The following is a 57,671-nucleotide window of genomic DNA, read 5'->3' on the forward strand; positions in this document are numbered from 1 at the left end:
CGCCGCAACCAGTCCCTGATCGAGGGCCAGCTGACCCTGATCACCGACCTGGAGAACAACGAGGCCGACCCGGACCAGTTGGAGAACCTCTTCCGCCTGGACCACCTCGCGACCCGTATGCGCCGCAACGGCGAGAACCTCCTGGTCCTCGCCGGCGAGGAGCCCGGCCGCCGCTGGGACCAGCCGGTCCCGCTGGTCGACGTGCTGCGCGCCGCCTCCTCCGAGGTGGAGCAGTACGAGCGCATCGAGCTCTCGGGCGTCCCGGAGGCCGAGATCCACGGCCGCGCCGTGACCGACCTCGTGCACCTGCTCGCCGAGCTCCTGGAGAACGCGACCACGTTCTCCTCCCCGCAGACCAAGGTCCGCGTCACCGCGACCCGTCTCCCCGACGGCCGCATCATGGTCGAGATCCACGACAAGGGCATCGGCCTCACCGCCGAGGACTTCGCGGACATCAACCACAAACTGGCCAACCCGCCGACCGTGGACGCCGCGATCTCGCAGCGCATGGGCCTGTTCGTGGTCGGCCGGCTGTCCGACCGCCACGGAATCCGCGTCCAGCTGCGCCCCTCGGGCGAGCAGGCCGGTACCACCTCGCTGGTCATGCTCCCCGACGCCATCACCCACGGTGGCGGCGGTGACTACCAGCCGATGCGCGACGAGTTCACCGTGTCCCAGATCATTCCCGAGCAGCAGTCGTTCCAGGGCGAGAGCTTCGGCGTGCAGCAGCAGAAGCCTGTGCTGACCGCCGCGGACCTCGGTTTCGACGACAGCCGCTACGAGGTGCCGGACGACGCCCGCGATCTGGACCCGGTGGGCCGCTCCCTGATGCGCGAGGAGCGCCGGGCGGCCCTGGAGGCCCAGGCACAGGGTGCCGAGGCCGTCGAGGCCCCTCAGGCCTACGCCGAGGGCTTCGAGGCCCAGCCCGCGTACGACAACGGGCAGCCGTCCTTCAACGGCACCCCGGCGTTCGACGGCGGCCAGGGCGTGCACGAGGAGCAGCAGACCACGTACGAGCAGCAGACGTCGTACGAGGAGCCTCAGCAGGCTGCGTACGACGAGGCGTACTTCCCGTCCAACGGCGGCTACCCTGAGCCCTCCTACACGGAGCCGGTCCAGCCGGAGCACGCGGGTATGGGCGGCGTGGCCCCCGAGTCGTTGTCCGCCTTCGGAGAGCCGACCTACCAGGACGACTGGCCGCAGCAGGACTCGTACCAGGGCGCGTATCAGGGCGGCTACGCTCCGCAAGCGGAATCGCCGCAGGTCGCTGACGCACCCGAGCAGGACAGCGTAGGCTTCGGTCGTCCGGGTCCGGCCCCTTCGGCCGCCCACACGATGACCAACGCGGGACTGCCCCGCCGCGGAGCCGCCGCAGCCGGTAACGGCCGGCGCCCCGCGGAACCCGCGAGGGAGCAGTCGGCACCCGCCCCCTCCGGGGGTATCGGTGACGACTGGCGATCGTCCAACGACGATCGGTGGCAGCGCGCCGAGCAGCTCAAGAAGCCCAAGGCGGGCGGGGTCACCTCGTCCGGTCTGCCGCGGCGGGTGCCCAAGGCCAACCTGGTCGAGGGAACCGCGGAATCGACCCCCCAGGGCGGCCCCCAGGTCTCCCGCGCTCCTGAGGACGTCCGGGGCAGGCTGAGCAACCTGCGTCGCGGCGTGGAGCGGGGACGCAATGCAGGTAGTGAGACGAACGGTCAGGGCCTCGGTTCTGACAGCACCTACAACCAGGAGCGTTAGTGTGAGCCCGATGAGCCAGGCGGCACAGAACCTGAACTGGTTGATCACCAATTTCGTGGACAACACCCCCGGGGTGTCGCACACGGTGGTGGTCTCCGCCGACGGACTCCTTCTGGCTATGTCCGAAGGCTTTCCCCGCGACCGCGCCGACCAGTTGGCGGCCGTCGCGTCCGGTCTGACCTCGTTGACCGCGGGCGCGTCCCGTATCTTCGAGGGCGGCCACGTGAACCAGACTGTTGTGGAGATGGAGCGAGGATTCCTGTTCCTCATGTCCGTTTCGGATGGTTCTTCACTCGCAGTACTTGCACACCCTGAGGCGGACATCGGTCTCATTGGGTACGAGATGGCGCTTCTGGTGGACCGTGCGGGCACGGTTCTCACTCCGGATCTTCGTGCGGAGCTCCAGGGCAGCCTTCTCAACTAATAGACAGACGGTGCGAATTGGCGTCCCGGGGCCGTAAGGTTTCGGGACGCGGTCCCACACGTTGGGTGCCCGGCACAGTCGGAGGAGGAGAGAAAGTGGTAACACCCCCAGGCGGTTCGTCTTCGGGCAATTGGTCGTACGGCCCCGGCCAGGGGCAGGGCGGCCAGGGTGACGGTTCACAGAACCCGAACCGGTACAACTTTCCCTCCGCACCCAGCCAGCGACAGCCGTACCCGCCCCAGGGTCCGCAGGGCCCCGGGCCGTCTCCGTACGACCAGCCGCCGGCACCGCGTATCCAGCCCGTACAGCCGCAGCGACGCTCACCCGAGTCGTCGCCCGCCGGGTCGTCGAGCAACCCCCTGGTGCGTCCCTACGCCATGACGGGTGGCCGCACCAGGCCCCGCTACCAGCTCGCCATCGAGGCACTGGTGCACACCACCGCGCAGCCGCACCAGATGCAGGGCCAGTTGCCCGAGCATCAGCGCATCTGCAACCTCTGCCGGGAGATCAAGTCGGTGGCCGAGATCTCGGCCCTGCTGACCATCCCTCTCGGTGTAGCCAGGATCCTCGTCGCCGACTTGGCGGAAGCGGGCCTGGTCGCCATTCATCAGCCGGGCGGCGACGAGAGCGCCGGCGGCCAGCCAGCCGTGACATTGCTCGAAAGGGTGCTCAGTGGACTTCGCAAGCTCTAGCGGAGGGCCTTCCCGCTCCACCACGTCCGCGAAGATCGTGGTGGCGGGCGGCTTCGGCGTGGGCAAGACCACGTTCGTCGGCGCCGTCTCGGAGATCAACCCGCTGCGCACCGAGGCCGTCATGACGTCCGCCTCGGCGGGCATCGACGACCTCACGCACACCGGCGACAAGAAGACGACGACCGTCGCCATGGACTTCGGCCGTATCACGCTCGACCAGGACCTGATCCTGTACCTCTTCGGTACGCCGGGCCAGGACCGCTTCTGGTTCATGTGGGACGACCTGGTCCGCGGCGCCATCGGCGCGATCGTCCTGGTGGACACCCGCCGTCTCGCCGACTGCTTCCCGGCGGTCGACTACTTCGAGAACAGCGGCCTGCCGTTCGTCATCGCCCTCAACGGCTTCGACGGCAACCAGCCGTACCAGCCCGAGGAAGTGCGCGAGGCACTTCAGATCGGCCCGGACGCTCCGATCATCACGACGGACGCCCGCCACCGCGCGGACGCCAAGTCGGCTCTGATCACGCTGGTCGAGCACGCGCTGATGGCGCGCCTCCGCTAGCGCGGCCCTCCTTCGCGACAACGGCCCCTGTTTCTCCACACGGAGAAACAGGGGCCGTTGTCATTCCCCGGGCCGAACTCCTGCCCGGTACAGCCCGGTTGGACGGCGAGCCGGCGCGTATCCCCCGAATGCCCGCCACAAGGGCCTCTGTTGGCCCTTGGAGGGACTTGGAGGGACTTTGAGGGCTTGGGCCCCGTCCTGGATGCCCGGAGGCCGCGGTGCCCCTGGTGGACCCCCGGGGTGCCCAGGCCGGGCCGGCCCCGACCCTGACCGGCCCCGGGATCCGGGATCCGGGATCCGGGATCCGGGCTCCGGGGCACCCCGGCGGACCCCCGGACGCACCGCAGCCCCGCTCTCCACAGGGGAGAACGGGGCTGTCGGCGTCGGATCTCAGCGCCAGCTGTGCGGCGCCCGGAAACCGGGCTCCCGCTCCAGGCGGCGCCAGCCCGCCTTCCGGTGGGCGCGGTGGGCAGGGGTGGCATCAGTGGGAGCGGCTGCGGCACGGGCCAGGAGGATCGCCGTGATGGCGGCGACTTCTTCGGGCTCGGCGTGGCCCTTCTCGACGCGGATGTCAGCGTTGCTCATAGGTTTCAGTCTCCATGAGAGAGGTTTCCGCGGCGGTACCGCGGAGAATCCGCAGGGTTACTGCGGGGGGTTGCCGTGCTTGCGGGAGGGCAGGTCCGCGTGCTTGGTGTGCAGCATCGCGAGCGACTTGATCAGGACCTCGCGGGTCTCGGCGGGGTCGATGACGTCGTCGACCAGACCGCGCTCCGCCGCGTAGTACGGGTGCATCAGCTCGGCCTTGTATTCCTTGACCATGCGGACGCGCATCGCCTCGGGATCGGCGGCATCGGCGATCTGACGGCGGAAGATGACGTTGGCGGCACCTTCGGCGCCCATCACGGCGATCTCGTTCGTCGGCCAGGCGTAGGTGAGGTCGGCCCCGATGGACTGGCTGTCCATGACGATGTAGGCACCTCCGTACGCCTTGCGCAGGATGAGAGAGATCCGCGGCACCGTCGCGTTGCAGTACGCGTACAGCAGCTTCGCGCCGTGCCGGATGATCCCGCCGTGCTCCTGGTCGACACCCGGGAGGAACCCAGGCACGTCCAGCAACGTGATGATCGGGATATTGAAAGCGTCACACATCTGGACAAAGCGCGCAGCTTTTTCGGATGCCTCGATGTCGAGGACACCCGCCAGGCTCTGCGGCTGGTTGGCGACGATGCCGACGACCATGCCGTCGAGGCGGGCCAGGGCGCAGATGATGTTGCGGGCCCAGCGCTCGTGGACCTCCAGGTAGTCGCCGTCGTCGACGAGCTCCTCGATGACCTTGGTCATGTCGTACGGGCGGTTGCCGTCGGCCGGGACCAGGTCCAGCAGCACCTCGCTGCGGCGGTCGGCCGGGTCCGCGGAAGCGGCACGCGGCGGGTTCTCGCGGTTGTTCTGCGGGAGCATCGACAGGAGGTAGCGCACCTCGGCGATGCAGGTCTCCTCGTCGTCGTACGCGAAGTGGCAGACGCCGGAGGTCTCCGCGTGGACGTCGGCGCCGCCCAGGCCGTTCTGGGTGATCTCCTCGCCCGTCACCGCCTTGACCACGTCCGGACCGGTGATGAACATCTGCGAGGTCTCGCGGACCATGAAGACGAAGTCCGTGAGCGCGGGCGAGTAGGCCGCGCCGCCGGCGCACGGGCCGAGCATCACGGAGATCTGCGGGATCACGCCCGAGGCCTTGGTGTTGCGCTGGAAGATGCCGCCGTAGCCGGCGAGGGCGGAGACGCCCTCCTGGATACGGGCACCGGCGCCGTCGTTCAGGGACACCAGCGGCGCACCGGCCGCGATGGCCATGTCCATGATCTTGTGGATCTTCGTGGCGTGGGCCTCGCCCAGCGCGCCGCCGAAGATGCGGAAGTCATGGGCGTACACGAAGACCGTGCGCCCCTCGACCGTGCCCCAGCCGGTGATGACACCGTCGGTGTACGGCTTCTTGGACTCCAGGCCGAAACCGGTCGCCCGGTGCCGGCGCAGCTGCTCGACCTCCTGGAACGAGCCCGCGTCCAGCAGCAGCTCGATGCGCTCCCGGGCGGTCAGCTTGCCCTTGGCGTGCTGCGCCTCGGTCGCCTTCTCGCTGGGGCCGCGCAGCGCCTCCGCACGGATCGCGTGCAGCTCCGCCACACGTCCGCGCGCGTCGGTCGGTTCGGCGGTGGGGCTGGTGGAGCTGGCGGTGTCGGCCTCGTCCAAAACGGTCATGTAGCGACCATACGAAGTCCACCAAGGAAACAGGCCCGTCGACTCTGCACAGTCTCCGGACCGTTTTCCTGGTGCCCCTGAACAGAACCGCCATCACATGCAGGCGTTCCGACTGCCCAGAGGGGCTTGGGCTTGTGGAGATCACACAAACCACTCGACCGAGAGCCTGCTCACATCCGCGAGGGGCGCATGCCGTCACCGGGGTGACGCGGACCCCCGTTCGGCGGTCCGCGTCACCCCCGGGGACTCCGGACCGGTGCCGCGGGGCACGGGCCGGAGGTCCACGCGCGCGCGGGAGGACCGGACGCATGTGACCCGCCGTGACTCGAAGCGTACTCTCCGGATGATGTTGAAAGTTGAACGGAATAGGTCTACGGTTGCCCTTGTTGAGCTCGTTGAACGTTCAACAGACTGACGCCGTGGTTCCGACCCGAACCACGGCCCGTCCCCTCAAGGAGCACCTCATGGGCATCTTCGGCCGCAAGACCACCGACACCGCCGAGTCCGCGGGCACCGCGACGATCACCGCCGTGAACCCGGACCTGGCCGCGCTGACCGGCGACTACACGCTCGACCCCTCGCACTCGACGATCGGCTTCGTCGCCCGGCACGCGATGGTGACCAACGTGAAGGGCAAGTTCAACGACTTCGAGGGCACGCTGCACCTGGACGGCGGCGACCCGGCCCGTTCGACCGCGTCCCTCGACGTGAAGATGGACAGCATCGACACCGGCTCCGCGGACCGCGACGGGCACCTCAAGAGCGCCGACTTCTTCAAGACCGACGAGTTCCCGGCGATGACCTTCCGGTCCACCAAGGCCGAGGCCCTGGGCGGCGACGACTACCGGATCACCGGTGACCTGGAGATCCTCGGCACCACCCGGCAGATCACCATCGACCTGGAGTTCAACGGCTCCGCGAAGGACCCGTTCGGCAACGAGCGCGTGGGCTTCGAGGGCAAGGCCGAGATCCTGCGCTCCGACTGGGGCCTCACCTGGAACGCGGCCCTGGAGACCGGCGGCGTCCTCGTCTCCGACAAGATCAAGCTGAACTTCGACATCTCGGCGATCAAGAACGCCGGCTGAGCCACCGGGCCACCCCGGCCCGGGCCGGTTCCGCCGGCCCACCCCGGCCGACCCGTTCTCCCCCGCGACACCCCGAGCGCGCCCGCCCTCCTGCTCCGCATACGGAGAGGGCGGGCGCTCCGGCGTCCACGGACCCGCCGAGCCTCAAATCCGCGCACCCATGCTTCCCCCACCCCTTCAGGGTCACGGTTCACAGGCGGGGACCCGGCGCCGCGGTGTCCGGGGGCGGGGTAAATCCGGTGCGCGGCCGCGACCCGGTGGTTAGCCTCCGGACATGAACTGGCTGCCCCCTGACTTCGTCCATCCCGCGCGCGTCGAGGTGCCGGGCGGATGCCATCTGCGTCCGATCACCGGCGCGGACGCCGCCGTCGACTATCCGGCCGTCATGGGGTCGCGGGAGCGGCTGTGGTCAATCTTCGGAGAGGCGTGGGGCTGGCCCGCGGAGACGATGACGTACGAGGCGAATCTGAGGGACCTGGAGCGGCACGAGGCGGAGATCGCCTCCCACCGGTCCTTCAACTACGTGCTGTTCGACGCCACCGGCACCACCGAGTACGGCTGTGTCTACATCGACCCGCCGGAGCGGACGGGCGCCGACGCGGAGATCTCGTGGTGGGTGGTCGACGAGCGGGTCGGCACCGCCCTGGAGCGGGACCTGGATCTGCTCGTGCCCCGGTGGATCGCCGAGGACTGGCCCTTCCGGCGGCCGCGGTTCATCGGACGCGACCTGTCCTGGCAGGACTGGCTGGCGCTGCCGGAGGCGTAGGACGGACGCCCGGACCCGCGGGTCTCAGAAACCTCCGCCGAAGTCCCCGCCCCCTCCGAAGTCGCCTCCCCCGCCGTCCCCGAAGCCGCCGCCGAAGTCGCCGGGGTCGAAGTCGGCTCCGGAGACGTCGCCCCCGGCGTAACCGCCGCCGAAGTCGCCGTACCCGGTGCCGTAGGCGGCTCCGTACCCCGGGCTCGCCATCATGCTGCCGAGTACGGTCCCGAGGAGGAGGCCGGGCAGCACGCCGCCACCGAAGTATCCGCCCGCCCAGGGGCCGTACGCCGGACCCGCGTCCCAGTACGGACGGCGGCCGTGGTCCGTCTCCACCTCGCGGATCGCCGGGTCCTCGCCGCCGACGAGGCGGATCCAGTCCGCCTTGCAGACCGGGACCTCGCGGGGTGTTCCGCCGGCGGGTGTCCAGGCCGCGTCCACGACGGACGGGCCGTGCCGGGGGTCGAAGAAGCAGGGTGCGCGGCGCTCGGGGACAGGGCGGCCCTCGCGGCGCGCGGCGAGCACGGCGAGCGAGAAGCGGCCCTCCTCCAGGGACTGGGTGACCGCGCGTACGTCCTCGGGGCGCTGGGCCTTGGCCATGAAGGACTTCGCCTGTTCGTAGGCATCCAGCGCGCGTTCGTAGTCCGCCCGCATCGCGTCGTCGGCGCCCGCCTCCGCGGGGTGGAAGTCGAGCCGGTCCAGTTCCTCGCCGAAGGCGGTGATGTCCTCGTCGACGACCACGCGGAGCCTGTCGAGCGCCGCCCGCTGCTCGTCCTCCTTGCGTCGCCGGTTGCGGCGCACGACCGTGTACGCGCCCGCGCCGCCGACGACGGCCACCGCGCCGACCGCGATCAGCGCCCCGGTGGAGACGCCTCCGGCGTTCCCTCCGCCGCCCCAGCTCGCGGGGGCCGAACCGTGGATGTTGGCGAGCGCGCGGTCCGTGAAGTCGTTCAGCTGGGTGTTCGCGTCCGACACGCCCTGGACGCTGGTGACGAGGTTCTGCACGGCCGAGCGGGACATCACCGAGGAGTCTGCGCGGGCGTCGAAACGGTCGCCGAGCCTGATCTCGTAGAGGCCGGTGACACCGGTGGCGGTGCGCAGGTTCTGGAAGAGGTTCTGGGTGGGGAAGTTCGCGGGGAGCACGGCGACGAAGACCGGTCTGTCGGCCTTCTTGATCTTGGCGGCGAGGGCGTCGGCCTCCGGCGCGGAGAGCTGCGCGGAGGCGGCCGGGTCCACGTAGACGGGGCTCTCGCGAAGGGCCGCCGCCACGGTGGAGACGCTGGTGGCCGCGTGGGCCGGGGGCGCCGGGAACCACGCCATCGCCAGGGCCGCGAGTATCAGTGCGACCAACAGGCCTGGAAGTCCTCGGGTACGTGCGGCCCTCATGCCTTGAAGCTACCCGAACCAGAGCAAAACTGGACATCGGGAGGACGGTGTCCCGCCGCGGTCGGGGCCGGCCGAACCCATCGGCGCCGGGCCCGCCCGCCGTGGAGCACACCATCGGGCCGGCGCCCCGCAACGATCCGATTCCGCCTACCGGAACTGTGGCCTCCGTCACAGCAATTTCTGGCATGGACCTGCTGAAGTAGCCGGATGGTCGGACTCATCCTTCGCGTTCTCCCGTTCTGGGTTCGCGAGCCGCTGCTCATCGCCGTCGGCTTCCCCTTCAGCGGCGCTCTCTTCTACGCGGCGGCGCGGGACGGGTCGGCCTTCGGCGCGTTCCTCGGTGCCGTGATGCTCCTGGTCAGCGCGTACCGCGTGCACCTCGTGGTCAAGGCACTGCGGGCCCGCAAGGTGGCCAAGGAACTCCGGAGCGCCGCCGCGACGGCGACCGCACCGGCTGCACCGGCTGCACCGGCTGCACCCACTGTGCCGTAGGAAGCGGGGACCGGAACGCGGGCCGGCCGGGGCTGGTGCTCAGCCCCGGCCGGCCCTCCACGCCCTTCCTCACGCCGCTCGGTACGCCTCCGTCAGCTCGGCCACCGCCCGCGCGTAGTGACCGGTCAGCAGGAGATGGTCCGCGTTCGCGAAGGGCCCCGCGTTCGCCGCGTCGATCGACGAGCCGATCTTCCGCTGGACGAGGAGGCGGGCTTTCGTCACGGCCGCGCGGCCGGCCCGGTCCGCGCCCGACCGCTCCGCCGCCGCGGCCACCCGGGCGAGCGTCCGGAGGGTGGCGGTCCCGCCGCCCGGTACGCCCGTGAGCGTGGTGAGCCCCCATCCGTACGGGAACTGCGGGTCGTAGGAGGTGTCACCGACGTTGATCGGCAGCTGGGCCTCCGACTTCGGCCAGGTGACCGGGAGCTGCCCGGTGAAGGCCCGCTTCCCGTAGAGGACGTCCGCCACTCCGTCGCCCTCGGTGCCCGGCAGCCAGGAGGCGACGAGGGCGTCGACGGCGCCGAGCCGGTCGCCGATGAGCTGCGGGCGGCCCGAGACGATCAGCACGGCGCACTTCATCGCCGCGCACACCCTGTCGACGGCGGCCTTGTCGGCCGCGGTCAGCTCCAGGTCGTTCCCGTTGCCGACATCGCCGACGCCCTCCGCGTACGGGGTCTCGCCGACGACGACCACACCGACGTCGTAGCCGCCGGTCGGTGCCGAGGCGTCCTTGGAGTAGGTGACGTCACCGCCCGCGTTCCGCATGCCCTGGAGGATCGTCGTGCCCTGGGTGTTGTCGCCGGACGAGCCCTGCCAGGTGAGGGTCCAGCCGCCGGTCTGGTTGCCGAGGTCGTCGGCGTTCGAACCGGCGACGTACACCTTCTGCGACTTCTTCAGCGGGAGTACGCCGTCCGCGTTCTTCAGCAGGACCTGGGACTCGGCCGCCGCCTGTCGGGCCACGGCCCGGTGCGCGGCCGAGCCGATCTTCGAGGCGCCGCTCGTGTCCGCGTACGGCTTCTCGAACAGGCCCAGCTCGAACTTCTGGGTGAGGATGCGCGACACGGCGTCGTCGATCCGTCGCGCGCTGATACGGCCGGCGGTCGCCTCGTCCATGAGCGTCGCCCGGAAGTCCTTGTACGAGTAGGGCACCATCATCATGTCGACGCCCGCGTTGACCGAGGTGCGGACGTGCGAGGCGTAGTCGCCGGGGAGCTGGTCGATGGCGTTCCAGTCGCTGATGACGAAGCCGTCGAAGCCCATCCGGCCCTTGAGCACGCCGTTGATCATGTCGGCGCGCGCGTGCATCTTCACCGGGCCCTGGCCGTCACCGACGATGTCGAGCGAGGAGTAGGACGGCATGACCGAGCCGATACCGCGGTCGACAGCTGTCTGGAAGGGCGCCAGGTGCACGGCCTCCAACTGCTGCCGGGTGACCTTGGTGACGCCCTGGTCGAGGGTGTACGAGCCCGTCGTGGACGTGCCGTACCCGGTGCCGCCGTCGCCGACGAAGTGCTTGGCGGTGGCGAGGACCTTGTCGTCGTCCTTCAAGTCCTTGCCGCTGCGGGCGCCTTGGAGGCCCTGGATGATCGTCTCCATGGACTGGACGAGCGCCGGGTCCTCGCCGAAGGACTCGTAGGAGCGACCCCAGCGTTCGTCGCGGGACACGCACAGGCAGGGGGCGAAGTCCCAGGGAATGCCGGTGGCCCGGACCTCGGACGCGGTCACCGCGCCGGTCCGCTCCGCCAGTTGAGGATCACGGGTGGCGCCGATGCCGATGTTGTGGGGCATGACCGTCGCGCCGGCGAGGTTGTTGTGGCCGTGCACCGCGTCCACGCCGTAGATCAGCGGGATCTGGAACCGGGTGGCCTGCGCCCGGAGTTGGTAGCCGTCGACCATCTTCGCCCAGGCCTCGGGGGTGTTGGGGGTCGGCGTGGAGCCGCCGCCGGAGAGCAGCGACCCGAGGTCGTAGGAGGCGATGTCGCCGCCCGTGCCGATCGCGCCGCGTTCGGCCTGGGTCATCTGCCCGGCCTTCTCCTCCAGGGACATCCGGGAGACGAGGTCGGCGACCCGCTTCCTCACGGGCAGCTTCGGGTCCAGGTACGGGAGTCCGTGGGCGTCGATGACGACCTGCGGGGTCTCCGCGGGGGCCTTGGCGCCCGTCACGGTGAGCTTGAGGGGGATCGTCTCGGCCGCCTCGGCGGACCGGTCACGCAGCGTCGGGACCTTGACGGTGCGGCTCGTACCGGACGTCGTTCCGGCCGGGAAGGTGATCTCGCCCTTGACCTGGGTGTAGTCCTTGCCCGGCTCGGCGGTGCCGCCGGCGCTCTCGTATCCGACGGTCACGGGCTCGTCGATCGGGGCGGAGCCGGTGGTGGCGAGGGAGACCTTCACGGCGGCCGTGCCGCCCTCCCGCACCGGGTACACGGCGGCGTCGGTGGTGACGGAGGCCCGCAGTGACTGGTCGGCCTTGCCGTACAGCTCGACGTCGTCCATGGCGAACTGCCCCTGGACGCCGACCGGGAGGGTGAGGGCGTACCCCCACATCTGCGTCAGGCCGAGGACGTGGTCGATACCGCCGACGGGCTGGTAGTCCGTGCGGTAGGTGAAGTCGGCGAAGGGGATCTCGATCTGTTTCCAGCCGGTGAAGTCATCGGTGAAGGAGGTCGTCCACAGTTCGGAGGCCTCGCCGTTCGCGCCGCCGTCCTTGATCTCGAAGGCGATCTTCTTCGCGTTGTCGCGGCCGTCCCACCAGAAGCGGATGCCCTTGTGGGCGGACCAGTCGTGGGCCGGCAGGCCCGCGGCGAAGTCATGGGTGAACCCGCCGTAGCCGCTGATGTCGTAGTCGCCGGTGAGCACCTTGGCACCCTCGGGCGCGTCGGACCGTGCGGTCAGGGCGAGCTTCGGCGGGTCGTCGCTGTCGCCGCCCCAGGTGAAGATGCCCTCCGCGGGCTGGCCGGCGAAGGGCACCTCTCCCTCGAAGCGGTCGACGGGGACGGGTGCGGGATCATCGGCCGCCGCCGTTCCCGCCGAGGCGAGCGGCAGCAGTCCGGTGATCAACACGGCACCGGCCAGCAGAGCGGTTCTTCGTACGGAATTCCGATCGAGCCCGGTCAATGGGTCCCCCCTCGACTCTCACGTTCTTCGGACGACTTGCTTCCTCTGATGACGTACACCTGACGACGCACTTTCTCCGACGGCTCGCCGATCACCCGCTCGTGCGGCGAACCGCTCTTCTTACGACTTAGATCACGGCGTGAGTTAACTGACGTCCCGGCAACCCGTCAAGACTTCACGTCGGAACCGGTACACACTCAAGTCACGGCCGGATCAGGGCAGTTGTTCCTTCAGATTGTGAACGCGCACCCCCTTGACGCGACCCCGCAGCCGTCATTTACTCACGCCTCGCACGCCTCCCAACCCCCACACCAGAAGGGCGGCGCTCCATGAGGAGATCCACCAGGAGATCCACTCGGGCGGTCCGGCTGATCGTCGCCGGGCTGCTCGCCACCGCGGGATTCACGGCGGCCGCGCCCGCGCACGCCGCGGGCGAACAGGTCACCGCCTATCTGACGACCACGGACGACGACGGCGGCCGCCATGTCGTCCGGGGGCTCCAGGCACAGGCGCCGTTCGCCTTCCAGTCGGGCACCGGTGGCGGCGGCGAGAACATCACCGTCGACGAGAACACCCGCTACCAGACCTTCACCGGCGGGGGCGCCTCCTTCACCGACACCGCGGCCTGGCTGATGAACAGCAGCGGCGCGCTGTCGCAGAGCACGCGCGACGCGACGATGCGCAAGCTGTTCTCACCGACGGACGGGATCGGTCTGTCCTTCCTGCGCAATCCGATGGGCGCCTCGGACCTCGCGCGCTACGGCTACAGCTACGACGACGTGCCGGCCGGGCAGAGCGACCCGAACCTGGCCCAGTTCTCCATCGCGCACGATCTGGCCGACGTGGTGCCGCTGACCAAGCAGGCGCTCCAGCTCAATCCCTCGCTGACGGTGATGGCCTCGCCGTGGACCGCACCGGCCTGGATGAAGGACAGCGGGTCCCTGAACGGCGGCTGGCTGAAGGCGGAGGACTACGGCGCCTACGCCTCGTACTTCGTCAAGTACCTCCAGGCGTACAAGGACCAGGGCGTTCCCGTGTCGTACGTGACCGCCCAGAACGAGCCGACGTGCTGCTCGGGCTATCCGTCGATGAGCTGGAACGCCTCGGGCCTCGCCTACTTCACGAAGAGCGAGCTGCTGCCGAAGCTCAACGCGTCCGGTCTGTCGACGAAGGTGCTGGCGCACGACTGGAACTGGGACGTGTACGACTCCTACGCCGCCCCGACCGTCGACGACGCGGCGGTCCGCTCGAACCCCAACTTCGGCGGGATCGCCTGGCACGGGTACGGCGGCGACGTCACCAAGCAGACGAGCGTGCACAACCAGTACCCGGGCCTCGACGCCTTCGGCACCGAGCACTCCGGCGGCACCTGGATCGCCAACCAGCAGCGCGAGGACATGCTGAACATCGTCGACTACACCCGCAACTGGGCGAAGTCGGTGACCAAGTGGTCGCTCGCCGTGGACCAGAACAAGGGCCCGCACAACGGGGGTTGCAGCACCTGCACCGGGCTGATCACCGTGCACAACGGCGACGGGGCGAGCGGGACCGTCGACTACACGGTCGAGTACTACACGATGGGCCATCTGACGAAGTTCGTCCGGCCCGGGGCGCAGCGGATCGCCTCGACGGCGTCCTCGGCCGTCCCGAACGTCGCCTGGCGCAACCCGGACGGTTCGAAGGCGCTGATCGCCTACAACGACGGCTCGGCCGCCAAGTCGGTCACCATCAACTGGGGTGGCCAGCACGCGACGTACTCGCTGCCGGGCAAGACCTCGGCGACGTTCACCTGGAACGGGACACAGTCGGGCGGGGGTGGCGGGTCGGGGGCGTTCGTCGGTCTGGCCGGCAAGTGCCTGGACGTGGCGGGCGGTTCGAGCGCCAACGGCACGGCGGTGCAGCTCTACGACTGCAACGGATCCACCGCGCAGACCTGGTCCGTGCAGACGGACGGATCGGTGCGCGCGCTCGGGAAGTGCCTGGACGTCACGTCGGGGTCGACGGCCGACGGCGCCAAGGTCCAGCTCTACGACTGCAACGGCTCGGGAGCCCAGCAGTGGTCGTACAACTCCTCGACGGGTGACGTGGTCAACACCGGGGCGAACAAGTGCCTCGACGTGACGGACAACTCGTCGGCGAACGGGGCGCGGGCACAGATCTGGTCGTGCACGGGGGCCGCCAATCAGAAGTGGCATCTCCAGTAGGCGCCCGGCCCGCCCGGCGTGCCCTGCGCGCCGGAGGGGCTGAAGCGCGATGAACGCCGGAGGGGCGCGGTTCCCGGCCCCTCCGGCGTTTCGCGCACCCTCCGCCTCCGGAGTTCGAGGACGGTTACGACGCGGGTTCCACCCCGGCGCGCAGCAGTCCGTAGGTGTACGCGTCCTCCAGTGCCTGCCAGGACGCGGCGATGACGTTCTCCGCCACGCCGACCGTGGACCACTCCCCCGTGCCGTCGGACGTGGAGATGAGGACGCGGGTGGTGGAGGACGTGCCGTGCTTGCCCTCCAGGATGCGGACCTTGTAGTCGACCAGCTCCAGCTTGGCGAGCTGGGGGTAGAGCGTCTCCAGGGCCACCCGCAGGGCACGGTCGAGGGCGTTGACCGGGCCGTTGCCCTCGGCGGTGGCGACGATGCGCTCGCCCTTGGCGAAGAGCTTGACGGTGGCCTCGTTGGCGTGGCTGCCGTCGGGGCGGTCCTCGACGATGGCCCGCCAGGACTCGACCTCGAAGTACGAGCGCGCCTTGCCCTCGGCCTCGGCGCGCAGCAGGAGTTCGAAGCTCGCGTCGGCCGCCTCGTACGTGTAGCCCTTGAGCTCGCGCTCCTTGACCCGTTCGACGACCCGGCCGACCAGTTCGCGGTCGTCGCTGATGTCGACGCCCAGTTCCTTGCCCTTGAGCTCGATCGAGGCACGGCCCGCCATGTCGGAGACCAGCATCCGCATGGTGTTGCCGACCTGCTCGGGGTCGATGTGCTGGTACAGGTCCGGGTCGACCTTGATCGCCGAGGCGTGCAGGCCCGCCTTGTGGGCGAACGCCGACACTCCCACGTACGGCTGATGGGTGGAGGGGGTGAGGTTGACGACCTCGGCGATGGCGTGCGAGATCCGGGTCATCTCGCGCAGCGCGCCCTCGGGAAGCACCTTCTTGCCGTACTTCAGTTCCAGGGCGGCCACGACGGGGAACAGGTTGGAGTTGCCGACCCGCTCGCCGTAGCCGTTGGCGGTGCACTGGACGTGGGTGGCACCCGCGTCGACGGCCGCCAGGGTGTTGGCCACCGCGCAGCCCGTGTCGTCCTGGGCGTGGATGCCGAGCCGGGCGCCGGTGTCCGCGAGGACGGTGGCGACCACGGCCTGGATCTGCGCCGGGAGCATGCCGCCGTTGGTGTCGCACAGGACGACGACGGAGGCGCCGGCCTCGTGCGCGGTCCGCACCACGGCCTTCGCGTACTCGGGGTTGGCGCGGTAGCCGTCGAAGAAGTGCTCGCAGTCGATGAAGACCCGGCGACCCTGGGCGACCAGGTGGGAGACGGTGTCGCGGACCATCTCCAGGTTCTCGTCGAGCGTGGTGCGCAGGGCGAGTTCGACGTGCCGGTCGTGGGACTTGGCGACCAGGGTGATCACCGGGGCGCCCGAGTCCAGGAGTGCCTTGACCTGGGGGTCCTCCGAGGCCTTGGCACCGGCCCGGCGGGTCGCTCCGAAGGCCACGAGCTGGGCGTGCTTGAAGTCGATCTCCTGCTGGGCGCGGGCGAAGAACTCCGTGTCGCGGGGGTTGGCGCCGGGCCAGCCGCCCTCGATGAAGCCCACCCCGAAGTCGTCCAGGTGCCGCGTGATGGCCAGCTTGTCCGCCACGGTGAGGTTGATGCCCTCGCGCTGCGCGCCGTCGCGCAGCGTGGTGTCGAAGACGTGGAACGCGTCGTCGAGCTCGCTGGTTTCCGTCATGGTCTCAAGGCTCCTGTATTGAATCTCGGTCTACCGGAATGACCGGCTCCACCGTCCCCCAATGATCCCTCGCGCTGCGCTCCCGGCTGAAGGTGGGCCAGAAATGCGAAAAACCCCTCGCGGGTGCGAGAGGTCTGCGCGCGGGTCGAGAACGACGGTGTCCGCCCGTACCTGGTCGTACGTGGCGGTCACTGCGGACCGGCGCGCCTGCTGCCAATAATCGTGGCGAACGAGAGCACGGGGGCAGTCTGGCACATACCACCCCCGTGCTCACAGGGTGTCTCAGGATGCGAGCACTGGGCTACAAGCCGTCGCGACCGCGCGCGCCCGGCGCGCGGCTCGTCCGGGCCGGACCTGCCCGAACGCCCGGCCGGTCGTCCGCGAACGCCGTTCAGACCAGTGCCTCGTCGAGGAACTCCCGTACGTGGGAAAGGACTTGGTCGCGGCCGGTGCCGCGCAGGCCGATCGCCACATGGATCGAGAAGCCGTCGAGCAGGGCGCGCAGCCGGGCGCCGAAGCGGTCCGGGTCGACGGGGCGGAACTCGCCGCGCGAGACGCCCTCGGCGAGCAGCGCGACGAGGTCCCGGTGCCAGGCGCCCTCGATGGCGACCTGTCGTTCGCGGGCGTCGTCGTCGGCGTTCTGGGAGTGGTTCCAGACCTCGAGCCACAGGGTCCAGTGCGGGTCCCGGTGGCCGTCGGGGACGTACAGGTCGACGTAGGCGTCCAGGCGCTCGCGGGCGGTTCCACGCGCGGCGAGCAGCCGGCCGCGCTCGGCGCCGAGGCGGCCCTCGCTCCACTCCAGGGTGCGCAGCAGCAGCTCGTCCTTGGAGCGGAAGTAGTAGAGGAGGTGGCCGCTGCTCATGCCGACCTCACGGCCGAGCGCCGCCATGGTGAGCTTCTCCAGACCGCGCTCGGCGATCATCTCCATGGCGACGGCGAGGACCTCCTCGCGCGGTGGCGCGTTCTTCCGCGCACCGGCCATCCGTGACTCCCGTTTTCAGGCCTTCGGCTGCTGCTGGGTGATGCAGTGAATGCCACCGCCACCCGCGAAGATCGTACGTGCGTCCACCAGCGTCACGGTCCGCTCGGGGAAGAGCCGGCGGAAGATGCCCGCCGCGGTCTCGTCCCGCGGGTCGTCGAAGCCGCACAGGACGACGCCGCCGTTGCAGAGGTAGTGGTTGATGTAGGAGTAGTCGGCCCAATGGCCGTCGGCCTCCAGGACGGTGGGGGCCGGGACCTCGACGACCTCGATACGGCGTCCGCGCGCGTCGGTCTGCGCCCTGAGCAGCCCGATGATCTCCCGGCTCAGCTCGTGGTCGGGATGCGCGGGGTCCTGCTGGGAGTGCGCGACGATCACGCCGGGCCGGGCGAAGGCGGCGACGATGTCGACGTGGCCGAGCGTGCCGAAGCCGTACGGGGGGTAGTCGCCGGTCAGGCCGCGCGGCAGCCAGATCGCCTTCTCGGTGCCGAGCTGGGCGTGGATCTCCGCCTCGACCTGCTCGCGGGTCCAGCCGGGGTTGCGCTCGGGACCGAGCTGCACGGTCTCGGTGAGCAGCACGGTGCCCTCGCCGTCGACGTGGATCGCGCCGCCCTCGTTCACCAGCCGGGAGGCGTACGTCCTCGCCCCCGCCAGGTCCGCGACCGCGGCGCCGATCTTCGCGTCGTGCTCCCAGCGGGCCCAGGACTGGGCGCCCCAGCCGTTGAACGTCCAGTCCACGGCGGCGAGTTCGCCCTGCCCGTTGGTGAGGAAGGTGGGGCCGATGTCGCGCATCCAGGCGTCGTCGAGTTCCCGCTCGACGGTGTCGATGCCGGGGCCGAGGAGTTCGGCGGCCGCCGCGGTCTGGCCCGGACCGCACACCACGGTGACGGGTTCGAAGCGGCGGACCGCGCGGGCCACCGCCGCCCAGGCCGCGCGGGACTCCGCGAGATCGTCCGGGTTGTCGAAGGTGGGGTTGGGGCCCGGCCACGCCATCCAGGTGCGCTCGTGCGGGGTCCACTCGGCGGGCATACGGAAACCGTCGGCGGCAGCAGACATGGGGTGTTCCTTACAGGCTGTGTCCATCAGAGGAAGTACAGGCGGTTGAGGGAGACCGAGTCGGCGGCCTCGGAGCGCAGCGGGTCGCCGTCGAGGGTGACCAGGCCGGTGCGCTGGTCGACGTCGACCGCTCCGGTACGGGAGTTGAGGCGCAGGTCGGCGGGGCCGATGCCGCGGGTGCCGCGGACCGCGACGCGGCGCCGGCGGGTCGGCATGGTGTCGTTGCCCTGGTCGAGGGCCGCCTGGGCGACGAACGCCACCGAGATCTCGGCCGGAGTCGCGCCGTGCGCGCCGAACTGCGGCCCGAGGACCAGGGGTTCGCAGGTGTCGGTGGCGGCGTTCGGGTCGCCGACGACTCCGTAGGCCGGGAAGCCGGACTTCAGGACGAGCTGCGGTTTGGCGCCGAAGTACTCGGGGCGCCACAGCACGATGTCGGCGAGCTTGCCGGTCTCGATGGAGCCGACCTCGTGGGCGAGGCCGTGCGCGATGGCCGGGTTGATGGTCAGTTTGGCCATGTAGCGCAGGACGCGTTCGTTGTCGTGGTCCTCGGGCGCGCCGAACTGGGCCTTCATCTTCCCGGCCATGGCGAAGGTCCGGCGCACGGTCTCACCGGCGCGGCCCATGCCCTGCGCGTCCGAGGAGGTGATGCCGATGGCGCCCAGGTCGTGCAGCACGTCCTCGGCGCCCATGGTCCCGGCGCGGATGCGGTCGCGGGCCATGGCGGCGTCACCGGGCAGGTCGGTCTTCAGGTCGTGGACGGAGACGATCATGCCGTAGTGCTCGGCGACCGCGTCCCGGCCGAAGGGCAGGGTCGGGTTGGTGGAGGAGCCGATGACGTTCGCGACGCCCGCCATCTTCAGCACGTTCGGGACGTGGCCGCCGCCGCAGCCCTCGATGTGGAAGGCGTGGATGGTGCGCCCGTCGAGCACCCCGAGGGTGTCCTCGACGGACAGGCACTCGTTCAACCCGTCGCTGTGCAGGGCGACTTGGACGTCGTGTTCCTCGGCGACCCGCAAGGCCGTGTCCAGGGCCCGGGTGTGCGCGCCCATGTCCTCGTGGACCTTGAAGCCGCTCGCCCCGCCCTCGGCGAGCGCCTCGATCAGGGGAGCGCCGTCGGAGGACGAACCCCGGCCCAGGAAGCCGATGTTGACCGGCCAGGCGTCGAAGGCGCCGAAGGCGTGGCGCAGCGCCCAGGGGGAGTTGACGCCGACGCCCCACACCGGGCCGAACTCCTGGCCGATGATCGTGGTGACGCCGGAGGCGAGCGAGGCCTCCATGATGCGCGGCGAGAGCAGGTGGACGTGGGTGTCGACCGCTCCGGCGGTGGCGATGAGTCCCTCGCCGGAGACGATCGAGGTGCCGGTACCGACGACGACGTCGACGCCGTCGAGGGTGTCGGGGTTGCCGGCCCGCCCGATCGAGCAGATCCGGCCCTCGCGGATGCCGATGGACACCTTCCGGATGCCCTGGACGGCGTCGATCACCACCACGTTGCTGATGACGACGTCGCAGGTGTCCCGGACGGCGGCGGCCTTGAGGTGCAGCCCGTCGCGGGCGGTCTTGCCGAATCCGGCGAGGAACTCGTCGCCGGGGAGCTGGGAGTCGGACTCGACGCGGACGGTCAGCCCGGAGTCGCCGAGCCTGATCCGGTCGCCGGCGCGGGGGCCGTGCGTGGCGGCGTACTCGTAGGGGGTGAGGCGGCGGGGCTCCGCGGGGTGGCCTCCGGGACGGCTCATCGCTCGACCTCCTGGTCGCGGATTTCCGGTACGCCCAGGTATCCGCAGGCCGCGGCCCTGCGCAGGGCCTCTTCCCTCGCTCCGGGCGCGTCCAGCGGGCCGTCGACCAGACCGGCGAAGCCGATCGCGACGCGGGCTCCGCCGATGGGCAGCAACCCCACCTCGGCGCTCTCCCCCGGGCCGAAGCGGACGGACGAGCCGGCGGGGACGGCCAGTCGCATGCCGTAGGCGGCCGGCCGGTCGAAGTCGAGCCGCGGGTTGACCTCGAAGAAGTGGAAGTGGGAGGTGACGGAGACCGGCACGCTCGCGGTGTTGGTGACCGTCAGCCGCAGGACCGCGGCGGGTTCGGTGTGCGCGGGCGCCGGCAGCAGCGCGCCCGGGGCCCGGTCGCCGAGTCCGCCGCCGATGGGGTCGGAGACGACCGCGAGCCGGGAGCCGTCGTCGAAGACGGCCTCCACGTGCACCTCGGTGACGACGTCCGCCACGCCGGGCAGCACGTCGTCGGGGCCGAGGACGGACCGGGCCGCCTCGATGGCCTCGGCCAGCCGCCCCCCGTCGCGGGCGGTCTCGCAGACGGTGTCCGCGATCAGCGCGGTGGCCTCGGGCACGTTGAGCCGCAGTCCGCGCGCCCTGCGGGCGCGGGCCAGCTCGGCGGCCGAGAACAGCAGCAGTCGGTCACGTTCGGTGGGGGTCAGTCTCACGCCACGACACCTCCTCGCCTTCCTCCAGTTAGAGCATCACTCTAAACGTCGGATTCATGGAAGGGAAACATTGACGGACCAGCATCGGAGGCGCCACATTGAACGTCGCTCTAACTCTTGGTGCTGACCGCACCACGCCAGGCGGCCGTCAAAGGAGACCAGCCATGCCGATCGAACAGCGCGGAGTCGACACGATCCCCGACGAGGAACGCACCAGCGGACCCCGCGACCTGGTGTCGATCCTGCTCGGTTCCAACCTCTGCCTCGGCGTGATCATCTTCGGCTGGCTGCCGCCCTCGTTCGGGCTCGACTGGTGGTCCTCCGTGAGCTCGATCGTGGCAGGCACGGTCGTCGGGACCGCGCTCACCGCGCCGCTGGCCCTGGTCTCGCTGCGCACCGGCACCAACCTCTCCACCTCCTCCGGCGCGCAGTTCGGCGTCCGCGGACGGCTGGTCGGCTCGGTCGTCGGCCTGCTCCTCGCCCTCGGCTACACCGCGCTGACCGTGTGGATCGGCGGCGACGTGATGGTGGGCGTCCTCGGCCGCCTCTTCGGCCTGGAGGCGAACGGCCTGGCGTACGCCGTCGTGTACGCGCTGCTGGCCGCCGCCACCGTCGCGGGCGCCGTCTACGGCTACCGGGTGCTGCTCACCATGTCCCGCGCCCTCTCGATCGGCATGACGGCCCTGCTGGTGGTCGGCGTGATCGCGTACGCCCCGCACTTCAGCACCGCTGCGCTCCCGGAGGCCGGCGGCTATCTGCTCGGCTCGTTCTGGCCCACCTGGCTGCTCGCGGCGGTGGCGGCGGGCCTGTCAGGACCGATCGCGTTCATCACGCTGCTCGGCGACTACACCCGCTACATCTCCCCCGAGCGCCACTCCTCCCGCACGGTCCTGCACGGCACCTGGCTCGGCCTGATCGCCGGTCTGCTGGTTCCCCAGCTCTTCGGCACCTTCACGGCGTACGGGGCCCGCGCGGCCCTGGACTACGCGGGCCCGCTGGTGTCCGCCTCCCCCGGCTGGTATCTGGTCCCCCTGCTGCTCGCCGCCTCCGCGGGCTCGGTGGGCAACGCCGGCCTGATGCTCTACTCGATGGGCCTCGACCTCGACGCGATCCTGCCCCGCGCCTCGCGCGCCCGTGCCACCTGCGCGGTCGCCGTCGTCGCCATGCTCTGCGTGTTCGTCGGCCACTACGCCTGGAACGCCCAGTCGGCGATGACGTCCTTCGTCCTGCTGCTGACCGCGATCGGCACCCCGTGGGCGGTCATCACCCTGATCGGCTTCGTCCGCTGCCGCGGCGTCTACGACCCCGACGCCCTCCAGGTCTTCAACCGCCGCTCCCACGGCGGCGTCTACTGGTACAAGGCCGGCTGGAACCTCCGGGCCACGGCGGCCTGGGCCCTGGGCGCCTTCGTCGGTCTGCTGGCCGTGTCCCTGCCGTCGTACGAGGGCCCGCTGCTGTCCCTGACCGGCGGGGTGGACTGCAGCTTCGTCCTGTCCGGCCTGGTCGGCGGCATCGTCTACCTGGCGCTCACGGCGAAGGAGACGTCACACCGGGTCGAGCCCCGGCAGGAACCGGCTCGCGCCGAAAGCAGGCTTTAGATCGCTGAACCAGGTGGCGCGCTCGTCGTACGCGGCGAAGAAGGGCCGTCCCACCAGGTCCGGATCGCGGGCCTGGATGAGGTGCAGCACGAAGACCTTCTCCCCGGCCACCTCCGCCGTCCCGTCCACGCAGACCTTGCCCGGCATCGCCGACATGACCGGGCCGCGCACGGTCCGCGCGAGGCCGGACACCTGGGCGTAGGCGTCGCGGAAGATCTGGTGGCCGCGGGCCAGCGGCACCCCGAAGTAGCCCTGCGGGCCGGTGTCCCGCTCCACGAACTGGTAGTAGGGCACCGCCCCGAGCGAGGTCGTCTCGTTCCACAGCTCGGCCCACGCCCCGGCACTGTCGTTGATCCCCCTGACCAGCGGTCCCTGGCAGCGGATCACGGCTCCCGTGTCGCGCAGCCGGCGCATCGCCTCGCGCACGGCCGGGGGCCGCAGTTCCTGGGGATGCGTGAAGTGGGCCATCAGCGCGAGGTGGCGGCCGCTCGCCACCACCTTCTCCAGCAGCCGCAGCAGTTCGTCGGCGTCGCGGTCGGTGAGGAAGCGGTACGGCCAGAAGGCCAGCGCCTTGGTGCCGATACGGATCGAGCGGACCGTGTCGATCTCCAGGAGCGGTTCGACGTACCGGCGCAGCACCTCGGTGCTCATCACCATCGGGTCGCCGCCCGTGATGAGCGCGCTGGTGACCTCCGGGTGGGCGCGGAGATAGGCGGACGTGGTGGCGATGTCGTCGGTGGCGATGCGCAGGTCGGACTCCCCGACGAACTGGGGCCAGCGGAAGCAGTACGTGCAGTACGCGTGGCAGGTCTGGCCCTGGCGCGGGAAGATCAGCACCGTTTCCGGGTACTTGTGCTGGAGACCGGGGAGGCGCCGGCCCTCGAACACGGGGACGTTGGCGTCGAGCTGGCCCGAGGGATGCGGGTTGAGCTTCATCCGGATCTCGTGGGCCGCGCGCAGCACGTCGGCCTTCGGGGCCTCCTGCGCGAGCAGGTCGGCCATCTGCTTGAGGTCCGGCTCGGGCAGCATCTCGGCCTGCGGGAACGTCAGCCGGAAGATCGGGTCGTCGGGTACGGCCGTCCAGTCGATCAACTCGTCGACCACATAGGAGTTCGTACGGAACGGCAGGACGGCCGCGACGGCCCGCAGGGCGAGTCGCCCGTCGGGCGGCAGTGACACGCGCTGGAGCAGGCCGTCCAGGTCACGTGGCGTGAAGGCACGGAAGCGGGGGCTCGTGCCGGAGGATCGGGGGCTCGCGTTCGGAGCCGGGTGGAGCGCAGAACCCATTGGTGCCGGAGCCTCTATTCCGCTCTTCCGCTATTCCGTGAACGAAGCCGCTGGCCGCAATTCGACGAAGGCGGTCGCCCGGGCATCGTACTTCTCCGCGAAGTGCTGGGTGAGCAGCGCGTGGAGGTGGCTTTCGTCGTCCACCACGACCAGCTCGTGCGCTCCGGGCGCACTCAAGAACTCGCTGTGTGCCGACAGTTGGTCCAACCGGTGTCGCGCCATGTAGGACACGAGGTCGTGCCCCGCGACATACAGGGCGTCGTCCGCGTAGACGAACCGGCAGCTGAACTCCCGGCGCCCATCGGTCGCGTCGACCAGGGTCACCGGCAGATGGGTGAACCGGTCCATCGGCTTGCTCTGCTGCCACAGCTCGTCGAAGCGCTGTTCGACGAAGGTGCCGAGGGGTGAGCGGACGGCCACTTCGAGCTGGACGCCTTCGCCGGAGAGGCGCCCGACGGTGAGGAAGGAGACCAGGGAGCGGTCGTCCCAGCGGTAGAGGGTGACACCGGGGGACGTGGAACACAGGCGCACTTCGAGGAGTTGACGGCAGTCCTCGCCGAGCCGGAGCGCGAACCGGTCCAGGGTGCGCAGGTTGCGCATGATGTCACGGCGGATGTCGGCGCTCTGCTCGCCCAGTTCACGGCCGCGCAGGATGACCGCCAGGGAGTCGGGGTCCAGCAGCAGGATCTGCACGCGGGCGCCGTGCGCGGTAGCCGCCTTGATACCGCGGAACAGACGTTCGGAGAACTGCGGGCCGAAGACGCTGGAGAAGGTGTCCAGGACCTTGACGTTCGAGGTCGAGCCGAAGACCTGGGCGCTGAACCACTCGTAGTCCAGCCTGGTGTGCTCGCGGACCCGGCCCTCCTGGGCGCGGCTGATCAGCGGGCCGATCACGAAGACGGTGACGACGACACCGACGATGTCCGTGCCGAGGTTGAGGGTGAGGTTCTCCCCGTAGTTGGCCATCCGCGAGCTGCTCCAGAGGAGCACCGCGGCGACGGTGGCGAGCAGCCCGAGCACCGTGAGGCTCTGGGGACGGCGTGGGGTGCGCAGGGTGCGCAGCAGCCAGCGCGGTCGTGACAGCGGCGACCTCACGCGCACCTGCGCTCCCTCCCCCGGCCGTGCGGGCGCACGGGAGGACACGCTCCCCCCGTGGAATCAGTGGATACCCGTGTCGCCGGGACGCTACGCGTCGAACGAACAGCCGGTCCCCATAACCCTGTTGGGGTGACGGGGACCGGCGGGAGGTGTGGGTGTCGCCGGGGAGCCGGCGGGGGCCGCTAGCCCAGCGGGTGCATCCAGCCGTGGGTGTCCTCGGTGATGCCGCGCTGGATGTCGAGCAGGGCCTCGCGGAGGCGGAGGGTGACCTTGCCGGGCTCGCCGCCGGACTGGTGCCACTCGGTGCCGGCGCGCTTGACGTTGCCCACGGGGGTGATGACGGCGGCGGTGCCGCAGGCGAAGACCTCGGTGAGGGTGCCGTTCTCGGCGTCCGTCTGCCACTGGTCGATGGAGACGCGGCCCTCCTCGGCGGTGTAGCCGAGGTCCCGGGCGACGGTCAGCAGGGAGTCGCGGGTGACGCCCTCCAGGATGGAGCCGGTGAGGGACGGGGTGACGATCCTGTCGCCGTACACGAAGTACAGGTTCATGCCGCCGAGTTCCTCGATCCACTTGTGCTCGACCGCGTCGAGGTAGCAGACCTGGTCGCAGCCCTTGGCCGCGGCCTCCTTCTGGGCGAGGAGCGAGGCGGCGTAGTTGCCGCCCGTCTTCGCGTCGCCCATGCCGCCGGGAACGGCGCGGACGCGGTCCTCGGAGAGCCAGATCGAGACCGGCTTCACGCCGCCCGCGAAGTAGGCGCCGGCGGGCGAGGCGATGACGAGGAAGAGGTACTCGTTGGCGGGCTTCACGCCGAGGCCGACCTCGGTCGCGATCATGAAGGGGCGCAGGTACAGGGACTCTTCGCCGCCGTGCGAGGGAACCCAGTCGCGGTCCTGGCGGACCAACGCGTCACAGGCCTCGATGAACGTCTCCACCGGCAGCTCCGGCATGCCGAGCCGGCGGGCGGAGGCCTGGAAGCGCTTGGCGTTCTTGTCGGGACGGAAGGTGGCGACGGAGCCGTCGGGCCGGCGGTAGGCCTTGAGGCCCTCGAAGATCTCCTGCGCGTAGTGCAGGGTCATGTTCGCCGGGTCCAGGGAGAGCGGTCCGTACGGAACGAGCTGGCCGTCGTGCCAGCCGCGGCCCTCGGTCCACTTGATGGTCACCATGTGATCGGTGAAGTGGCGGCCGAACCCCGGGTTGACCAGGATCGCCTCGCGCTCGGCGGCGGAGAGCGGGCTGGCGGAGGGCTTGAGCTCGATCGTGGACTGCGTCATGAGTGGTTTTGTCCTTCACCGGTTGTATGTGACGGGCCGCGCTCACGCCCGCACTGCCAGTGGCCAGTGATAGGACGTCCGAGCATTCCCTCATTCCGCGGCTCCGCGTTCGATTATCGCGCGCGGAGGACCGTGGACGAAACGGTGTGCGTACGGCCCAGGGGATAGCCCAGGTGATGATGGTGGCACCCGGCGAGGGCACAGCAAAGCCGCCGGGTGCGGATGCGACCCGGCGGCTGCTACGGAACGTAGGCTCAGCGGCGGGTCAGCCGGCTACTCGCGCGGCCAGCGCGTCGCCGATTTCCTCGGTGCTGCGGGCGGGCTTGCCGACCCGCTCGGCGAGATCGGCGGAGACGGCGTCCTCGATGCGGGCGGCCTCGGCCTCGTAGCCGAGGTGGCGCAGCAGCAGGGCGACGGACAGCACGGTGGCGCTGGGGTCGGCCTTGCCCTGGCCCGCGATGTCGGGCGCCGAGCCGTGCACGGGCTCGAACATCGAGGGGAAATCGCCGCTCGGGTTGATGTTGCCGGAGGCGGCGACGCCGATGCCGCCGGAGACGGCCGCGGCGAGGTCGGTGATGATGTCGCCGAAGAGGTTGTCGGTGACGATCACGTCGAAGCGCTCGGGCTGCGTGACGAGGTAGATCGTCGCCGCGTCCACATGGACGTAGTCCGTGGTGACCTCGGGGAACTCCTCGGCCACCTTGTTGAAGACGTTGGTCCAGAGGTGGCCCGCGAAGGTCAGCACGTTGTTCTTGTGGACCAGCGTCAGCTTCTTGCGCGGGCGGGCCTGCGCACGGGCGAACGCGTCACGGACGACCCGCTCGACGCCGAACGCCGTGTTGACGGAGACCTCGGTGGCGACCTCGTGCGGGGTGCCCTTGCGGATGGTGCCGCCGTTGCCGGTGTACGGGCCCTCGGTGCCCTCACGGACCACGACGAAGTCGATCCGGGGCTGACCGGCGAGCGGGGTCGCGACGCCCGGGAGGAGCTTCGACGGACGCAGGTTGACGTGGTGGTCGAAGGCGAAGCGGAGCTTGAGCAGGAAGCCGCGCTCCAGCACGCCGGACGGGACCGAGGGGTCGCCGATCGCGCCGAGCAGGATGGCGTCGTGCCCCTTCAGGGCGTCGAGGTCGGCGTCGGTGAGGGTCTCACCGGTGGCGTGGTAGCGCCGGGCGCCGAAGTCGAACTCCTTGGTCTCCAGCTTCACGTCCGGCGGAAGTGCGGCGGAGAGGACTTTGAGCCCCTGGGCCACGACTTCCTGGCCGATGCCGTCACCGGGGATCACTGCGAGATCGATGCTGCGAGACATGACGGCACCGTACTCCGTGTCCCATGGAATGACACTCGATGTCCGCCATACGGACGACGGGTGTCGGAGCACGCCTACCCTTCGACAGGTGTTCACTCGTACGCAGGAACGCCGTTGGCGCACGATGGGAACTTTCCAGACATGACCGCTCCCTCCAGGGGGACTCCCCCCGGACTCCCCGTTCCCGATGTCGGCATTCCCCACGAGCTCGCACGCGAGCTGAGCATGGCCGAGCAGTACGAGTACCTGCGGACGAGGTTCACCCGGCGCCGCGCGCTGGTGGCGGCGAGCGCCTTCGCGGGCGGCGGGCTGCTGGCCGGCTGCGGCTCGGGCACCAGGGCTCCCGCGCGAACGGCGTCGGGCTCCTCCCCCCACCCGGCCACCGGTCGGGTGCCCGGCTCCGCGGTCACGCCGTTCGGTCGCCACCTCGCGTTCGGCGCGGACCCGCAGACCCAGATGCGGATCTCCTGGCAGGTGCCGTTCGCGGTACGGAAGCCGTACATCCGGGTGGGCCCGGCGCCCTGGGCGCTGAGCCGCCGGATCGAGGCCGAGGTCCGCGCTCTGCACACACCGGGCCTCACCGGGCAGCGGGCGGCCCTGGACCAGTACTACCTGCACGCGGCCCTCGACGGGCTGCGCCCCGGGACGACCTACTACTACGGGGTCGGCCACGAGGGCTTCGACCCCGCGGACAAGGAGCGGCACTCCACGGTCGGGCACTTCCGCACGGCGCCCGCGCGGCCCGAGAAGTTCGTGTTCACCGCCTTCGGCGACCAGGGCGTCACCCCCGACGCACTCGCCAACGACCACGTGCTCCTCGGCCGCGGCCCGGCCTTCCACCTGCACGCGGGCGACATCTGCTACGCGGACGGGATCGGGCTCGGCCAGGAGTCGGACGTCTACGACCCGGCGGCCTGGGACCTGTTCCTCAAGCAGACCGAGACGGTGGCGAAGTCGGTGCCGTGGATGGTGACGACCGGCAACCACGACATGGAGGCCTGGTACTCGCCGAACGGCTACGGCGGCCAGTCCGCGCGCTGGACGCTCCCCGGCAACGGCTTCGACGACCGGCAGGCGCCCGGCGTCTACTCGTTCGTCTACGGCAACGTGGGCATCGTCGCGCTGGACGCCAACGACGTGTCGTACGAGATCCCCGCCAACAAGGGCTACTCGGGCGGCCGGCAGACCGCCTGGCTCGACAAGCGGCTCGGGGAGCTGCGCGGGCGGGTCGACTTCGTCGTGGTCTTCTTCCACCACTGCGCCTACTCGACGTCGACGCACGCCTCCGACGGCGGAGTGCGCGACGCCTGGGTACCGCTGTTCGCCAAGCACCAGGTGGACCTGGTGATCAACGGGCACAACCATGTGTACGAGCGCACCGACGCCATCAAGGGCGGCAAGGTGGGCAAGCAGGTACCGGTGGGCGCCTCGACCGATCCGACCCGGGACGGGATCGTCTACGTCACGGCGGGCGGGGCGGGCAAGAGCCTCTACCGCTTCCCCGCCGGGGTCAAGGACAGCTACGAGGGCAAGGTCACGCACCGCGAGTCCGTCGAGACGTTCCACTGGACGAAGTCCGAGCAGCAGAAGCCGGACACCGTGGAGTGGTCGCGGGTGCGGTACACCGGCTTCTCCTTCCTCTCGGTGGAGGCGGAGACCGGTTCCTCACCCCGGCTCAAGGTCTCGGCACTGGCCCAGAGCGGCGAACGCATCGACCACTTCGAGGTACGGCGCGGGAGATGAGCACCACCCGGGAGGGTGAGCACCGCACGTGACAGCACGTCGAGGTGCGGCGCGGGGCAGGCCCGCGCCGCACCCCTGCGGGTGCGGCTCCCGGTCGAGAGCGGCGGGCGTTCAGTGGCCCGTCGCCCCGCCGTTGTCCCTGCGGTCGAGGGCGCGCTGGAGCGCGGCGGCGGCGTTCTTGCGGTCGGACTCGCTGTTCGTGCGGGAGAGGTGACGGACTCGGCGGACGGTCGTCTCGGCCATGATGAATCGACTCCTTGCCTCCGGCGGGGCCCACACGGGCGGCCGGAAGTGCGGTGAGGGATTTACGAGACGCCGGAAGGGGCGGGGAGCGGTGCCGCAGGGGTTGCCTGCCAAGGGGCTCCGGCTCACGACCGCCATTCGCTTGGTCGAGCGAGACGTTCGGCTCCTACCAAGCTAGGCGAGGATCGGTCATCTGTCTGCACGATTACTCGGACTTCCTACTATCTGAGACGGCGGATTAGGTCACACCGCTCCGACCTGGGACAACGGTCCGCACGGCGTCACCCGTCGCGGAGTGCAGCCTCAGGGCTCCCACCGTCGGCAGCAGACACAGCACACCCAGCACGACGAACGCGACGGCGTACGCCGGACGCACTCCGTCCGTCAGCGCCGCGCCCCCGCGCAGCGCGACCGTGGCGATCGCGATCCCGAGCCCCGCGGCCAGTTGGTGCGAGGTCGCGAAGAGCGCGTTCGCGTCGCGCAGCCGTTCCTCACGCGTCTCGCTGAACGCGATCGTCGCGTAGCCGCTGAGTCCGACCGAACGGGCGACACCGCCGACGGCCACGACGATCCCGATCACCGCGACCGGCGTCGTCGCCGTGAACAGCGCGCAGAGTGCGGTGGTGACCGCGAGCCCCAGGGTGGAGACGACCAGCAGCGGCCGGAATCCGAACCGGTTGATCAGATACGTCGTCGCCGGCTTGATGCCGATGTTGCCCACGAAGACGAACAGCACCACGGCGCCCGACTTCACGGCACTCCACTCGAAGACCTCCTGGAACAGCAGGGGCAGCAGGAAGGGGAGGGCGGAGACGACCGCCATGTAGAGGGAGCCGTCGAGCGCCGCGGTCCGGAAGGACGGGACGTCCAGGGTGCGCAGGTTGACCAGCGGATGCGCGGCACGCAGCAGATGGCGTACGGCCGCCGCCAGGGCCACGACCGCGACGGCACCGGTCACAGCCGTCTCCGCCCAGCCGCTCCGGTCCCCGGACACCAGATGCGCTGTCCAGGTCAGCGCCGCGAGACCGACGCAGGTGAGCAGCATGCCGGGCACGTCGAGCGGCGGCGCCACGCCCGGCGTGCCCGGCGCGATGAGCCGACGGGCGACGAACAGGGCGAGCACCCCGAGCGGCACGTTCAGCAGGAAGATCCAGTGCCAGGAGGCGTACGTGGTGATCACGCCGCCGAGCAGCGGCGCGACGACCGGGGCGGCCAGGCCCGGCCACACGATGTAGGCGACCGCGCGCGGAAGGTCCCGCTTGGCGATCCCGGCGACCACGACGAGCCGGCCGACCGGCACCATCATCGCGCCGCCCGCTCCCTGGAGGACCCGGGTCACGACGAGGACGCCGAGACCGGGCGCCAGCGCGCAGGCCACCGAGGCGAGGGTGAAGACCGTGATCGCGGCGAGGAGGACGCGGCGCGGACCGAAGCGGGCGGTGAGCCAGCCGGAGAGGGGGACGAGGACGGCGAGGGTGACGAGGTAGGCCGTGACGACCAGGCCGACCGATGCGGGTGTGGTGTGCAGGTCGGCGGCTATCTGCGGGGCGGCGGTCGACACGATCGTGCCGTCCAGCATCTCCATGAAGAAGCAGCCCGCGACCAGGAGCGCGGTACCGCGCTGACGCGAATCCATCATGGGTCCAGGTTCGGGGCGGACCATTACTGCACACAAGGTCCGATTGCTTCACGTAGCATTGCGTCCCATGCAGCATTCGCGGTCGCGGGACGGGGCGGCCCCCCTCCCGGACATGAACCTGCTCCCCGCTCTCGACGCCCTTCTGCGCGCGGGCGGCGTCGCGGGCGCGGCGGCCGAACTGAGCGTGTCCCCCTCGGCGATGAGCCGCACCCTGGGCCGGCTGCGCCGGGTCGTCGGTGACCCGCTCCTCGTCCCCTCGGGCCGGGGCCTGACCCTCACCCCCCGCGCGCGGGAGATGCAGCCCGGCGTGCAGGCGGCGCTCGCGGCCGCAGTGGCCGCCCTCCACCCGCCCCGCGACATCGACCTCGCGACCCTGCGGAGGGAGTTCAGGATCCGCACGAACGACGGGGTCGCGATGTCCCTGGGCGCCCCGCTGCTGGAGCTGACGGCGCGGGAGGCACCCGGCGTGCGACTGCGGCTGCTGCCGGAGGGCGACGAGGACCCGGCGGACCTGCGCACCCATGTCGACCTGGACGTGGGCGAGTTGCCGGAGGAACTGCCGCACGACGTGCGCAGCGCAGTCCTGCGGATTCACCGGTATGTGGCCGTCGCACGCGCCGACGCCCCTTTCGCGCAAGATCCGTTGACCCCCGCCCGCTTCGCCGCGCTGCCCCACATCACGGTCACCCGGCGCGGCCGCACGCACAGCGTGGTGGACGAACGTCTCGCCGAACTCGGCCTGAGCCGCGACGTCCTGGCCACCGCCCCCACCTATGGTGCGGCCTGTTTCTTCGCCCTGCGCACCGACGCGCTGGCCCTGGTCCCCTCGGAGGTCGCCACCGAGGCGTCCCGGGTGCTGCCACTCGTGATCCTGGAGATCCCGCTGGACCTGCCGGAGGTGGCGTCGGCGCAGGCGTGGCACGTGCGGCTGGACACCGATCCCGCGCACCGGTGGCTCCGCGGGGCACTCACCCGCGCGGCCGGGGGATCGGCCCCGCCGTGGACGCGGGCCCAGCGACCGGCTGACCGGTAAGGGCCGCCCGACCGCGACCGGCTGACCGGTACAAGCCCGACCGACCGATACCCGGCCGGCACCCGCTCCGTTCAGAGCACGTCGCCGTCCCGCCAGTCGAAGACCAGCGCGTGCGCCGGGTCGAGGGGGCCCGCGACCGTGCCGGGACGGACGAAGGTGGTGCCCTCCTCCTCGGGGAGCCGGACGGCTCCGTCCGGAGCGAGCACGCAGACGTGGCCGGGCCAGAGCCGCCAGCCCCGGGCCGCGTAGAGGGCGGCCCCGTCCTCGCTCGCGGAGAGCGCGCCGAGCCCGTACGCGCTCTCGATGATCCGCTCCAGCTCGGCCAGCACCCTCCCGCCGAGCCCCGTGCGGCGCACGTCCGCGCGCACCCCGACCGCCTCCACGTATCCGACCCGCAGCGAACGGCCCCGGTACAGGACGCGCCGCTGGATCACCGAGCCGTGCGCCGCCAGGCCCTGGCCGTCGTGGACCAGGACGTGCAGGCCGCCGAGCGCGTGGTCCCAGTCCTCGTCCCTGAAGTCCCCGTCGAAGGCGTCCTCCAACAGGCTGCGGGCGGCGCGGAGTTCGGCGGGGGCGAGATCCGCCGTGTGGGCGGTCCGCAGTCGGGTGGCCATCCGGCCAGTATTCACACGGGAGCCAGGAATCCCATCCCTCCCACCTCACCGATCCCGCCCCGGCGCCCCGTCGGCCCGCGAGACGACGACCGCCCCGCGCGGGCACCCGGAACGTCGGCCGCGGCATCCCGGCCACGATCGACTAACTGTTAAAAGTTGATTGACAGGTTAGAAGTGCGCGTGATGGAGTGGCCTCACCATCAAAGATGTTTTCAGGGGTTAGGGGATCAGACATGAGCAGTCACCCGGTCCACCACGGCCACCCGGTGCACCACCGCACCACCACCGTCCGCGGCCACCGGATCGCCTACCGCGAGGCCGGCCCCGCGGACGCCCCCGTCCTGCTCCTCCTGCACGGCTTCCCGACCAGCTCGCACATGTTCCGGGACCTGCTGCCGCTGCTCGCCGACCGCTATCACCTGGTCGCCCCCGACCATCTGGGCTTCGGCCGCTCCGCCGCCCCGGCCGCCGCCGATTTCCCGTACTCCTTCGACCGACTGGCCGGGATCACCGACGAGTTCACCGAACAGCTCGGCATCAAAAAGTACGCGCTCTACATCCAGGACTACGGCGCCCCGATCGGCCTGCGCCTGGCGCTCGCGCACCCCGAACGGGTGACCGCGATCATCACGCAGAACGGCAACGCCTACGAGGAGGGGCTGGGCGCGGACGCCTGGGCCCCGGTGCTGGCTCTGATCGCGGAGCGCACACCCGCGACGGAGGCCCCGGTCCGGGCGATCAGCGGCCCGGACGGCATCCGGTGGCAGTACCTGACCGGCGTACCGGACCGGACGCTGGTCAGTCCCGACGCCTACGAGCACGACACGGCCCTGATGGCCCGACCCGGCCAGCCGGAGATCCAGCTCGACCTGATCTCCGATTACGGCTCCAACTTCGCGCTCTACCCGGCGTTCCAGGAGTACTTCCGCACCAGCCGGGTCCCGCTCCTGGCGGTCTGGGGCGGCCACGACGAGATCTTCGTCCCGGAGGGCGCCCTCGCCTTCCGCCGCGACCTCCCGGACGCGGAGGTGCATCTGCTCCCCACCGGGCACTTCGCCCTGGAGACGCACGCGGGCCAAGTGGCCGCACTGATACGGGACTTCCTCGGCCGACGGGTGTGAGGCGACGGCGCGGCGTACGGCCCTGACGCACCGGGGAACTGGAACCGCCCCCGCTCCACGGACGGGGGAGACCGTGAGGCGGGGGCGGAGTGGGTGACGGGCTGCCGGTCCGGGGACCGGCAGCCGCGTTCGGCTGTCAGCCCATGTGCGGGTAGCCGTAGTCGGTCGGCGGGACCAGCGTCTCCTTGATGGCGCGGGTCAGCGTCCAGCGCATCAGGTTCTGCGGGGCGCCGGCCTTGTCGTTGGTGCCGGAGGCACGGCCGCCGCCGAAGGGCTGCTGGCCGACGACGGCGCCGGTCGACTTGTCGTTGATGTAGAAGTTGCCCGCCGCGTAGCGGAGCTTCTCCATCGTGTACGCGGCCGCCGCGCGGTCGCCGGAGATGACAGCGCCGGTGAGCGCGTAGTCGGACGCCGACTCCATCTGGGTCAGCATCTCGTCGTACTTGTCGTCCTCGTAGACGTGCACGGCGAGGAAGGGGCCGAAGTACTCGGTCGTGAAGACCTCGTTCTCCGGGTCCGAGCACTCGACGACGGTCGGGCGCACGAAGTAGCCGACGGAGTCGTCGTACGAGCCGCCCGCGACGATCGTGCAGGTCGGGTCGGCCTTCGCGCGGTCGATGGCCGCCTTGTTCTTGGCGAAGGACCGCTCGTCGATGACCGCGCCGATGAAGTTCGACAGGTCGGTGACGTCACCCATGGTCAGCCCGTCGACCTCGGCCGCGAACTCCTCCTTGAAACCGGAGTTCCAGATGGAGGCCGGGACGTAGGCGCGGGAGCTCGCCGAGCACTTCTGGCCCTGGTACTCGAAGGAACCGCGGGTCAGGGCGGTCTTGAGGACCGCGCGGTCGGCCGACGGGTGGGCGACGACGAAGTCCTTGCCGCCGGTCTCGCCGACCAGGCGCGGGTAGGAGCGGTACTTCTCGATGTTGGTGCCGACCGTCTTCCACAGGTACTGGAAGGTCTTGGTCGAGCCGGTGAAGTGGATGCCGGCGAGGTCGCGGTGCTCCAGGGCGACCTTGGAGACCTCGATGCCGTCACCGGTGACGAGGTTGATGACGCCCTTGGGCAGGCCCGCCTCCTCCAGGAGCTGCATCAGCAGCACGGCGGCGTGGGTCTGCGTCGGGGACGGCTTCCACACGACGACGTTGCCCATGAGCGCCGGAGCGGTGGGCAGGTTGCCGGCGATCGCGGTGAAGTTGAAGGGCGTGATCGCGTAGACGAAGCCCTCCAGCGGACGGTGGTCCATGCGGTTCCACACGCCCGGGGAGTTCGCCGGCGGCTGCTCGGCGAGGATCTGGCGGGCGTAGTGGACGTTGAAGCGCCAGAAGTCGACGAGCTCGCAGGGGGTGTCGATCTCGGCCTGCTGGGCGGTCTTCGACTGGCCGAGCATGGTGGAGGCGGCCAGCGTCTCGCGCCAGGGACCGGCCAGCAGCTCGGCGGCGCGCAGGATGATCGCGGCGCGGTCGTCGAAGGCCATCGCGCGCCAGGCCGGAGCGGCGGCGAGGGCCGCGTCCACGGCGTCCTGGGCGTCCGCCTGCGTGGCGTTGGCGTAGGTGCCGATGCGCGCCTTGTGGTTGTGCGGCTGCACGACGTCGAAACGCTCGCCACCGCCCATGCGCCGCTCGCCGCCGATGGTCATCGGCAGGTCGATCGGGTTCTCGGCCAGCTCCTTGAGCCTGGCCTCCAGGCGGACGCGCTCGGGCGAACCGGAGGCGTAGCCGTGCACCGGCTCGTTGACGGGGGTGGGGACCTGGGTCACAGCGTCCATTTTTTCCGTAACTCCTTGAGTCGAGCGGGTGGTTCGGTCTCAGCCCTTGGTGAGGATCGAGCGCGCGAAGAAGAGCAGGTTGGCCGGCTTCTCCGCGAGGCGGCGCATGAAGTAGCCGTACCAGTCGGTGCCGTACGCGGTGTAGACGCGCATGCGGTGGCCCTCGGCGGCGAGCCGCACGTGCTCGTCGCTGCGGATGCCGTAGAGCATCTGGAACTCGTACTCGTCCAGTTTGCGCCCGGCCGTCCGCGCGAGCTCCTGGGCGATCGAGATGAGGCGCGGGTCGTGGGACCCGATCATCGGGTACCCCTCGCCCTCCATCAGGATCTTCAGGATGCGGACGTACGCCTTGTCGGTCTCGGCCTTCTGCTGGTACGCGACCTCGGCGGGCTCCTTGTAGGCGCCCTTCACCAGACGGACGCGGCTGCCGCTCTCGGCGAGGCGCCGGGCGTCGGCCTCGGTGCGGAACAGGTAGGCCTGGATCACACAGCCGGTCTGCGGGAAGTCCTTCCGCAGCGCCTCGTGGATCGCGAACATCGAGTCGAGGGTGGTGTGGTCCTCGGCGTCCAGCGTGACGGTGGTGCCGATGGCGGCGGCGGCCTCGACGACCGGGCGGACGTTCGCGAGGGCCAGCTCGTGACCGCCCTCCAGCGCCTGCCCGAACATCGACAGCTTGACCGACATCTCGGCCTTGGTGCCGAGGCCGAGCTCCTTGAGGCGGCCGATCAGCTCCAGGTACGCGTCACGGGCGGCGTACGACTGCTCGGGGGTCGTGATGTCCTCGCCCACGACGTCCATCGTGACTTCCAGGCCCTTGCCCGTGAGGTCCTTGATGATCGGGACGACCTGGTCGACGGTCTCACCCGGGATGAAGCGGTCCACGACCGGCTTGGTCACCGGGGCGGCCGAGATCAGACGGCGCATCTTGTCGCTGCGCGAGGCGGCGAGAATCACGGGACCCAGCACGGGGCACCTCCACAACGAAGTCAGCAGGAGGCCGAATCCCGACGATTCGGGTGCGGCACGGAGAACCACCGTGAAACCTAGGGATCTCTCCGATCCTGGGCCATCGACAGCTGTCACGCATCCCTGCCCCGGATCTCAGACAAATGTATGAAGGGCCCTCGGAAATGCGCGAGAATGCCCGGGTGAGCGGTGAATACAGAGGCGACTACCAAGAGCTGGTCGACGAGATCTCGGCGCTCCTCGGCGTCCCCGCGACGCTGGAGAACCGTGATTTCGAGCTGATCGCCTTCGGGGCGTACGACAGCGAGGGCGACCTCGACCCGTCCGCCCTGGACCCCGTGCGCACCCGCTCGATCCTCACCCGCCGGTCCACCACGACGGTCCGCACCTGGTTCGAGGGCTTCGGCATCACCCGCGCGACCGGGCCCGTCCGTATCCCGCCGACCCCGGAGGCCGGGGTCTACCGGGGGCGGATCTGTCTCCCGGTACGCCATCGGGGCGTCGTCCTCGGCTATGTCTGGCTGCTCGACGACGACCCGGGCCCCACCGACGCCCAGTTGGCCGGCGCCATGCAGGTGGCCTCCCGCATCGGCGCGCTGCTCGCGGACGAGGCCCAGGCCGGCGCGGACCTCACCCGCGAGCTGCGGGCCGTCCTGACCGCCGAGCGCGGCTGGCAGCGCGACATGGCGGTGGCCGAGCTGCGCACGGCGCTCGGCCCGCGCGGCGACGGCCTGCACACGGTGGTGTGCGTGGCGCCCTGGCCCTCGGCCGACCCGGACGACGCCCCCTCCGCCCGTACGGTGCCGGGGGCGACCGCGCTGTGCACCATCCCGTGGGGCGCCACCGGCCAGAGCCTGGCCCTGCTGGTACGGCTGCGTTCGCCGGACGTCCTGACTCCGGCGCTGACGGCGGCCGGCCGGTTCGTCCGGGAGGCCGCGGGTGTCCGCGACGGGGGTACCGCTCCAGGCGTCGGCCGGGGTGCGGGCTCCCCTGCCGGCGGTCCGGGTGCCGCGTCTCCCGGTGGCGGTCCAGGGCCCTCCTCCCCCGGCGGCGGTCCCGCGGGGGCCTCACCGCACGGGACGGCGGCCGCCGGGGTCGCCGGGGCCCGGGAGGGGCTCGGGGAGCTGGGGGCCGCCTGGCGCGAGGCGGCGGCCGCCGCGCGCGCGGCGCTGGCCGAACCCCGGCTCGGTCCGGTCGCCGAGTGGGGGGCGATCGGCCCCTTCCGGCTCCTCACCGCCCTGCCGCCGGACGTGGCCCACGACCCCGCCGTGAACACCCTGTTGGGCACCGCGCACCGCGAACTCGCGCGCACGGCCGAGGTGTTCCTCGACCGTGCGGGCCAGGCCGGGCGCACGGCGGCCGAGTTGGGCATCCACCGCCAGACGCTCTACTACCGCCTGTCCCGCGTGGAGCAGCTCACCGGCCTCGACCTGGACGACGGCGTGGACCGGCTGCTGCTGCACATGGCGTTGAAGGGCGCCCGCCTCTAGCGGGGGCGGCACCGGGCTACGCGGCGGTCCTCGCCGTCGCGGGCGCCCGGATGCCGACGGCGCCGATCCCGGCGCTCCGGGACCGGGAAGCGGTGACCGCCCCTCGCAGCCGGCCGGGCCACCGGTGAAGCGCCCGTCCTCCGGGTCGGACCGAGGACGCCTCAGCTCCCGGACTTCGCCACCCCGTCGATCACCCGGCGCAGCCCCTCGGTCAGCTCCGTGGCGTCGGTCGCCGAGTCCGGGTCGAAGAGCCACTGCACGCACAGACCGTTGAGCAGGACCTGGTAGAAGCCGCCGAGCGAACGCATCGTGGCGTCGTCGACGTCCGCCTCCGATCCGCCGGCCAGCATCGGGACGAGCCCGCGGCGGCCCTCGTCCGAGGCCTTCGCCAGGTGTTCGCGGACCGTGGGCAGCCGGTCCGAGTTGGTGATCACCTCGAAGGTGAGCATCCAGATGGGCCGGTCCTCGACGAAGGACCGGGTGATGCTCTCCCAGGCCTCCTGGAAGCGCTCCAGGGAGCCGGGCGCGCTCGCCGTGTCGGTCAACGCGAACGCGCCGAACGTGTCACCGGCGTCGGAGATGAGTTCCACGTACGCCAGGGCGAGCAGCGCGTCCTTCGATCCGTAGTGGTAGCCGATGGACGCCAGGTTCGTCCCCGACTCCTTGACGATGTCGCGCGCCGTGGTGCGCACGAAGCCCTTCTCCAGCAGGCAGCGCTTGGCGCCTTCGAGCAGATCCTCACGGTGTCCCATGCCGGCCAGCCTACCCTCGATTCAGACAACCGTACCATACGTACGTCCTAAACGATTGTGCTAGACAAGCGTTTAAGACGTGCGTACAGTCCCTGGCATGACGAACCCGACGAGCACGACTCCCGCCTCCGGCGCCCCCGGCGCCCTGGCCGGCCGCCGCGAATGGACCGCCCTCGGCGTCCTGATGCTTCCGCTGCTCCTGGTCTCGATGGACGTCTCGGTCCTCTACTTCGCGATCCCCTCGATCAGCGCGGACCTGGAGCCGAGCGGCACCCAACAGCTCTGGATCTTCGACATCTACGCGTTCGTGCTCGCCGGCCTGCTCATGACGATGGGCTCGCTCGGGGACCGCATCGGGCGCCGCAAGCTGCTCCTCTTCGGCGCCGCCGCGTTCGGTGCCGCCTCGGTGCTGGCCGCCTACGCGGACAGCGCCGAGATGCTGATCGCGGCCCGCGCGGTCCTCGGCGTGGGCGGCGCGACCCTGATGCCGTCGACGATGGCGATCATCCGGACGATGTTCACCGACGCCGGACAGCGCACGAAGGCGATCGGCCTGTGGTCCGGCGTCATGACCGGCGGCATCGCCCTCGGTTCGGTGATGAGCGGAGTCCTCGTCCAGTACTTCTGGTGGGGCTCGGTCTTCCTGGTCAACCTGCCCGCGATGGCGCTGCTGCTGGTCCTCGGCCCGTTCCTGCTGCCCGAGTCCAGGAACCCCGAGCCTGGCCGCTTCGACCTGCTGAGCGTTCCGCTGTCGATGGCCGCCGTCCTGCCGGTGATCTACGGCGTCAAGGAGATCCCGTCCGAGGGCTGGAAGACCGAGTACGTCGTCTCGGTCCTCGTCGGCCTGGTCTTCGCCGCCCTGTTCGTCCACCGCCAGCGCACCGCGAAGTCGCCGCTGATCTCCCCCGCCGTGTTCCGCGGCCGCGGCTTCGCACCCGCGGTCGTCCTCAACCTGATCTCGTCCTTCGGCATGCTGGGCTCGGCGTTCTTCACCACCCAGTACCTCCAGTCGGTGCTCGGGAAGAGTTCCATGGCGGCCGCCCTGTGGTCCCTGCTTCCCACCGTCCTGGTGGGTGTGGCCGCGCCGGTCGCCGCGCAGCTCGTGCAGAAGGGCGTCCACCGCGCCCACGTCGTCTCCGGCGGATTCGTCGTCGCCGCCTGCGGCTACGGCCTGCTGGCCCTCGCCGGCACCGACTCCCTGTGGCTCGTGCTGGCCGGCGCGGGCGTCCTCGCCTCCGGGATCGTCGCCGTGATGTCGCAGATGATGGACCTGGCCCTCGGCACCGTGCCCCTCGGCAACACGGGCGCCGCCGCCTCCCTGCTGGAGACGGGCGCCGAGTTCGGCGGCGCCCTCGGCATGGCCGTCCTGGGCTCCATCGGCACGGCGGTCTACCGCCACGACATCCCGGCCGGCGTCCCGGCCGCGGCCCACGAGACGCTGGGCGGCGCGCTGGCCGTGGCCGGAGGGCTGCCGGGCGACGCCGGGCGGGCGCTGACCGACGCCGCACGGGAGGCGTTCACCCACGGCATGCAGGCGGCGGCCGTGGCGGGCGCGGTCCTGCTGCTGGGCGCCGCCGTCCTCGCCACGGCGAGCCTGCGCAAGGTGGCGGTGCGCGAGGGCGGCGACGCCGTCGACACCGGGACCGGCGAGCCGCTCCAGGCGGCGGCCTCGGAGCGGAACAACGGCCTGACTCCCGCCTGAGGCCCGCCCACCGGGCGGACGACGACCTGAACGCCCGTCCGCCGGGCGGGCCGGAGAACTCCGGCCCGCCCGGCGGACTCATGTACCGGAAAGGTCCCTCCCGGCCAGGCATCCGCATACGCCGGAAAGGCTCCTCCCGGCCAGGCGTCCGCATGCGCCGGAAGGCCCCTCCGCGCCAGTCACCGGCACGCACCCGGAAGCCCCCACCCCGCCTGGCACCGGAAAGCTGCGGGCAGAACCCCGCCCCGGCCGGTCACCGGCAGGTGCCGCGATCAGGGCGGCTACGCCGGGGAGTTGCCGGCGGGGCGTGCCAGGATGGGCTTGTGGCACAGACATTCGGTACGCCGTTCATCGGCCGAGGGGACGAACTCGCCCGGCTCACCGGCGTGCTGGAGCGCGCCAGGGAAGGCGACCCCCGCGCCGTCCTGCTGGCCGGGGACGCCGGCGTCGGCAAGACCCGTACGCTCACGGAAGCCGCGGAGCACGCGGCCGCCGCCGGGATGACCGTGCTGACCGGCCACTGCGTGGACCTCGGCGACGTGGGCCTGCCGTACCTCCCGTTCACGGAGATCCTCGGCGCGGCGGCGGCCGACGACCGCTTCGCCCAGGCCCTGGCGTCCCACCCGGCGGTGCACCGGCTGACCGGCTCCGGTCCGGGGACCGGCACCGCACCGGACCCCGACGGCCGGCTCCAGCTCTTCGAGGGCATCGCGGGTCTCCTCGCCGACCTGGCCGACATCGCCCCGCTCCTGCTGGTCCTCGAAGACCTCCACTGGGCGGACCAGTCCTCCCGCGACCTGCTGCGCTTCCTGCTCAGCCGGGGCGTGCTCCAGCGGCCCGCGCCCGGCGGCCCCGCCCGGCGCCTCGCGGTCTTCGCCTCGTACCGCGCCGACGACCTGCACCGCCGCCACCCCCTGCGCCCGCTGCTCGCCGAGCTGATCCGGCTCCCCGCCGTGGACCGGCTGGAGCTGCGGCCGATGGCCGACGCCGACGTGGCCCGGCTCGTGCGCGCGCTCGGCACCGGCCCGGTCTCCGACACCACGGTCCGCCGCATCGTCGACCGCGCCGAGGGAAACGCCTTCTACGCCGAGGAGTTGCTCGCCGCGCTGCCCGGTGACGACGACCCGGCCACGCACGCCATGCCCAGCGGGCTGGCCGACGTCCTGCTCATCCGCATCGAGCAACTCTCCGAGACCGCCCAGCAGGTGCTGCGCACGGCGGCCGTCGCGGGGCGCCGCGTCGAGCACGAACTGCTGCGTGAGGCCGTACAACTGCCGGAGGAAGAACTGGAGTCGGCGCTGCGCGAGGCCGTGGGCCATCAACTGCTGCTCCCCGGGGACGACGCGACCTACTCCTTCCGGCACGCGCTCACCCGCGAGGCCGTGTACGCGGACCTGCTGCCCGGCGAGCGCGTCCGGCTGCACCGGCGGTTCGCCGAACTCCTCACGGGACACGCCCGTTCGGCACAGAACGCGGCGGAACGCGCCCATCACTCACGCGAGAGCCACGACCTGGCCGCCGCGCTCACCGCCTCCCTCGAAGCCGCCGACCACGCCCAGCGCGTCGGCGCGCCCGCCGAGGAACTGCGCCATCTGGAGGCCACGCTCGAACTGTGGCCCGCGGTGGACGCCGCCGCCCGCCCCGAGGGCTGCGGCACGGTCGCCCTCACCCTGCGTGCCTCGGCGGCGGCCGCCCGCGCCGGCGAGACCCATCGCGCGGTCCATCTCACCCGCGACGCGCTCGCCCGGGCCGGCACGGACGCCGACTCCGAGCTCGCAGCCCGGGTGCGGTACACCCTCGCGGGCAACCTGATGCGGATCGACAGCCTGAAGGCCGCGTTCACCTACAGCAGCGAGGCCCTCGCGATGATCCCCGCCGAACCGCCCTCGCCCACCTGGGTGTGGGCGGCGGCGACCCATGCCATGGCCGCCCGCTACGTGGGACGGGACGAGGACGCCGAGCGGGTCGCCCGGCAGGCGCTCGACACCGCCGAGCGACTCCGACTGGCGGACGCCCAGGCCGACTTGACGATCTCCCTGGTCGGTATGGAGGCCGACAACCGGCGCACCCCCAAGGGCCGCGAACGGCTGCGCCGGGCCCGTGAACTGGCCCGCGGCGCCGGCAACTTCCCGGTGGAGATGCGGGCGCTGTTCAACCTGGCCATCGGGTGCTACGAGTCCGGCGACCTGGACGAGTGCCTGACGTGGCTCGGCGACGGCGTGGACCGCGCCCGCCGCGCCGGTCTCCTCTCCTCGCCGTACGCCCTGGAGCTGCGCTACCTCCAGTCCCTGGTGCTCTACACGCTGGGCCGTTGGGACGAGTGCGCGCGAGCCGCCGCCGAGGACGCCGAACTGCTGCCGGTGGCGGGCGGGTTCGCGACGGGTCCGGCTCTGTACGTCGCCCTCGCCCGCGGCGGGCACGAGGCGGCCGTCAGCGGCGCCCGCGCACTGCTCGACCGGCCCTTCGACTGGATGGCGACACTCGTCGCGAGCATCGTGCTGACCGACGCCGCGGCGCAGAGCGGCGACGCCGAGGAGTCCGTACGGCGGCTGCGCGACGCGGCCGAGTCCCTCACCGACGTCTCCGGTGGCGACCGGCCGCCCGTCATGGTGCGGCTCGCCGCGCTCGCGCTGTCGGGGGTCGCGGACGCCGCCGAGGAGTCCCGCCGGTCCGGCGACCGGGCGGGCGCCGACCGCTGGGCGGACACCGCGACCGAACTGGTGGAGCTCGCGAGGAGCACGGCGGCCCAGGGCACGAAGGGCGCCGAGCAGGGACCCGAAGGACTGGCCTGGCTCGCCCGCGCGGAGGCGGAGTGGCTGCGCGCCCGCAGCGGTCCGGACGTGGCGGCCTGGGAGCGGGCCGTGACCGCGTTCGGCTACGGCGACCCCTACGAACTGGCCCGCGGCAGACGGCGGCTCGCGGAGGCCCTCCTCGCGGCCGGCCGGCGCGAGGAGGCCGCCGAGCAGGCCCGCGCCGCACAGGACACGGCCCTGCGCCTCGGCGCGTTGCCGCTGCGCGAGGCGCTGGACGCGCTCGTCCGGCGCGGGGGCCTTTCCGAGTCACCGGCCGCCGGGGAGCGCATCGCCGCGCTGACCGCCCGGGAGAGCGATGTGCTGCGGCTGCTCGGCCGGGGGCGTACGAACCGCCAGATCGGCGAGGAGCTGTTCATCAGCGGCAAGACGGCGAGCGTCCATGTCTCGAACATCCTCGCCAAGCTGGGCGCCGCGAGCCGCACCGAGGCCGTGGCCATCGCCTACCGCGAGGGCCTGATCGAGCCGGAGACGACACCGTCCGCGTGAGGTGTCCCGCGGCCGGCTGCCGTGCGGCCGAGGTGTCCCGCGACGCGTGAGGGCCGGGACACCCGTGGGTGTCCCGGCCCTCTGCCGCCGTGTGAAAGGCCGTGGTGATCGGACCTCAGACGAGGTTGACCGATCGCGCCGACGTCGCGCCGATCTCGTCGGAGAGCTCGGTGAGGACGCTCTGCGGCACCGTGTCGTCGACGGTGAGGACCGCGAGGGCCTCGCCGCCGACGGCCGCGCGGGCGACCTGCATGCCGGCGATGTTGATGCCGGACTCGCCGAGGATGCGGCCGACGGTGCCGACGACACCGGGACGGTCCTCGTAGCTCAGCACGACCATGTGGTCGGCGAGCGCGAGGTCCACGTCGTACTCGCCGACGGCGACGATCTTCTGCAGGTGCTTCGGGCCGGCCAGCGTGCCGGAGACCGAGATCTCCTGGCCGTCGCTGAGCGTGCCGCGCACGGTGACCACGTTGCGGTGGTCGGGCGACTCCGAGCTGGTCGTCAGCCGGACCTCGACACCGCGCTCCTGCGCGAACAGCGGGGCGTTGACGTACGAGACGGTCTCGTCGACGACGTCCTCGAACACACCCTTGAGCGCGGAGAGTTCGAGCACCTTGACGTCGTGCTGGGTGATCTCGCCGTACACCTCGACGTCGAGGCGGACCGCGACCTCGCCCGCGAGGGCGGTGAAGATGCGGCCGAGCTTCTCGGCGAGCGGCAGACCGGGCTTGACGTCCTCGGCGATCACGCCGCCCTGGACGTTGACCGCGTCCGGGACGAGCTCACCGGCGAGGGCGAGACGCACCGAGCGGGCGACCGAGATACCGGCCTTCTCCTGGGCCTCGTCCGTGGAGGCGCCGAGGTGCGGGGTGCAGACGACCTCGTCGAGCTCGAACAGCGGGGAGTCCGTGCAGGGCTCCTTCGCGTACACGTCGAGGCCGGCGCCGGCGACGCGGCCCTCCTTGAGCGCCGAGTACAGCGCCTCCTCGTCGACGATCCCGCCGCGCGCGGCGTTGACGATACGGACCGTCGGCTTGACCTTGTGCAGCGCCTCGTCGCCGATGAGACCGAGGGTCTCGGGGGTCTTCGGCAGGTGCACGGTGATGAAGTCCGAGACCTCGAGCAGCTCGTCGAGGGTGAGGATCTTGACGCCCATCTGCGCGGCCCGCGCGGGCTGGATGTAGGGGTCGTAGGCGACGACCTTCATCCCGAACGCGGACATGCGCTGCGCGACGAGCGCGCCGATGCGGCCGAGGCCGACGACACCGAGGGTCTTCTCGGCGAGTTCGACACCGGTGTACTTGCTGCGCTTCCACTCCCCGTTCTTCAGGGCCGTGTTGGCCTGCGGGATGTGGCGCGCGGTGGCGAGAAGGAGACCGCAGGCCAGCTCGGCCGCGGTCACGATGTTCGAGGTCGGGGCGTTGACGACCATCACGCCGGCCTTGGTGGCGGAGGAGACGTCGACGTTGTCCAGACCGACGCCGGCTCGTGCGACGACCTTCAGCTTCTTGGCGGCGGCGACGGCCTCGGCGTCGACCTTGGTGGCCGAGCGGATCAGAATGGCGTCGACGTCTGCGATGGCGGGCAGCAGTTCGGCGCGGTCCGCGCCGTTGCAGTGCCGGATCTCGAAGTCCGGGCCCAGGGCGTCCACAGTCGCGGGCGACAGCTCTTCAGCGATGAGTACGACAGGTTTCGAGCTCACGTGAGTCCTCACAAGTCCAATGCGGACGGCCGTCCCGACGGCCGCAGGCGGTGGAGGGTTTGTAGCGGCCCCGGGGTGTGCCTGCACTTCTTGGGGGCCGCTTGAGCCGCGTGGAAGACGCACGACGCTGTGGGCCTGACGCGTTGTTGATGTGGAGCAGTGTAGTGGCGCCGAAGAGGTCGTCCTGCGCCTCCGCGGAAGGATCACCCGTCCGTGGCTGGACGGGATGTCCAAGACCGTGGCCATCGGTGTTACCCGGGGTTCGACGAGGGGCCGGAGCTTGCTGCCCGGCCCCCCGTCGTGCGGCTTACGCCTCCTCGTCGTTCACCCACGACATGAGCTTGCGGAGCTCCTTGCCGGTGGTCTCCAGGAGGTGGTTCTCGTCCTGGGTCTTGTACTCGTTGTACTTCTTCAGACCCGAGTGGTACTCGTCCATCCAGTTACGGGCGAAGGTGCCGTCCTGGATCTCGGCGAGGATCTGCTTCATCTCGGCCTTGGTGGCGTCCGTGATGATCCGCGGGCCGGTGATGTAGTCGCCCCACTCGGCGGTCTCCGAGACGGACCAGCGCATCTTCTCCAGGCCGCCCTCGTACATCAGGTCGACGATCAGCTTCAGCTCGTGCAGGCACTCGAAGTACGCGATCTCCGGCTGGTAGCCGGCCTCGGTCAGCGTCTCGAAACCGGCCTTCACCAGCGCGGCCGTACCACCACAGAGAACGGCCTGCTCACCGAACAGGTCGGTCTCGGTCTCCTCGGTGAACGTCGTCTTGATGACACCGGCACGCGTGCCGCCGATCGCCTTCGCGTACGACAGGGTGAGCGCGAAGGCGTTGCCGGTCGCGTCCTGCTCGACGGCCGCGATGCACGGAACCCCGCGGCCCTCCTCGTACTGACGGCGCACCAGGTGACCCGGACCCTTGGGGGCGACCATGCAGACGTCGATCCCGGCCGGCGGCTTGATGAAGTCGAAGCGGATGTTCAGGCCGTGGCCGAAGAACAGCGCGTCGCCGTCGTTGAGGTTGTCCTTGATGGACTCCTCGTAGACCTGGGCCTGGATCGGGTCCGGCACCAGGATCATGATGACGTCGGCCTCGGCCGCGGCCTCCGACGGCGTCACCACGCGCAGGCCCTGCTCCTCGGCCTTCGCCTTGGACTTGGACCCCTCGTGCAGACCGACGCGGACGTCCACACCCGAGTCACGCAGCGACAGCGCGTGGGCGTGGCCCTGGCTGCCGTAGCCGATGACCGCGACCTTGCGGCCCTGGATGATGGACAGGTCGGCGTCGTCGTCGTAGAACAGCTCGGCCACTGGGGTTCTCCTTGTTATCCGGTATTTCCGGTGTTGCGTCCCACCGTACGGCGGGCGGGGGAAGTGAAGTTCTCGGGTCTCGGTATACGGGCGGACCGGGTGAGCGGCCCACCCGTATGCCGGTGTTTTCCTGACTTAGGCCGACCGGTCCAGTGCGCGCAGTGACCGGTCGGTGATCGAACGCGCCCCGCGTCCGATCGCGATCGTGCCGGACTGGACCAGCTCCTTGATGCCGAACGGCTCCAGCATCTTGAGCATGGCCTCCAGCTTGTCGGCGCCGCCCGTGGCCTCGATCGTGACGGCCTCCGGGGAGACGTCGACGGTCTTGGCACGGAACAGCTGAACGATCTCGACGATCTGGGAGCGCGTCTCGTTGTCGGCGCGCACCTTCACCAGAACGAGTTCCCGCTGAACGGCGGAACCGGGCTCCAGCTCCACGATCTTCAGGACGTTGACGAGCTTGTTGAGCTGCTTGGTGACCTGTTCGAGCGGAAGTGCCTCGATCACGTTCACCACGATGGTGATGCGGGAGATCTCGGGGTGCTCGGTGACACCGACCGCGAGCGAGTCGATGTTGAAGCCGCGCCGGGAGAACAGGGCGGTGATCCGGGCGAGGACACCGGGCTTGTTCTCGACGAGGACGGAGAGGGTGTGCTTGCTCATGGGTCTGACTCGGCTCTCTCTCAGTCGTCTTCGTTGTCGCCGAAGTCGGGGCGGACGTCCCGGGCGAACATGACCTCGTCGTTGGAGGTGCCGGCGGCGACCATCGGCCACACCATCGCGTCCTCGTGGACGATGAAGTCGACCACGACCGGGCGGTCGTTGATCGAGTTCGCCTCCTCGATCACCTTGTCGAGGTCGTCCGGGGACTCGCAGCGGATGGCGTGGCAGCCCATCGCCTCCGACAGCTTCACGAAGTCGGGGACGCGGGTGCCGGCGCTCGGCTGCTTGCCGTCCGCGTCCGGGCCGCTGTGCAGCACGGTGTTGGAGTAGCGCTGGTTGTAGAAGAGGGTCTGCCACTGGCGGACCATCCCGAGGGCGCCGTTGTTGATGATGGCGACCTTGATCGGGATGTTGTTCAGGGCGCAGGTGGTGAGTTCCTGGTTGGTCATCTGGAAGCAGCCGTCGCCGTCGACCGCCCAGACCGTGCGGTCCGGCTGTCCGGCCTTCGCGCCCATCGCGGCCGGGACCGCGTAGCCCATCGTTCCGGCGCCGCCGGAGTTCAGCCAGGTCGAGGGCTGCTCGTACTGGATGTAGTGCGCGGCCCACATCTGGTGCTGTCCGACGCCCGCCGCGAAGATCGTGCCCTCGGGGGCGAGCTGTCCGATGCGTTCGATGACCTGCTGGGGCGAGAGCGAGCCGTTGTCGGGCTGCTCGTAGCCGAGCGGGTAGGTCTCGCGCCAGCGGTTGAGGTCGTTCCACCAGGCGGTGTAGTCGCCGGTGATGCCCTCGGCGTGCTCCTTCTGGACCGCCTGGACGAGGTCGGCGATGACCTCGCGGGCGTCGCCGACGATCGGCACGTCGGCGGCGCGGTTCTTGCCGATCTCGGCCGGGTCGATGTCGGCGTGGACGATCTTCGCGAAGGGGGCGAAGCTGTCCAGCTTGCCGGTGACCCGGTCGTCGAAGCGGGCTCCGAGGGCGACGATCAGGTCGGCCTTCTGCAGCGCGGTGACGGCGGTGACCGATCCGTGCATGCCCGGCATTCCCACGTGCAGCGGGTGGCTGTCGGGGAACGCGCCGAGCGCCATCAGGGTGGTGGTGACGGGCGCGCCGGTGAGTTCGGCGAGGATCTTCAGCTCGGCGGTGGCGTTCGCCTTGAGGACGCCGCCGCCGACGTACAGCACGGGTCGCTTGGCCTGGCCGAGCAGCTTGGCGGCCTCGCGGATCTGCTTGGCGTGCGGCTTGGTCACCGGGCGGTATCCCGGCAGGTCGCTCTGCGGCGGCCACGAGAACGTCGTCTGGGCCTGCAGCACGTCCTTCGGGATGTCGACGAGGACCGGACCCGGGCGGCCGGTCGAGGCGATGTGGAACGCCTCGGCGATCGCCTTCGGGATGTCCTCGGGCTTGGTGACCAGGAAGCTGTGCTTGGTGATCGGCATCGTGATACCGACGATGTCCGCCTCCTGGAAGGCGTCCGTGCCGATCGCCTTGGTGACGACCTGGCCGGTGATGGCGACCAGCGGCACGGAGTCCATCATGGCGTCCGCGATCGGCGTCACGAGGTTTGTCGCACCCGGGCCCGACGTGGCCATGCAGACACCGACCTTGCCGGTGGCCTGCGCGTAGCCGGTGGCCGCGTGACCCGCACCCTGCTCATGACGGACGAGCACGTGGCGCAGCCTGCTCGAGTCCATCATCGGGTCGTACGCCGGAAGGATCGTCCCGCCGGGAATGCCGAATACGATCTCGGCCCCGACCTCCTCGAGCGAGCGGATGAGGGACTTCGCGCCCGTGACGTGCTCAAGGGCGGACTGCTGTCCTCCGGAACGGGGCCGCGGCTGCGGATGGTGGGCCCCGGTGGCCTGCTCGGTCATCGGCATTCTCTTCTCGATGCTGAGGGTTTTTGCGACTTTTGTGCGATGTACGACTGGTGCCTGTGCAACAAAAAACCCCTCGTGCCGTGAGGCAAGCGAGGGGAGCGCGCCGGGTGCGGTCGCTGGGTGTTCCGGAGTCCTCCGGTGACCACCCAGCTTCAGCCGACGCGCTTTCCAAGTACGAGAATTCGGGTGCGCATGGCATTGACCCTCCCCCCGGCACGCACCGACTGTCAAGTAGGTGGGACGGGAGTCTCATTATGTGAACGGAGGGCTGTTCCGCCCCCGAGAACTACGGGCACACCACTCGTATACACCCCCGCGCCGCCGCCACCCGCGAACACCGGCTCGGCGGGTCCGTTGGGCACCGGATAGTGGCCGGAAGAGAGCGCTCTGCGCAGCCGGTACTCGTCCAGGGGGCCGGAGAACGCCATCCCCTGCCCATGGGTGCAGCCCATCGCGCGCAGGGCGACGACCTGCTCCGGAAGATCCACCCCGTCGGCCACGGACTGCAGTCCCAGATCGCCCGCGATCCGCAGCAGCCCGCTGGTGATCTTGTGCAGCCGGGCGGACTCGACGACTCCTTCGACCAGGCTCCTGTCGAGGCGCAGTACGTCGACGGGGAGCCGCCTGAGTGCCGTGATCGCCGCGTAGCCGCTGCCGAAGCCGTCCAGGGCGATCCGCACCCCCAGCCGCCTGAGCGCGTTCAGCCGGCGCTCCAGCTCGTCCAGGGAGACCCGCGGATCGGTGTCGGACAGCTCGATGACCAGGCCGCCGGAGGCGAGCCCGTGCCGGGTGAGCAGGGACTCCACGGAGCCCAGCGGCATCGAGCGGTCCAGCAGGCGCCGGGCGGTCATCCGGACCGCGACCGGTACCGCGACGCCCGCGGCGGTGCGCTGGGCGGCCTGCTCGACGGCCTCGTCGAGCATCCAGCGGCCCAGTTCGGCGGTCCGTTCGCCGTCCTCGGCGACGCGCAGGAACTCGGCGGGCGTGAAGAGCACCCCCTGGGAGGAGCGCCAGCGCGCCTGCGCGGTGACCGAGGCGATCCGGCCGGTCTCCAGCGACACCACGGGCTGGTGCAGCAGGGCGAACTCGCCGTCCTGGAGCGCGGAACGCAGCCGGGTCGCCAGCTCCGCCTTGCGGACCACGTCCTGCTGCATCTGCGGCGCGTACAGCTCGACGCGGCCCTTCCCGGCCGCCTTGGCGCGGTACATGGCCAGGTCGGCGTTGCGCAGCAACTCGCCCGCGCCCAGGCCCGGTTCGGCGAAGCCGACGCCGATGGACGCGGCGACCCGGACATCGTTGCCGTCGATACAGTAGGGCTGGGAGAGCCTGATCCGCAGACGGTCGGCGAGTTCCATTATCTGCTGCTCACGGGCGGTGCGGTCGCGGCCGCCGTCGCCGACGATGAGGGCCGCGAACTCGTCCCCGCCGAGCCGGGCGGCGGTGTCGCCGTGCCGGACGGAGTCCTGGAGTCTGCGGGCGGCCTGGACGAGCAGCTCGTCGCCGGCCTGGTGCCCGATCGTGTCGTTGACGGCCTTGAAGCCGTCGAGGTCGATGAAGAGGACGGCGGTGCCCCGGTCGGAGGAGCGGCGCCCGGACAGGGCCTGCTGGACGCGCCGGGTGAACAGCGCGCGGTTGGGCAGGTCGGTGAGCGGGTCGTGTTCGGCGTTGTGCTGCAACTGCGCCTGGAGACGGACGCGTTCGGTGACGTCACGGCTGTTGAAGATGAGGCCGCCGTGGTGCCGGTTGACGGTGGACTCCACGTTGAGCCAGCCGCCGTCGCCGGACCGGAAGCGGCACTCGATACGGGTGGTGGGCTCCTCGGCGTGGCTGGCCGCGAGGAAGCGCCGCACTTCGTGGACCACGCAGCCGAGGTCCTCGGGGTGGATGAGCGAGGCGAGTTCGGAGCCGACGAGTTCCTCGGCGTCTCGGCCGTAGACCCCGGCGGCGGCCGGGCTGACGTACCTCAGGATGCCGTTCGGCGCGGCGATCATGATGACATCGCTCGAACCCTGCACCAGGGAGCGGAAGTGGTTCTCCTTCTGGGCCAGTTCCTGGGTGAGGGTGATGTTGTCGAGCAGCATGATGCCCTGGCGGACCACGAGGGCGAGGACGACGAGTCCGGCGGTGACGAGCACCACGCGGTCCACCCGGCGGCCGTTCAGGATGTTGTAGAGGATTCCCAGCGTGCAGACGGCGGCGGCCAGGTAGGGCGTCAGCGCGGCCAGCGATCCGGTGATCGGACGCGTCGCCGGGTAGCGGCCCTGCCCCGGGCCCTGGGGGTCCGCGTGCCGGTGCCCGCCCTGCTGTCGCTCGTACGACTGTCCGTGCTCGCCGTGCCGCCCCCGGTGATCGTTCGGCCCGGGATCCTGCGGGGCGGCCCCCGGCGATCCGTGCGGCGCCCGGCTTCCCGGCGGCCCGTGCTCGCCTTCCCGGCGCTGGCCCGGGATGCGCTCGCCGGCCACGCGCGTGTGCCCGTCCGGGTCGTGCCGGTCCGGGCCGCGACCGTCCGCGCCGAACTCTTCCGCGTCGTGGTCGTCCGCCCCGTAGCCGTCCGGGCCGTACTCGTCGGCGTCCGGGTGCCCGTGCCGGGTGACGACCCAGGGGGCGTACGCGAGGAGCAGCGAGCCGGCGAACCAGCCGGCGTCGAGGAGTTGACCCGAGTGGTAGGTGTTGTGCAGGAGGGGCGAGGTGAACAGGGCGTCGCACATCACGGTCAGGGCGAGCGCCCCGATCGCGGTGTTCACCGCCGACCGGTTCACCGACGAGCGCCGGAAGTGGAGCGCGAGAACCATGCTGACCAGCGCGATGTCCAGCAGCGGATACGCGAGCGACAGCGCGGTGTGCGCGACGCTGGGCCCGTCGAACTTGGCGGCCTGGGCGAGCGCCAGGCTCCAGGACAGGGTGAGCAGCGATCCGCCGATCAGCCAGGCGTCCAGCGCGAGACACACCCAGCCCGCCCTGGTGACGGGCCGCTTGGCGAGCACCAGCAGTCCGACGATGGCGGGTGGCGCGAAGCAGAGGAAGAAGAGGTCGGCGTAGCTCGGGCTGGGAACGGGGCGGTCGAGGACCACCTCGTACCACCCCCAGACCAGGTTCCCCAGCGAGGCCATCGCCGAGGAGAGCGCGAACAGCAGCCACGCGGGTCGAAAGCGGCTGCGCCGGCTGCGGGCGTAGAGGAAGCAGGAGACCGCCGCGGTGCCCGCGGCGACGCTCAGCCCGAAGTCGCCCATGACCAGCGCGAGGCTCGTGGAGCCCCAGTCGAGCGCGGAACCGACGGCGTATCCCGCGCACACCAGGGCCAGCACGAGTTGCGAGAACAGGCCCGTCCCGCCGTCGAACATCGTCCGACGGGTCAGCAGCGCTCCTGGGGAGCTCACCGGGCCCACCCGGTCCGTGCCCCGGGGTCCCGCTGGTCCCGGGTTGCCGGGTGCGCGTGCCTCCGGCGGCCGCCGTGCCTGCGGTGGTGATGGCCGGCGGGGCCGCGTCTGTGCGTGGCCGCGCGCCAGGGTCGTCGGCGGCGGCCCCGCCGCGTCGGATCGTCGGTCCATAGGCCGTGCATCGCCCGTCGCCCCCCTCGCAGTCTCAATGTCCATCCCCGGCGCCGAACGGTGCGCGGCGCAGCCCCTGTCGGGACGATACACCAGTCTCGTCACTCAGGGACATAGTTCCTCTACGCTCCGTAACGACCAGGGACTATGCCGACACTGCCCGCGTTCGGGAGACTGCGGAGGGTGCCCGAAGCCGACGGTGAGCGGCCGGGGAGTTGCTCAGGTCCCGGTGGTAAGGACCACGTTGCGCAGCGGCTCCCGGTTCACGAACAGGGTCAGCTGATCCGCCAGCAACCGCTTGGCGCGCGGCCGGAACGCCGAGGTGGGACCGCCGACATGGGGGCTGATGAGCACACCGGGCGCGTGCCACAACGGGTGCCCCGGGGGCAGCGGTTCGGGGTCGGTGACATCGAGGGCCGCGGTGAGGCGCCCGCTCTCCAGCTCGGTGAGCAGTGCCTTCGTGTCCACGACCGGGCCGCGGGCCATGTTCACGAGGAGCGCGCCGTCCTTCATCCGGGACAGGAAACCGGCGTTCACCAGGCCGCGGGTGGCGTCCGTGAGCGGTGTGGACAGCACGACGATGTCGGACTCGGGCAGCAGTGAGGGCAGGTCCGCGAGGGGGCGCACGGGACCGCGCGCCGTTGCACGGGCGGAGCGTGCGACGCGCACGATCCGCGCGAGCTCGAACGGAGCGAGCCTGTCCTCGATCGCCGAACCGATCGACCCGTACCCCACGATGAGGACCGACTTGTCGGCCAGCGAGGGCCGGAACCCCGAGCGCCACTCCTCCTCGTCCTGGCCCCGCACGAAGTCGGGGATGCCGCGCAGCGAGGCGAGGATCAGGGTGAGGGTGAGCTCCGCCGTGCTCGCCTCGTGCACTCCGCGGGCGTTGCACAACACCACGCCGGGATGGAGGGACTTGATGCTCGGCAGTACGTGGTCGACGCCGGCGGAGAGTGTCTGCACGGCCCGGACCGACGTCATTTCGGACATCGGCCGCCGCGAGACCTCGGACGGTTTCATGTAGGGCACGACATAGAACACGCAGTCGGCCGGATCAGCGGGAAAGTCCTGGCCGCCGTCCCAGAAGCGGTAGTCGAGGCCCTCGGGAAGTCCGTCGATCTCGTCGGCGTGGAAGGGAAGCCAGACATCGGAAGTCATGGTCACGAGGTTATGCCAGGCGCCCATGCGCGCAGAGGTTAGGTTGGGGGGCCAACCGAGGGAGGATCACGGCCAGGTGGAGCGCAGAACGATCGGGGCGGCGGCGCTCGATGTGGGGGCGGTCGGGCTCGGATGCATGCCGATGAGCTGGGCCTACACCGGATCGCAACAGCGTGGCGAGCAGTCGCTGCGCGCGGTGCACGCTGCGCTCGACCGGGGTTCCACACTGCTCGACACGGCCGACATGTACGGCCCCTTCACCAATGAGCTGCTCGTCGGGCGGGTGCTCAGGGAGCGGCGTTCCGAGGCCTTCGTGTCGACGAAGGTGGGCCTGCTGGTGGGCGACCAGCACCTCGTGGCCAACGGCCGCCCCGGCTATGTGAGACGGGCGTGCGACGCCTCGCTGCGGCGGCTCCAGACGGACGTGATCGACCTCTATCAACTGCATCGCGCGGACCCGGAGATACCGGTCGAGGAGACCTGGGGCGCGATGGCCGAGCTCGTCTCGGCCGGAAAGGTGCGCTCGCTCGGGCTGTGCGCGGTGGGTGCCCGGTCCGCCCGCCGACCGGGGGCGCGGCTGCACGACGGAACGATCCGGCAGTTGGAGCGGGTCCAGCAGGTCTTCCCGGTGAGCACCGTGCAGGCCGAGCTGTCGGTGTGGTCGACGGAGGCACTGGACGCGCTGCTTCCGTGGTGCGCGGCGCGCGGTGTCGGGTTCCTCGCCGCGATGCCGCTCGGCAACGGCTTCCTCACCGGCACACTGACCCCCGGCGAGGGCTTCGAGCCCGACGACCTGCGGGCCCGCCATCCCCGCTTCACCGCCGAGATGATGGCCGCGAACCAGCCGATCGTCGTGGGTCTGCGGCGGATCGCCCGGCGTCACGGGGGTGGCGGCCCTCCCGTCACTCCCGCGCAGGTGGCGCTGGCGTGGGTCCTGGCGCAGGGTCCGCACGTGGTCCCGGTTCCGGGGGCCAAGCGGGAGCGCTGGGTCGCCGAGAACGCGGGGGCGGCCGGGCTGCGGCTGACGGCGGAGGATCTCGCCGAGGTGGCGGGGCTGCCGGGGGCGCTGGGATCCTGGGACTGAGCGGCGCCGCGATCCGGACCGCGGATCGCCGTCACGCGATCGGGAACCCGTGGAGCGCGAGCGGTGTATGAACGGTAGGACCGCCGCGTCGAAGGGAAACTGATGGTGCAAGTTCGTTCAGCGACAGTCGTGTTGGCCGCGGCCGCGCTTCTGGTGACCGCAGGCTGTTCCTCGGGCGGCGGCGGGAGCTCGGCCGGTCCGAGCACGCTGCCCGGCGTCGGGAGTACGACACCGCACCCGTCGCCCTCCCGGAGCGCCACCCCCGAGGAGACACCGCCCGCGAAGGGCTCGGTGAGGGTCCTGCGTACCGTCACCGAGGGCCTCGACACTCCCTGGGGCCTGGCGCCGCTGCCCGGGGGCGGTCTGCTGGTGTCCTCGCGGGACAAGGGGACGATCACCCGGATCGACGAGAAGACCGGCGCGAAGACCGTCCTGGGCGAGGTCCCCGGGGTGGCCCCGGCCGGCGAGGGCGGCCTCCTGGGCATCGCCCTCTCCCCCGACTACGCCTCGGACCACATGATCTACGCCTACCTGACCACGGCCTCGGACAACCGCATCGTGCGCATGCTGTACGACGAGAAGAAGCCGTCCGACGAGCAGCTCGGCGCACCGGACACGATCTTCAAGGGCATCCCCAAGGGGGTGATCCACAACGGCGGCAGGATCGCGTTCGGTCCGGACCGGATGCTGTACGCGGGCACGGGCGAGACGGGTGACCGGGGCCTGGCCCAGGACAGGAAGTCGCTCGGGGGCAAGATCCTGCGGATGACGCCGGAGGGCGAGCCCGCGCCGGGCAATCCGTTCCCCGACTCGGCCGTGTACTCGTACGGGCACCGCAATGTCCAGGGCCTCGCCTGGGACGACAGGCAGCGGCTGTGGGCCTCGGAGTTCGGCCAGGACACCTGGGACGAGCTGAACCAGATCAAGCCGGGCGACAACGACGGCTGGCCGGTGGTGGAGGGGATCGGCGACAACCCCGAATACCAGAACCCGGTCGTCCAGTGGCACACCGACGAGGCCTCCCCGAGCGGGATCGCCTACGCGGAGGGTTCCATATGGATGGCGGCCCTCAAGGGCGAGCGCCTGTGGCGCATCCCGTTGAACGGCACCAAGGCGTCCGCGGCGCCCGAGGCCTTCCTGAAGGGCAGGTACGGCCGTCTCCGCACGGTCGTCTCCGCGGGCGGCGACAAGCTCTGGCTGACCACGAGCGAGACCGACGGCCGCGGCACCCCCGTGAAGGGAGACGACCGGATCCTGGAACTGGAGGTGAAGTAGGAGGGCGGGAGGACTACGGGGTAAGCCCGGACTCCGGGCCGGATGCGGGCCCCCGCCCCTGCTCCTGCTCCTGCTCCCGCCCCTGCTCCTGCTCCTGCTCCTGCTCCTGCTCCTGCTCCTGCTCCTGCTCCTGCTCCTGCTCCTGCTCCTGCTCCTGCTCCTGCTCCTGCTGAGATACGGGATCGAGCCCCGGTTCCGGTCGGAACTCCGGCCGGTGCTCGGGGTGTTGCTCCGGGTGTTGCTCGGCGTGCTCCTCGGGCCCGCTCTCCGGCTCGCGCGCCTGTCGCGGTACTCGTACGACCACCTTGCCCGAGGTCAGGTCTATCGGGCCGCGGCCCGGGTCACCGTCGTTCAGGTCGACGCGGGTCAGCTCCAGCCGCTTGCGCTCCTCGTCGGTGTGCTTGCGTCCCGGTGCGAAGAGCTCCTCGAACATGTTGAACACGGCGCCTCCCTCGGCCCGATCCCTCGCAGCGTAGACCTCAGCCCGCCGCTCGGGCGGCCGGGGCCTCCGGCGGGAAGAGCCGCAGCCGGTGGGCCAGTGCCGCGGCCTCCCCCCGTCCTGAGACGCCCAGCTTGGCCAGAATGTTCGAGACGTGGACGCTGGCCGTCTTCGGGGAGATAAAGAGTTCCTCGGCGATCCGCCGGTTGCTGCGGCCGGCGGCGACGAGGCGCAGGACGTCGCGCTCGCGGCTGGTGAGGCCGAGTGCGACCGCCGGGTCGACGGGCGCGGCCCCGGACCGCTCGGGGGCGTGTTCGAGGGTGAGGCGGGCGCGCTGGGCGAGCAGGGCGACGGCGTCGGCGAGCGGGCGGGCGCCGAGGTGCTCGGCGGCTGCGCGGGCCAGCCGCAGGAGTTCCGTGGCGCGGGCCCGTTCGTCGTCCTCCGCGCCCGTGAGCAGCAGGGCCTCGGCGAGGCGGAGGCGGACCCGGGCGAGGTCGTAGGGGCGCTCCAGTGGTTCGAGTGCCTCGACGAGCTCGAACCACTGCTCCGGGGTGCTCGCGCCGTCGGCCCGGTGGAGTTCGGCGCGGACCCAGTCGGCGTACGTGTGCCAGACGGGCGCTCCGGTGGCCAGGGTCTTCGCGGCCTCGGCGATGCGTTCCAGGGTCGGGCCGCGGCCGGGCTCGGCGACGGGCAGGCCGCGGGCGTCGGCCTCCGCGGTGGCGGCGGTCAGCAGCAGCGGCCAGGCGTAGCGCTGGGTGCCGGGCGGGAAGCCC

General features: G+C 71.0%; 44 protein-coding genes (2 of these 44 only partly in view). 17 read left to right on the forward strand and 27 right to left on the reverse strand.

The genetic code is table 11. The features are described 5' to 3' along the window. The 4 genes from OHT01_RS12560 to OHT01_RS12575 all read left to right on the forward strand — a co-directional run. A protein-coding gene (locus OHT01_RS12560) for a sensor histidine kinase (RefSeq protein ID WP_328553222.1) crosses the window boundary here: on the forward strand, window positions 1–1,740 show its 3' portion. 1,461 nt of this gene lie to the left of the window's left edge; the window shows 1,740 of its 3,201 coding nt (coding positions 1,462–3,201); its start codon lies beyond the left edge, outside the window; it ends in the stop codon at window positions 1,738–1,740. 10 nt (window positions 1,741–1,750) lie between these two features. Beyond that, window positions 1,751–2,164, forward strand: coding sequence for a roadblock/LC7 domain-containing protein (locus tag OHT01_RS12565; protein WP_261709979.1), 414 nt, complete (start codon window positions 1,751–1,753; stop codon window positions 2,162–2,164). Window positions 2,165–2,259: 95 nt separating this feature from the next. Further along, the gene (locus tag OHT01_RS12570) at window positions 2,260–2,856 is read left to right on the forward strand and encodes a DUF742 domain-containing protein (protein WP_328553223.1); all 597 of its coding nucleotides are present in this window, start codon (window positions 2,260–2,262) and stop codon (window positions 2,854–2,856) included. Then, the gene (locus OHT01_RS12575) at window positions 2,837–3,418 is read left to right on the forward strand and encodes a GTP-binding protein (protein ID WP_151472110.1); all 582 of its coding nucleotides are present in this window, start codon (window positions 2,837–2,839) and stop codon (window positions 3,416–3,418) included. Before OHT01_RS12570 ends, OHT01_RS12575 begins: the two co-directional genes overlap by 20 nt. A gap of 390 nt (window positions 3,419–3,808) precedes the next feature. Here OHT01_RS12575 and OHT01_RS12580 read toward each other — a convergent pair whose 3' ends face one another. Both OHT01_RS12580 and OHT01_RS12585 read right to left on the reverse strand, forming a co-directional pair. Next, window positions 3,809–4,003, reverse strand: a complete 195-nt coding sequence (locus OHT01_RS12580; RefSeq protein WP_328553224.1) for an acyl-CoA carboxylase subunit epsilon — start codon at window positions 4,001–4,003, stop codon at window positions 3,809–3,811. A gap of 57 nt (window positions 4,004–4,060) precedes the next feature. Next, entirely contained in the window at window positions 4,061–5,668 is a 1,608-nt protein-coding gene (locus OHT01_RS12585; protein WP_328553225.1) for an acyl-CoA carboxylase subunit beta, read from the reverse strand. 464 nt (window positions 5,669–6,132) lie between these two features. Between OHT01_RS12585 and OHT01_RS12590 the strand changes: the two genes are divergently transcribed. Both OHT01_RS12590 and OHT01_RS12595 read left to right on the forward strand, forming a co-directional pair. After that, a complete protein-coding gene (locus tag OHT01_RS12590; protein WP_328558099.1) occupies window positions 6,133–6,753 on the forward strand; it encodes a YceI family protein in 621 nt (206 codons plus the stop codon). Window positions 6,754–7,027: 274 nt separating this feature from the next. Next, window positions 7,028–7,519 carry an N-acetyltransferase gene (locus tag OHT01_RS12595; protein WP_328553226.1) on the forward strand — a complete coding sequence of 164 codons (492 nt, stop codon included), beginning with the start codon at window positions 7,028–7,030 and terminating at the stop codon, window positions 7,517–7,519. A 24-nt stretch (window positions 7,520–7,543) separates the two neighbouring features. Here the strand turns inward: OHT01_RS12595 and OHT01_RS12600 are convergent, their stop codons facing one another. Then, window positions 7,544–8,896, reverse strand: coding sequence for a hypothetical protein (locus tag OHT01_RS12600; RefSeq protein WP_328553227.1), 1,353 nt, complete (start codon window positions 8,894–8,896; stop codon window positions 7,544–7,546). A 207-nt stretch (window positions 8,897–9,103) separates the two neighbouring features. On the opposite strand from OHT01_RS12600, the gene OHT01_RS12605 reads away from it, so the two are divergent. Then, window positions 9,104–9,388: a hypothetical protein gene (locus tag OHT01_RS12605; protein WP_328553228.1), complete on the forward strand. Its 285-nt coding sequence runs from the start codon at window positions 9,104–9,106 to the stop codon at window positions 9,386–9,388. A 69-nt stretch (window positions 9,389–9,457) separates the two neighbouring features. Here OHT01_RS12605 and OHT01_RS12610 read toward each other — a convergent pair whose 3' ends face one another. Beyond that, window positions 9,458–12,499: a glycoside hydrolase family 3 protein gene (locus OHT01_RS12610; RefSeq protein ID WP_328553229.1), complete on the reverse strand. Its 3,042-nt coding sequence runs from the start codon at window positions 12,497–12,499 to the stop codon at window positions 9,458–9,460. A 329-nt stretch (window positions 12,500–12,828) separates the two neighbouring features. On the opposite strand from OHT01_RS12610, the gene OHT01_RS12615 reads away from it, so the two are divergent. After that, window positions 12,829–14,703, forward strand: coding sequence for a ricin-type beta-trefoil lectin domain protein (locus OHT01_RS12615; protein WP_328553230.1), 1,875 nt, complete (start codon window positions 12,829–12,831; stop codon window positions 14,701–14,703). Window positions 14,704–14,827: 124 nt separating this feature from the next. Here OHT01_RS12615 and cimA read toward each other — a convergent pair whose 3' ends face one another. The 5 genes from cimA to ureA all read right to left on the reverse strand — a co-directional run bounded on the left by cimA (window position 14,828) and on the right by ureA (window position 20,904). Next, window positions 14,828–16,432, reverse strand: a complete 1,605-nt coding sequence (gene cimA / locus OHT01_RS12620; RefSeq protein WP_328553231.1) for a citramalate synthase — start codon at window positions 16,430–16,432, stop codon at window positions 14,828–14,830. A 391-nt stretch (window positions 16,433–16,823) separates the two neighbouring features. Further along, window positions 16,824–17,414 carry a TetR/AcrR family transcriptional regulator gene (locus OHT01_RS12625; RefSeq protein ID WP_328553232.1) on the reverse strand — a complete coding sequence of 197 codons (591 nt, stop codon included), beginning with the start codon at window positions 17,412–17,414 and terminating at the stop codon, window positions 16,824–16,826. Window positions 17,415–17,429: 15 nt separating this feature from the next. Then, window positions 17,430–18,467: an agmatine deiminase family protein gene (locus tag OHT01_RS12630; protein WP_328553233.1), complete on the reverse strand. Its 1,038-nt coding sequence runs from the start codon at window positions 18,465–18,467 to the stop codon at window positions 17,430–17,432. 26 nt (window positions 18,468–18,493) lie between these two features. Further along, a complete protein-coding gene (locus tag OHT01_RS12635) occupies window positions 18,494–20,203 on the reverse strand; it encodes an urease subunit alpha (protein ID WP_328553234.1) in 1,710 nt (569 codons plus the stop codon). Next, on the reverse strand, window positions 20,200–20,904 hold the full coding sequence (gene ureA, locus OHT01_RS12640; protein ID WP_328553235.1) for an urease subunit gamma: 705 nt from the start codon (window positions 20,902–20,904) through the stop codon (window positions 20,200–20,202). Before ureA ends, OHT01_RS12635 begins: the two co-directional genes overlap by 4 nt. 164 nt (window positions 20,905–21,068) lie before the next feature. Between ureA and OHT01_RS12645 the strand changes: the two genes are divergently transcribed. Then, window positions 21,069–22,502 carry a cytosine permease gene (locus OHT01_RS12645; RefSeq protein ID WP_328553236.1) on the forward strand — a complete coding sequence of 478 codons (1,434 nt, stop codon included), beginning with the start codon at window positions 21,069–21,071 and terminating at the stop codon, window positions 22,500–22,502. On the opposite strand, the gene OHT01_RS12650 is transcribed toward OHT01_RS12645, so the two are convergent. The 4 genes from OHT01_RS12650 to OHT01_RS12665 all read right to left on the reverse strand — a co-directional run bounded on the left by OHT01_RS12650 (window position 22,449) and on the right by OHT01_RS12665 (window position 27,467). Next, window positions 22,449–23,681, reverse strand: a complete 1,233-nt coding sequence (locus OHT01_RS12650; RefSeq protein WP_328553237.1) for a KamA family radical SAM protein — start codon at window positions 23,679–23,681, stop codon at window positions 22,449–22,451. The genes OHT01_RS12645 and OHT01_RS12650 overlap by 54 nt on opposite strands. Before the next feature lie 138 nt (window positions 23,682–23,819). Then, the gene (locus OHT01_RS12655) at window positions 23,820–24,884 is read right to left on the reverse strand and encodes a hypothetical protein (protein WP_328553238.1); all 1,065 of its coding nucleotides are present in this window, start codon (window positions 24,882–24,884) and stop codon (window positions 23,820–23,822) included. Between the two features lie 185 nt (window positions 24,885–25,069). Continuing rightward, window positions 25,070–26,158: a branched-chain amino acid aminotransferase gene (locus OHT01_RS12660; protein WP_328553239.1), complete on the reverse strand. Its 1,089-nt coding sequence runs from the start codon at window positions 26,156–26,158 to the stop codon at window positions 25,070–25,072. A gap of 265 nt (window positions 26,159–26,423) precedes the next feature. Then, window positions 26,424–27,467: a 3-isopropylmalate dehydrogenase gene (locus OHT01_RS12665; protein WP_328553240.1), complete on the reverse strand. Its 1,044-nt coding sequence runs from the start codon at window positions 27,465–27,467 to the stop codon at window positions 26,424–26,426. 141 nt (window positions 27,468–27,608) lie between these two features. Between OHT01_RS12665 and OHT01_RS12670 the strand changes: the two genes are divergently transcribed. Next, window positions 27,609–29,210: a purple acid phosphatase family protein gene (locus OHT01_RS12670; RefSeq protein ID WP_328553241.1), complete on the forward strand. Its 1,602-nt coding sequence runs from the start codon at window positions 27,609–27,611 to the stop codon at window positions 29,208–29,210. Window positions 29,211–29,321: 111 nt separating this feature from the next. Here OHT01_RS12670 and OHT01_RS12675 read toward each other — a convergent pair whose 3' ends face one another. Together OHT01_RS12675 and OHT01_RS12680 are read right to left on the reverse strand one after the other, a co-directional pair. Then, window positions 29,322–29,453: a hypothetical protein gene (locus OHT01_RS12675; protein WP_266763092.1), complete on the reverse strand. Its 132-nt coding sequence runs from the start codon at window positions 29,451–29,453 to the stop codon at window positions 29,322–29,324. Window positions 29,454–29,691: 238 nt separating this feature from the next. Beyond that, on the reverse strand, window positions 29,692–31,092 hold the full coding sequence (locus OHT01_RS12680; RefSeq protein WP_328553242.1) for an MFS transporter: 1,401 nt from the start codon (window positions 31,090–31,092) through the stop codon (window positions 29,692–29,694). Between the two features lie 67 nt (window positions 31,093–31,159). Here OHT01_RS12680 and OHT01_RS12685 point away from each other — a divergent pair, with 67 nt between their 5' ends. Next, the gene (locus OHT01_RS12685) at window positions 31,160–32,125 is read left to right on the forward strand and encodes a LysR family transcriptional regulator (RefSeq protein WP_328553243.1); all 966 of its coding nucleotides are present in this window, start codon (window positions 31,160–31,162) and stop codon (window positions 32,123–32,125) included. A 71-nt stretch (window positions 32,126–32,196) separates the two neighbouring features. Here OHT01_RS12685 and OHT01_RS12690 read toward each other — a convergent pair whose 3' ends face one another. Further along, window positions 32,197–32,739, reverse strand: a complete 543-nt coding sequence (locus OHT01_RS12690; protein ID WP_328553244.1) for a GNAT family N-acetyltransferase — start codon at window positions 32,737–32,739, stop codon at window positions 32,197–32,199. 233 nt (window positions 32,740–32,972) lie between these two features. Between OHT01_RS12690 and OHT01_RS12695 the strand changes: the two genes are divergently transcribed. Beyond that, complete coding sequence (locus OHT01_RS12695) at window positions 32,973–33,860, forward strand: alpha/beta fold hydrolase (protein WP_328553245.1); 888 nt, start codon at window positions 32,973–32,975, stop codon at window positions 33,858–33,860. 136 nt (window positions 33,861–33,996) lie between these two features. Here the strand turns inward: OHT01_RS12695 and pruA are convergent, their stop codons facing one another. Both pruA and OHT01_RS12705 read right to left on the reverse strand, forming a co-directional pair. Further along, entirely contained in the window at window positions 33,997–35,628 is a 1,632-nt protein-coding gene (pruA, locus tag OHT01_RS12700; protein ID WP_328553246.1) for an L-glutamate gamma-semialdehyde dehydrogenase, read from the reverse strand. A 39-nt stretch (window positions 35,629–35,667) separates the two neighbouring features. Then, window positions 35,668–36,594, reverse strand: a complete 927-nt coding sequence (locus OHT01_RS12705; protein WP_328553247.1) for a proline dehydrogenase family protein — start codon at window positions 36,592–36,594, stop codon at window positions 35,668–35,670. Between the two features lie 164 nt (window positions 36,595–36,758). On the opposite strand from OHT01_RS12705, the gene OHT01_RS12710 reads away from it, so the two are divergent. After that, complete coding sequence (locus OHT01_RS12710) at window positions 36,759–38,084, forward strand: PucR family transcriptional regulator (RefSeq protein WP_328553248.1); 1,326 nt, start codon at window positions 36,759–36,761, stop codon at window positions 38,082–38,084. Window positions 38,085–38,245: 161 nt separating this feature from the next. Here the strand turns inward: OHT01_RS12710 and OHT01_RS12715 are convergent, their stop codons facing one another. Then, complete coding sequence (locus tag OHT01_RS12715) at window positions 38,246–38,836, reverse strand: TetR/AcrR family transcriptional regulator (RefSeq protein ID WP_328553249.1); 591 nt, start codon at window positions 38,834–38,836, stop codon at window positions 38,246–38,248. Between the two features lie 97 nt (window positions 38,837–38,933). On the opposite strand from OHT01_RS12715, the gene OHT01_RS12720 reads away from it, so the two are divergent. Continuing rightward, the gene (locus tag OHT01_RS12720; protein ID WP_328553250.1) at window positions 38,934–40,538 is read left to right on the forward strand and encodes an MFS transporter; all 1,605 of its coding nucleotides are present in this window, start codon (window positions 38,934–38,936) and stop codon (window positions 40,536–40,538) included. Window positions 40,539–40,861: 323 nt separating this feature from the next. Further along, window positions 40,862–43,837: a helix-turn-helix transcriptional regulator gene (locus tag OHT01_RS12725; RefSeq protein WP_328553251.1), complete on the forward strand. Its 2,976-nt coding sequence runs from the start codon at window positions 40,862–40,864 to the stop codon at window positions 43,835–43,837. 115 nt (window positions 43,838–43,952) lie between these two features. On the opposite strand, the gene serA is transcribed toward OHT01_RS12725, so the two are convergent. From serA to OHT01_RS12755, 6 genes are all read right to left on the reverse strand, one after another. Continuing rightward, window positions 43,953–45,542, reverse strand: a complete 1,590-nt coding sequence (gene serA, locus OHT01_RS12730) for a phosphoglycerate dehydrogenase (RefSeq protein WP_328553252.1) — start codon at window positions 45,540–45,542, stop codon at window positions 43,953–43,955. A 307-nt stretch (window positions 45,543–45,849) separates the two neighbouring features. Beyond that, window positions 45,850–46,851 (reverse strand): ketol-acid reductoisomerase, encoded by a 1,002-nt coding sequence (ilvC, locus tag OHT01_RS12735; RefSeq protein WP_328553253.1) that lies wholly within the window; start codon window positions 46,849–46,851, stop codon window positions 45,850–45,852. 135 nt (window positions 46,852–46,986) lie between these two features. Beyond that, window positions 46,987–47,514, reverse strand: coding sequence for an acetolactate synthase small subunit (gene ilvN, locus OHT01_RS12740; protein ID WP_266763065.1), 528 nt, complete (start codon window positions 47,512–47,514; stop codon window positions 46,987–46,989). Between the two features lie 20 nt (window positions 47,515–47,534). Then, window positions 47,535–49,385 carry an acetolactate synthase large subunit gene (locus OHT01_RS12745; protein WP_328553254.1) on the reverse strand — a complete coding sequence of 617 codons (1,851 nt, stop codon included), beginning with the start codon at window positions 49,383–49,385 and terminating at the stop codon, window positions 47,535–47,537. A 233-nt stretch (window positions 49,386–49,618) separates the two neighbouring features. After that, entirely contained in the window at window positions 49,619–52,732 is a 3,114-nt protein-coding gene (locus OHT01_RS12750) for a putative bifunctional diguanylate cyclase/phosphodiesterase (RefSeq protein WP_328558100.1), read from the reverse strand. 426 nt (window positions 52,733–53,158) lie between these two features. Further along, the gene (locus OHT01_RS12755) at window positions 53,159–54,100 is read right to left on the reverse strand and encodes a 2-hydroxyacid dehydrogenase (protein ID WP_328553255.1); all 942 of its coding nucleotides are present in this window, start codon (window positions 54,098–54,100) and stop codon (window positions 53,159–53,161) included. A gap of 76 nt (window positions 54,101–54,176) precedes the next feature. On the opposite strand from OHT01_RS12755, the gene OHT01_RS12760 reads away from it, so the two are divergent. Then, window positions 54,177–55,184, forward strand: coding sequence for an aldo/keto reductase (locus tag OHT01_RS12760; protein WP_328553256.1), 1,008 nt, complete (start codon window positions 54,177–54,179; stop codon window positions 55,182–55,184). A 102-nt stretch (window positions 55,185–55,286) separates the two neighbouring features. Then, on the forward strand, window positions 55,287–56,459 hold the full coding sequence (locus OHT01_RS12765; protein ID WP_328553257.1) for a PQQ-dependent sugar dehydrogenase: 1,173 nt from the start codon (window positions 55,287–55,289) through the stop codon (window positions 56,457–56,459). Window positions 56,460–56,472: 13 nt separating this feature from the next. Here the strand turns inward: OHT01_RS12765 and OHT01_RS12770 are convergent, their stop codons facing one another. Next, entirely contained in the window at window positions 56,473–56,892 is a 420-nt protein-coding gene (locus OHT01_RS12770) for a DUF6191 domain-containing protein (protein ID WP_328558101.1), read from the reverse strand. Between the two features lie 46 nt (window positions 56,893–56,938). After that, window positions 56,939–57,671: the final stretch of a helix-turn-helix transcriptional regulator gene (locus OHT01_RS12775; protein ID WP_328553258.1), read on the reverse strand. Its footprint extends 2,321 nt past the window's final position; only the last 733 of its 3,054 coding nucleotides appear in the window; its start codon lies beyond the right edge, outside the window; it ends in the stop codon at window positions 56,939–56,941.

The organism is Streptomyces sp. NBC_00358, assembly GCF_036099295.1.
GTDB lineage: Bacteria > Actinomycetota > Actinomycetes > Streptomycetales > Streptomycetaceae > Streptomyces.

Bases quoted from the DNA above. Each gene is read 5' to 3' on its own strand.
- OHT01_RS12680 (WP_328553242.1), bottom strand. From the start codon at position 31,092: ATGATGGATTCGCGTCAGCGCGGTACCGCGCTCCTGGTCGCGGGCTGC.
- OHT01_RS12645 (WP_328553236.1), top strand. From the start codon at position 21,069: ATGCCGATCGAACAGCGCGGAGTCGACACGATCCCCGACGAGGAACGC.
- OHT01_RS12695 (WP_328553245.1), top strand. From the start codon at position 32,973: ATGAGCAGTCACCCGGTCCACCACGGCCACCCGGTGCACCACCGCACC.
- OHT01_RS12715 (WP_328553249.1), bottom strand. From the start codon at position 38,836: ATGGGACACCGTGAGGATCTGCTCGAAGGCGCCAAGCGCTGCCTGCTG.
- OHT01_RS12720 (WP_328553250.1), top strand. From the start codon at position 38,934: ATGACGAACCCGACGAGCACGACTCCCGCCTCCGGCGCCCCCGGCGCC.
- OHT01_RS12630 (WP_328553233.1), bottom strand. From the start codon at position 18,467: ATGTCTGCTGCCGCCGACGGTTTCCGTATGCCCGCCGAGTGGACCCCG.
- OHT01_RS12675 (WP_266763092.1), bottom strand. From the start codon at position 29,453: ATGGCCGAGACGACCGTCCGCCGAGTCCGTCACCTCTCCCGCACGAAC.
- OHT01_RS12580 (WP_328553224.1), bottom strand. From the start codon at position 4,003: ATGAGCAACGCTGACATCCGCGTCGAGAAGGGCCACGCCGAGCCCGAA.
- OHT01_RS12605 (WP_328553228.1), top strand. From the start codon at position 9,104: ATGGTCGGACTCATCCTTCGCGTTCTCCCGTTCTGGGTTCGCGAGCCG.
- OHT01_RS12600 (WP_328553227.1), bottom strand. From the start codon at position 8,896: ATGAGGGCCGCACGTACCCGAGGACTTCCAGGCCTGTTGGTCGCACTG.
- OHT01_RS12765 (WP_328553257.1), top strand. From the start codon at position 55,287: ATGGTGCAAGTTCGTTCAGCGACAGTCGTGTTGGCCGCGGCCGCGCTT.
- OHT01_RS12710 (WP_328553248.1), top strand. From the start codon at position 36,759: ATGCGCGAGAATGCCCGGGTGAGCGGTGAATACAGAGGCGACTACCAA.
- OHT01_RS12770 (WP_328558101.1), bottom strand. From the start codon at position 56,892: ATGTTCGAGGAGCTCTTCGCACCGGGACGCAAGCACACCGACGAGGAG.
- OHT01_RS12635 (WP_328553234.1), bottom strand. From the start codon at position 20,203: ATGAGCCGTCCCGGAGGCCACCCCGCGGAGCCCCGCCGCCTCACCCCC.
- OHT01_RS12615 (WP_328553230.1), top strand. From the start codon at position 12,829: ATGAGGAGATCCACCAGGAGATCCACTCGGGCGGTCCGGCTGATCGTC.
- OHT01_RS12755 (WP_328553255.1), bottom strand. From the start codon at position 54,100: ATGACTTCCGATGTCTGGCTTCCCTTCCACGCCGACGAGATCGACGGA.
- OHT01_RS12690 (WP_328553244.1), bottom strand. From the start codon at position 32,739: ATGGCCACCCGACTGCGGACCGCCCACACGGCGGATCTCGCCCCCGCC.
- OHT01_RS12565 (WP_261709979.1), top strand. From the start codon at position 1,751: ATGAGCCAGGCGGCACAGAACCTGAACTGGTTGATCACCAATTTCGTG.
- OHT01_RS12585 (WP_328553225.1), bottom strand. From the start codon at position 5,668: ATGACCGTTTTGGACGAGGCCGACACCGCCAGCTCCACCAGCCCCACC.
- OHT01_RS12660 (WP_328553239.1), bottom strand. From the start codon at position 26,158: ATGACGCAGTCCACGATCGAGCTCAAGCCCTCCGCCAGCCCGCTCTCC.
- OHT01_RS12595 (WP_328553226.1), top strand. From the start codon at position 7,028: ATGAACTGGCTGCCCCCTGACTTCGTCCATCCCGCGCGCGTCGAGGTG.
- OHT01_RS12750 (WP_328558100.1), bottom strand. From the start codon at position 52,732: ATGTTCGACGGCGGGACGGGCCTGTTCTCGCAACTCGTGCTGGCCCTG.
- OHT01_RS12745 (WP_328553254.1), bottom strand. From the start codon at position 49,385: ATGACCGAGCAGGCCACCGGGGCCCACCATCCGCAGCCGCGGCCCCGT.
- OHT01_RS12685 (WP_328553243.1), top strand. From the start codon at position 31,160: ATGCAGCATTCGCGGTCGCGGGACGGGGCGGCCCCCCTCCCGGACATG.
- OHT01_RS12590 (WP_328558099.1), top strand. From the start codon at position 6,133: ATGGGCATCTTCGGCCGCAAGACCACCGACACCGCCGAGTCCGCGGGC.
- OHT01_RS12670 (WP_328553241.1), top strand. From the start codon at position 27,609: ATGACCGCTCCCTCCAGGGGGACTCCCCCCGGACTCCCCGTTCCCGAT.
- pruA (WP_328553246.1), bottom strand. From the start codon at position 35,628: ATGGACGCTGTGACCCAGGTCCCCACCCCCGTCAACGAGCCGGTGCAC.
- OHT01_RS12665 (WP_328553240.1), bottom strand. From the start codon at position 27,467: ATGTCTCGCAGCATCGATCTCGCAGTGATCCCCGGTGACGGCATCGGC.
- ilvN (WP_266763065.1), bottom strand. From the start codon at position 47,514: ATGAGCAAGCACACCCTCTCCGTCCTCGTCGAGAACAAGCCCGGTGTC.
- OHT01_RS12625 (WP_328553232.1), bottom strand. From the start codon at position 17,414: ATGGCCGGTGCGCGGAAGAACGCGCCACCGCGCGAGGAGGTCCTCGCC.
- cimA (WP_328553231.1), bottom strand. From the start codon at position 16,432: ATGACGGAAACCAGCGAGCTCGACGACGCGTTCCACGTCTTCGACACC.